At 71.5% G+C, this 47,151-nt stretch carries 45 protein-coding genes (1 of these 45 only partly in view); 24 read left to right on the forward strand and 21 right to left on the reverse strand.

Features of this window, described 5'->3' with window-relative positions; all coding sequences use genetic code 11:
* Positions 1-1,437, reverse strand: the 5' portion of a protein-coding gene (locus Q0D75_RS01540) for an Nramp family divalent metal transporter (protein WP_291048565.1). The gene continues 24 nt to the left of window position 1, outside the view; the window shows 1,437 of its 1,461 coding nt (coding positions 1-1,437); its start codon is at positions 1,435-1,437; its stop codon lies off the left edge, out of view.
* Positions 1,438-1,577: 140 nt separating this feature from the next.
* Positions 1,578-3,152, reverse strand: coding sequence for a SulP family inorganic anion transporter (locus Q0D75_RS01545; protein WP_291048567.1), 1,575 nt, complete (start codon positions 3,150-3,152; stop codon positions 1,578-1,580).
* Positions 3,153-3,252: 100 nt separating this feature from the next.
* Between Q0D75_RS01545 and Q0D75_RS01550 the strand changes: the two genes are divergently transcribed.
* Both Q0D75_RS01550 and Q0D75_RS01560 read left to right on the forward strand, forming a co-directional pair.
* Positions 3,253-4,845, forward strand: coding sequence for a TIGR03618 family F420-dependent PPOX class oxidoreductase (locus Q0D75_RS01550; RefSeq protein ID WP_366513394.1), 1,593 nt, complete (start codon positions 3,253-3,255; stop codon positions 4,843-4,845).
* Positions 4,846-4,905: 60 nt separating this feature from the next.
* Positions 4,906-5,640: a metal-dependent transcriptional regulator gene (locus Q0D75_RS01560; RefSeq protein ID WP_291048569.1), complete on the forward strand. Its 735-nt coding sequence runs from the start codon at positions 4,906-4,908 to the stop codon at positions 5,638-5,640.
* A 186-nt stretch (positions 5,641-5,826) separates the two neighbouring features.
* Here the strand turns inward: Q0D75_RS01560 and Q0D75_RS01565 are convergent, their stop codons facing one another.
* The 6 genes from Q0D75_RS01565 to Q0D75_RS01590 all read right to left on the reverse strand — a co-directional run bounded on the left by Q0D75_RS01565 (position 5,827) and on the right by Q0D75_RS01590 (position 12,820).
* Complete coding sequence (locus Q0D75_RS01565; RefSeq protein WP_291048571.1) at positions 5,827-6,969, reverse strand: cysteine desulfurase family protein; 1,143 nt, start codon at positions 6,967-6,969, stop codon at positions 5,827-5,829.
* Positions 6,966-7,895, reverse strand: coding sequence for a carboxylating nicotinate-nucleotide diphosphorylase (gene nadC / locus Q0D75_RS01570; protein WP_291048572.1), 930 nt, complete (start codon positions 7,893-7,895; stop codon positions 6,966-6,968). The genes Q0D75_RS01565 and nadC overlap by 4 nt, the downstream gene beginning before the upstream one ends.
* A complete protein-coding gene (nadB, locus tag Q0D75_RS01575) occupies positions 7,895-9,874 on the reverse strand; it encodes an L-aspartate oxidase (RefSeq protein ID WP_291048574.1) in 1,980 nt (659 codons plus the stop codon). Before nadB ends, nadC begins: the two co-directional genes overlap by 1 nt.
* Positions 9,871-11,157, reverse strand: a complete 1,287-nt coding sequence (nadA, locus tag Q0D75_RS01580; RefSeq protein ID WP_291048576.1) for a quinolinate synthase NadA — start codon at positions 11,155-11,157, stop codon at positions 9,871-9,873. The genes nadB and nadA overlap by 4 nt, the downstream gene beginning before the upstream one ends.
* Positions 11,154-11,996 (reverse strand): NUDIX domain-containing protein, encoded by an 843-nt coding sequence (locus tag Q0D75_RS01585; RefSeq protein WP_291048668.1) that lies wholly within the window; start codon positions 11,994-11,996, stop codon positions 11,154-11,156. Before Q0D75_RS01585 ends, nadA begins: the two co-directional genes overlap by 4 nt.
* Before the next feature lie 65 nt (positions 11,997-12,061).
* Complete coding sequence (locus tag Q0D75_RS01590; RefSeq protein ID WP_291048578.1) at positions 12,062-12,820, reverse strand: IclR family transcriptional regulator; 759 nt, start codon at positions 12,818-12,820, stop codon at positions 12,062-12,064.
* Between the two features lie 99 nt (positions 12,821-12,919).
* Between Q0D75_RS01590 and hutU the strand changes: the two genes are divergently transcribed.
* The 4 genes from hutU to hutI all read left to right on the forward strand — a co-directional run bounded on the left by hutU (position 12,920) and on the right by hutI (position 18,843).
* Positions 12,920-14,647 carry a urocanate hydratase gene (gene hutU / locus Q0D75_RS01595; RefSeq protein ID WP_291048580.1) on the forward strand — a complete coding sequence of 576 codons (1,728 nt, stop codon included), beginning with the start codon at positions 12,920-12,922 and terminating at the stop codon, positions 14,645-14,647.
* A gap of 268 nt (positions 14,648-14,915) precedes the next feature.
* Positions 14,916-16,118: an allantoate amidohydrolase gene (locus Q0D75_RS01600; protein WP_291048581.1), complete on the forward strand. Its 1,203-nt coding sequence runs from the start codon at positions 14,916-14,918 to the stop codon at positions 16,116-16,118.
* The gene (locus Q0D75_RS01605; protein WP_291048583.1) at positions 16,115-17,686 is read left to right on the forward strand and encodes a formimidoylglutamate deiminase; all 1,572 of its coding nucleotides are present in this window, start codon (positions 16,115-16,117) and stop codon (positions 17,684-17,686) included. Before Q0D75_RS01600 ends, Q0D75_RS01605 begins: the two co-directional genes overlap by 4 nt.
* On the forward strand, positions 17,683-18,843 hold the full coding sequence (gene hutI, locus Q0D75_RS01610) for an imidazolonepropionase (protein WP_291048586.1): 1,161 nt from the start codon (positions 17,683-17,685) through the stop codon (positions 18,841-18,843). Before Q0D75_RS01605 ends, hutI begins: the two co-directional genes overlap by 4 nt.
* 33 nt (positions 18,844-18,876) lie before the next feature.
* Here the strand turns inward: hutI and Q0D75_RS01615 are convergent, their stop codons facing one another.
* From Q0D75_RS01615 to Q0D75_RS01630, 4 genes are all read right to left on the reverse strand, one after another.
* Positions 18,877-19,671 (reverse strand): hypothetical protein, encoded by a 795-nt coding sequence (locus Q0D75_RS01615; RefSeq protein ID WP_291048588.1) that lies wholly within the window; start codon positions 19,669-19,671, stop codon positions 18,877-18,879.
* A gap of 79 nt (positions 19,672-19,750) precedes the next feature.
* Positions 19,751-21,436, reverse strand: coding sequence for an ATP-binding protein (locus Q0D75_RS01620; protein WP_291048590.1), 1,686 nt, complete (start codon positions 21,434-21,436; stop codon positions 19,751-19,753).
* 26 nt (positions 21,437-21,462) lie between these two features.
* Positions 21,463-21,831 carry a response regulator gene (locus Q0D75_RS01625; RefSeq protein ID WP_291048592.1) on the reverse strand — a complete coding sequence of 123 codons (369 nt, stop codon included), beginning with the start codon at positions 21,829-21,831 and terminating at the stop codon, positions 21,463-21,465.
* A 28-nt stretch (positions 21,832-21,859) separates the two neighbouring features.
* Positions 21,860-22,231 carry a response regulator gene (locus Q0D75_RS01630; RefSeq protein ID WP_291048594.1) on the reverse strand — a complete coding sequence of 124 codons (372 nt, stop codon included), beginning with the start codon at positions 22,229-22,231 and terminating at the stop codon, positions 21,860-21,862.
* Positions 22,232-22,360: 129 nt separating this feature from the next.
* On the opposite strand from Q0D75_RS01630, the gene Q0D75_RS01635 reads away from it, so the two are divergent.
* From Q0D75_RS01635 to Q0D75_RS01650, 4 genes are read left to right on the forward strand one after another with little or no spacing between them, the layout of a single operon-like run.
* A complete protein-coding gene (locus Q0D75_RS01635; protein WP_291048595.1) occupies positions 22,361-23,158 on the forward strand; it encodes an HAD-IIA family hydrolase in 798 nt (265 codons plus the stop codon).
* Between the two features lie 40 nt (positions 23,159-23,198).
* Positions 23,199-24,107, forward strand: coding sequence for a WcbI family polysaccharide biosynthesis putative acetyltransferase (locus tag Q0D75_RS01640; RefSeq protein WP_291048597.1), 909 nt, complete (start codon positions 23,199-23,201; stop codon positions 24,105-24,107).
* Positions 24,104-25,231 carry a hypothetical protein gene (locus tag Q0D75_RS01645; protein ID WP_291048599.1) on the forward strand — a complete coding sequence of 376 codons (1,128 nt, stop codon included), beginning with the start codon at positions 24,104-24,106 and terminating at the stop codon, positions 25,229-25,231. The genes Q0D75_RS01640 and Q0D75_RS01645 overlap by 4 nt, the downstream gene beginning before the upstream one ends.
* On the forward strand, positions 25,228-26,688 hold the full coding sequence (locus Q0D75_RS01650; RefSeq protein ID WP_291048601.1) for a glycosyltransferase family 2 protein: 1,461 nt from the start codon (positions 25,228-25,230) through the stop codon (positions 26,686-26,688). The genes Q0D75_RS01645 and Q0D75_RS01650 overlap by 4 nt, the downstream gene beginning before the upstream one ends.
* Before the next feature lie 15 nt (positions 26,689-26,703).
* Here the strand turns inward: Q0D75_RS01650 and Q0D75_RS01655 are convergent, their stop codons facing one another.
* From Q0D75_RS01655 to Q0D75_RS01665, 3 genes are all read right to left on the reverse strand, one after another.
* Positions 26,704-27,009: a DUF6506 family protein gene (locus Q0D75_RS01655; RefSeq protein ID WP_291048604.1), complete on the reverse strand. Its 306-nt coding sequence runs from the start codon at positions 27,007-27,009 to the stop codon at positions 26,704-26,706.
* A 54-nt stretch (positions 27,010-27,063) separates the two neighbouring features.
* A complete protein-coding gene (locus tag Q0D75_RS01660) occupies positions 27,064-28,443 on the reverse strand; it encodes an NAD-dependent succinate-semialdehyde dehydrogenase (RefSeq protein WP_291048606.1) in 1,380 nt (459 codons plus the stop codon).
* A gap of 89 nt (positions 28,444-28,532) precedes the next feature.
* Positions 28,533-29,897 (reverse strand): NAD(P)/FAD-dependent oxidoreductase, encoded by a 1,365-nt coding sequence (locus Q0D75_RS01665; RefSeq protein WP_291048609.1) that lies wholly within the window; start codon positions 29,895-29,897, stop codon positions 28,533-28,535.
* A 160-nt stretch (positions 29,898-30,057) separates the two neighbouring features.
* On the opposite strand from Q0D75_RS01665, the gene Q0D75_RS01670 reads away from it, so the two are divergent.
* From Q0D75_RS01670 to Q0D75_RS01720, 11 genes are all read left to right on the forward strand, one after another.
* The gene (locus Q0D75_RS01670) at positions 30,058-30,690 is read left to right on the forward strand and encodes a nucleotidyltransferase domain-containing protein (RefSeq protein WP_291048611.1); all 633 of its coding nucleotides are present in this window, start codon (positions 30,058-30,060) and stop codon (positions 30,688-30,690) included.
* Entirely contained in the window at positions 30,683-31,084 is a 402-nt protein-coding gene (locus tag Q0D75_RS01675) for a hypothetical protein (protein ID WP_291048613.1), read from the forward strand. The genes Q0D75_RS01670 and Q0D75_RS01675 overlap by 8 nt, the downstream gene beginning before the upstream one ends.
* Before the next feature lie 200 nt (positions 31,085-31,284).
* Positions 31,285-32,196: an ABC transporter permease gene (locus Q0D75_RS01680; RefSeq protein ID WP_291048615.1), complete on the forward strand. Its 912-nt coding sequence runs from the start codon at positions 31,285-31,287 to the stop codon at positions 32,194-32,196.
* A complete protein-coding gene (locus Q0D75_RS01685) occupies positions 32,196-32,978 on the forward strand; it encodes an ABC transporter permease (RefSeq protein WP_291048617.1) in 783 nt (260 codons plus the stop codon). Before Q0D75_RS01680 ends, Q0D75_RS01685 begins: the two co-directional genes overlap by 1 nt.
* A gap of 95 nt (positions 32,979-33,073) precedes the next feature.
* The gene (locus Q0D75_RS01690; RefSeq protein ID WP_291048619.1) at positions 33,074-34,147 is read left to right on the forward strand and encodes a spermidine/putrescine ABC transporter substrate-binding protein; all 1,074 of its coding nucleotides are present in this window, start codon (positions 33,074-33,076) and stop codon (positions 34,145-34,147) included.
* A 49-nt stretch (positions 34,148-34,196) separates the two neighbouring features.
* The gene (locus Q0D75_RS01695; RefSeq protein WP_291048621.1) at positions 34,197-35,309 is read left to right on the forward strand and encodes an ABC transporter ATP-binding protein; all 1,113 of its coding nucleotides are present in this window, start codon (positions 34,197-34,199) and stop codon (positions 35,307-35,309) included.
* Positions 35,306-36,151 (forward strand): carbon-nitrogen hydrolase family protein, encoded by an 846-nt coding sequence (locus Q0D75_RS01700; RefSeq protein WP_291048623.1) that lies wholly within the window; start codon positions 35,306-35,308, stop codon positions 36,149-36,151. Before Q0D75_RS01695 ends, Q0D75_RS01700 begins: the two co-directional genes overlap by 4 nt.
* A 55-nt stretch (positions 36,152-36,206) precedes the next feature.
* Complete coding sequence (locus Q0D75_RS01705) at positions 36,207-36,893, forward strand: RraA family protein (RefSeq protein ID WP_291048625.1); 687 nt, start codon at positions 36,207-36,209, stop codon at positions 36,891-36,893.
* Between the two features lie 89 nt (positions 36,894-36,982).
* On the forward strand, positions 36,983-37,717 hold the full coding sequence (locus Q0D75_RS01710) for a 3-keto-5-aminohexanoate cleavage protein (RefSeq protein WP_291048626.1): 735 nt from the start codon (positions 36,983-36,985) through the stop codon (positions 37,715-37,717).
* Between the two features lie 33 nt (positions 37,718-37,750).
* Positions 37,751-38,260, forward strand: coding sequence for an Lrp/AsnC family transcriptional regulator (locus Q0D75_RS01715; protein ID WP_291048628.1), 510 nt, complete (start codon positions 37,751-37,753; stop codon positions 38,258-38,260).
* Positions 38,257-39,249, forward strand: a complete 993-nt coding sequence (locus Q0D75_RS01720; protein ID WP_291048630.1) for a Gfo/Idh/MocA family oxidoreductase — start codon at positions 38,257-38,259, stop codon at positions 39,247-39,249. The genes Q0D75_RS01715 and Q0D75_RS01720 overlap by 4 nt, the downstream gene beginning before the upstream one ends.
* 21 nt (positions 39,250-39,270) lie before the next feature.
* Here Q0D75_RS01720 and Q0D75_RS01725 read toward each other — a convergent pair whose 3' ends face one another.
* Together Q0D75_RS01725 and Q0D75_RS01730 are read right to left on the reverse strand one after the other, a co-directional pair.
* Complete coding sequence (locus tag Q0D75_RS01725; RefSeq protein WP_291048632.1) at positions 39,271-39,804, reverse strand: Lrp/AsnC family transcriptional regulator; 534 nt, start codon at positions 39,802-39,804, stop codon at positions 39,271-39,273.
* Between the two features lie 7 nt (positions 39,805-39,811).
* Positions 39,812-39,964, reverse strand: coding sequence for a hypothetical protein (locus Q0D75_RS01730; RefSeq protein ID WP_291048635.1), 153 nt, complete (start codon positions 39,962-39,964; stop codon positions 39,812-39,814).
* A 202-nt stretch (positions 39,965-40,166) separates the two neighbouring features.
* Between Q0D75_RS01730 and Q0D75_RS01735 the strand changes: the two genes are divergently transcribed.
* Both Q0D75_RS01735 and Q0D75_RS01740 read left to right on the forward strand, forming a co-directional pair.
* A complete protein-coding gene (locus tag Q0D75_RS01735) occupies positions 40,167-41,438 on the forward strand; it encodes an LCP family protein (RefSeq protein WP_291048638.1) in 1,272 nt (423 codons plus the stop codon).
* Between the two features lie 75 nt (positions 41,439-41,513).
* Positions 41,514-41,894 (forward strand): DUF4190 domain-containing protein, encoded by a 381-nt coding sequence (locus tag Q0D75_RS01740; RefSeq protein WP_291048641.1) that lies wholly within the window; start codon positions 41,514-41,516, stop codon positions 41,892-41,894.
* A gap of 31 nt (positions 41,895-41,925) precedes the next feature.
* Here the strand turns inward: Q0D75_RS01740 and Q0D75_RS01745 are convergent, their stop codons facing one another.
* Genes Q0D75_RS01745 through pyrE form a run of 3 tightly spaced genes read right to left on the reverse strand, consistent with a single transcriptional unit; the run spans position 41,926 to position 45,142 of the window.
* On the reverse strand, positions 41,926-43,851 hold the full coding sequence (locus Q0D75_RS01745) for a DUF2207 domain-containing protein (RefSeq protein ID WP_291048643.1): 1,926 nt from the start codon (positions 43,849-43,851) through the stop codon (positions 41,926-41,928).
* A gap of 44 nt (positions 43,852-43,895) precedes the next feature.
* Positions 43,896-44,591, reverse strand: coding sequence for a septum formation family protein (locus Q0D75_RS01750; protein WP_291048645.1), 696 nt, complete (start codon positions 44,589-44,591; stop codon positions 43,896-43,898).
* 2 nt (positions 44,592-44,593) lie between these two features.
* Entirely contained in the window at positions 44,594-45,142 is a 549-nt protein-coding gene (gene pyrE / locus Q0D75_RS01755) for an orotate phosphoribosyltransferase (protein ID WP_291048648.1), read from the reverse strand.
* A gap of 66 nt (positions 45,143-45,208) precedes the next feature.
* Here pyrE and Q0D75_RS01760 point away from each other — a divergent pair, with 66 nt between their 5' ends.
* Entirely contained in the window at positions 45,209-46,213 is a 1,005-nt protein-coding gene (locus tag Q0D75_RS01760) for a hypothetical protein (protein ID WP_291048649.1), read from the forward strand.
* Between the two features lie 43 nt (positions 46,214-46,256).
* On the opposite strand, the gene Q0D75_RS01765 is transcribed toward Q0D75_RS01760, so the two are convergent.
* On the reverse strand, positions 46,257-47,141 hold the full coding sequence (locus Q0D75_RS01765; protein WP_291048670.1) for an SDR family oxidoreductase: 885 nt from the start codon (positions 47,139-47,141) through the stop codon (positions 46,257-46,259).
* Positions 47,142-47,151: the final 10 nt, after the last annotated feature.

A 47,151-nucleotide genomic window follows, 5' to 3' on the forward strand; every position in this document is an offset into this window, starting at 1 on the left:
CACGATCAGCACGACGTTGAGAGCCACGATCAGGGCGACGACGGTCCAGGCGGTGACCTTCACGGGCATCCGGTCGGCGAACTCACCCATCACGGCGCGATTGCCGGTGAGACGGATGAGCGGGATCAGCGCGAACGGGATGCCGATGCTCAGCAGCACCTGGCTCAGCACCAGCGCCCAGGTGGGGTCGATGCCCGCGCCGAGCACGATCAGCGCCGGGATGAGCGTCACCACGCGACGGGCCAGGATGGGCACCCGCACCCGCAGCAGGCCCTTCATGATGACCGAGCCGGCGTAGGCGCCGACGGAGGTGGAGGCAAGGCCGGAGGCGAGCAGGCCGATCGCGAAGATGGTGGCGATGGCGGGGCCGAGCGCGGCGGCGATGGCGTCGTAGGCACCCGGGATCGTGTCGGTGCCGTCGACTCCGCGCAGGCTGGACGCGGCCAGCAGCAGCATCGCGATGTTCACGGCGCCGGCCAGCACCAGCGCGATCACCACGTCGGCGCGCGTCACCCGCAGCAGCCCGCGCAGCCGCTCGGCGCCCGCCCCGTGCGGCCGGGGTCCCTCCCCCTCGCTCCCCCTCCCGTCATCCACAACGACGGAGTTCTCGCTCGACGCGCCGTCGGCCGGCGCGCGCAGCCGGCGCGGCGACCAGAAACTCCGTCGTTTCGGATGGGAAACAGACGGGGCACCGAGCGTGAAGTCGCTGTTCTCCGCCTCGGCGGCGAAGGCGGCGTGGTGGCGGTCGCGGGCTAGGGCGGAGTGCAGGTAGATGGCGTGCGGCATCACGGTGGCGCCGAGCATGCTCGCGGCCAGCAGCACGGTGGGGGCGCCCTCGAAGCGCGGCACGAGCCCGTCGGCGGCGGCGAGCCAGTCGACGTCCGACACGAACAGGCCCGCCAGGAAGCCCACGGCGATCACCGCCAGCAACCCGATGATGATGAACTCGAAGCTGCGCTGCCGCCGCGACGACTGCACGAGCAGCAGCACCATCGACACCACGCCCACGATCGCGCCGCCGAGCACCAGCGGCAGCCCGAACAGCAGGTTCAGGGCGAGCGCCCCACCGATCACCTCGGCGATGTCGGTGGCGGCCGCCACGAGCTCGGCCTGCAGCCAGAACGCCCTCCGCGGCCACGGCCGGGTGCGCGCCCCCACGTGCTCCGGCAGCGTCATCCCGGTCACGATGCCGAGCTTGGCCGACTGGAACTGGATCAGCACCGCCATCGCGTTCGCCAGCACCAGCACCCACACCAGCAGGTACCCGTACTGTGCCCCCGAGGTGAGGTTCGCCGCCACGTTCCCCGGGTCGACGTACGCGATCGACGCCACGAACGCGGGCCCGAACAGGGCCAGAGGATGCCACCACCGCGGCCGCGGCACGAACGCCGCCTCCGCACCGGAAACGGGCGGCGCCGACGTCGCACTTTTAGGCATGCCGAAAAATTAGCACACAACGGTTTAGGCGCACCGAAAAATCTCACGCCGGCACGGCTACGGTTCACTCCGGCGAGCGTGAGGTCGACCTCCGCCATAGTGCGCGAGCTCGGTCTGAGACTCGCTGGGGTGAACCGGACCTAGGCGCCGCGGGTCGGGTCGAAGGCCGAGAGGCGGTCGTGGAAGAGGGTGCTGCGCTCGTCGAGGCCGGTGAAGTCGACGGCGAGGCCGTGCGCGTGGAACTTGGTGCGCACCGAGTCGAGGGCGGCGACCGTGGAGGCGTCCCAGATCTGCGAGGCGGTGAAGTCGACCGTGACGGCGACCTCCGCCGGCAGCGGGCCGAGCGCGGCGTCGTCGGCGTAGCGGAACTGCTCCACCAGGTCGTTGCTGCTACCGAAGAAGAGCGGCCCCTGCACGCGGTACAGCACCGAGGGCGCGGCGGGAGCGGCGGCATCCGGAACCGGCGCACCCGCAGTCATCGCAGCATCCGGAGCCGGCGCCACCACCCGCTCGACGCGGATGACGTGCGCCACCCGCCGCGCGAACAGCACCATCGCGAGCACCACCCCCACCAGCACCCCCACGGCGAGGTTGCCCGTGGCCACCACCACCACGATCGTGACGGCCAGCACGAGCGTCTCAGGAATGGGCATCCGGCGCAGCGTCGACGGCCGCACGCTGTGCCAGTCCACGGTCGTGACGGCCACGATCATCATCACGGCCGCGAGCGCCGCCATCGGGATCTGCGCCATCACATCGGCGAGCAGCGTCACCATCAGCAGCAGCACGAGCCCGGCCGCCACGGTCGAGATGCGCGTGCGCGCCCGCCCGACCTTCACGTTCAGCACCGTCTGGCCGATCATCGCGCAGCCCGCGATGCCGCCGTAGAAGCCGGCCAGGATATTCGCGATGCCGAGCGCCCACGACTCGCGGCTCTTGTGCGAGCGGGTGTCGGTGAGGTCGTCGACCACCTTCGCGGTGAGCAGGCTCTCCATCAGCCCCACGAAGGCCACGCTGAGCGCGGGCGCCCAGATGATCTGCAGCGTCTCGAGGTTCAGCGGCACCAGCAGCGGCGTGATGCCGGGCAGGGCGCCGCCGATCGTGCCCTCGTCGCCCACGTTCGGCACGTCGAGGTTCGCCACGATCACGATCGCGGTCACCAGCACGATCGCCACCAGCGGCGCGGGAACGGCCTTGGTGACCCGGGGCAGGGCCAGCACCACGGCCACGGTCAGCGCGAACAGCGGGTACACGATCCATGGCACGTCGATCAGGTGCGGCACCTGCGCCGCGAAGATCAGCACGCCGAGCGCGTTCACGAAGCCGAGCATCACGCTGCGCGGGATGAACCGCATCAGCCGGGCGAGCCCGAGCACCCCGAAGGCGATCTGCACGATACCGGCCAGGATGATCGCCGGCAGCAGGTACTCCACCCCGTGATCGCGCACCAGCGGAGCCACCACGAGGGCCACGGATCCGGCCGCCGCCGTGACCATCGCCGAACGCCCGCCGAGCACCGACATGCTGATGGCCAGAACGACGGATGCCACCAGGCTGACCCGCGGGTCGACCCCCGCCACCACCGAGAACGAGATCACCTCGGGGATCAGCGCGAGGGTCGTGACGACGCCCGCCAGCACCTCGCGGCTCAGGATGCGCGGCGAGCGCAGCGCCCGCACGGTGTCGCTCTGCGTGACCATCTGCCGCACGGACATGCGCGTGCCGGCGTCGCCGAATGGAATCGAAGTACCCCCGTGGTAGCCGGCGACCGCCGGGCTTCCAGGATACCAGCGACCGCGCGCCAGAATGGTGTGCATGGACTCTGCTGCGCATCCCACCGCCCCGATCGTCTGGGCCGGTTCGTACACCGCCGAAGCGGGCGGCACCGGCACCGGAGTGACCCCGCTGCGGCACACGGCCGACGGATCGCTCGTCGTGGCCGGACCGGCCTTCGCCCTGCCGTCTCCGACCTGGGTGGCCGCGCATCCGGAGCTGCCCGTGATCTACGCCGCTTCCGAGACGACGGGTCTGGTCTCGGCGCTGGCAGTGCGAGGGGAGGCAACGACGACGCCGTCGACGTCGGGAGCGACAGAGCCGTCACTCGTTCCGCTCGGCGCGCGCCGGGCCGCCGGTGAGGCCGTCTGCCATCTCGCCGTCGATCCCGGGGGCCGCTTCGTGGTGGCCTCCTGCTGGGGTGACGGCGCCGTCGTGCTCTTCCCGCTCGACGCCGAGGGCGCGCTCGGCGAGGGAGTGCCGGCGCCCGCCGCCACCGATCCGCACGCGGGCGACGAGAGCGTCGCGATCGACGCGCACACCGGCGAGCAGCGCACCAGCCGGGCCCATGCCGCACTGGTGCTCGACGCCACGCACCTCGTCACCACCGACCTCGGCTACGACCTGCTCCGCTTCTGGCGAATCGAGGATGCCCCCGGCCTCCCGCTCGAGCTCGAGCAGGAGCTCGTGCTCCCGCCCGGTTCGGGCCCGCGCCACCTCGCCGAGCTGCCCGACGGCCGGCTGCTGGTGATCACCGAGTACTCGATCCAGCTGATCGTCGTCGACCGCCCGCATCCGGATGCCCCCTACCGCATCGCCGCGGCCTACGACCTGCTGCCCGAGGCGCCACGCCCCGGCGAGAGCGGCTCCGGCATCGCGCTGGCCGCGGACGGCCGCACGATCTACCTGGGCATCCGCGGAAGCGACCGGATCGTGCCGGTGCGGATGCTCCCCGACGGCACGTTCGACGTGCGGCCGCCCTTCGCCAGCGGCGGCACCCTCCCCCGCGCGGTGGCGGTCGACGGGCCGCGGCTGCACGTGATGCACCAGGTTTCGGGCATCGTGACGAGCCACCGACTGGACGCCGCGACGGGCCTCCCCTCCGGCCCGCCCACGCAGACCCCGCTGGCGTCGGCGACCACCCTGGCCTTCCCCACCTGGGCTGTCGCCGGCCCGAAAGCGGCCGCTGAGCCGGCGATCGACGCCGAGGCTTCGCCCGCGCCCGAGCCCGTCGCATCCGCTCAGCCCTCCCTGCTCACGCCGGAGGGCGAGGCCTTCGTGACCGCCTACCACCTCGCCACCCTGGCCACGCTCCGCACCGACGGCAGCCCGCACCAGGTGCCGGTCGGCTTCACTCTCGAGGGTCGCACGGTGCGCATCATCACCTCGGGCACCTCTCAGAAGGTGCTCAACGTGCGCCGAGGCGGCCGCGCGAGCGTGAGCCAGGTCGAGCGCGCCCGCTGGCTGAGCTTCGAGGGCCCGGCCCGCATCCTCGACGATCCGGATTCGGTGGCCGACGCCGTTCGCCGCTACGCCGCCCGCTACCGTCAGCCGCGCCCGAACCCGCAGCGCGTGGTGATCGAGATCACCGTCGAGAACGCGATGGGCTCCTCCGGTCTCTTGCTCGAGCCCTGAACCGGCCCGCCACCGGCCATTCGGTCGCCGAACGGCCCAGAGCCTAGGCTTGGAGGCATCATGACGACGCCCGCGCCCGGACCCCGTACCGCCCAGAAGACCATCGCCGGGCAGGACACCGCGGCCGAGAACTACCTCAAGACCATCTACGCCCACACCGAGTGGCAGCCCGATCCGATCACCCCGTCGGCTCTGGCCGCGCGACTGGGCGTCGCGCCCTCCTCGGTCACCGAGATGGTGAAGAAGCTCGCCGCCGCCGGGCTCATCACGCATGTGCCCTACGGCCCGCTCACCCTCACCCCCGATGGGCGCCTGCGCGCCGTCGGCGTGGTGCGCCGGCACCGCCTGATCGAGACCTGGCTGGTGCGCGAGATGGGCTACGAGTGGGACGAGGTGCACGACGAGGCCGAGGTGCTCGAGCACGCCGTGAGCGAGCGGCTGCTCGACGCGATCGACGAGCGACTGGGTCGGCCGGTGCAGGATCCGCACGGCGACCCGATCCCCTCCGCGGCCGGCGTGGTGCCCGACTTCGACGCGGTGCTGCTCGCCGACGCCGCACCGGGCCACGAGGGCCACGTGGTGCGCATCAGCGACCGCGACCCGGAGCTGCTGCGCACCCTCGCCGAAAGCGGTATCGGCCCCGGCACCGCCGTGCGCGTCGAGACGGCCGAGGAAGCCGGCTACGACCCGATCGCCCTCGGCGACGGCGTCGTGCTCGCGGTGACGGATGCCGTGGGCACCCCACCCGTCGAGATCGCGCCGGCATCGCTCGACGCCATCTGGCTGAGTTGCTAGCTGCTAGGTGCTAGCTGCCGGTCGCGCCGGGCTCTGCTCGGCGTGACCGGGCGGTGCCGATCCCTGCCCGGCACCGGGCGACATGTGAGTGTGCGGTCGGAGGACGCGGCCTTCGGCCGCCCACTCACCCTGGGTCGTCGGGTACGGCCTGTCGGCTTTGAGTGTCGTGCTCTTTGCGCACGCGGATCAGGAGCCCAGGGCGTGGAGGGTGGTTAGGGACGCCTCGAGGGATGCCGATGCTGTGACCAGGTCGGCCTGGGTGGTGGAGGACGTGAAGGTGAAGCGGACTGCGGTCTGCGCGACCTCGGGGGCCAGGCCCATCGCGAGCAAGACCGGGGAGGGCGCGTCGTCGCCGGCCGCACAGGCGGAGCCGCTGGAGACCAGGATGCCGCGCTCCTCGAGCTGCAGCAGCACCGATTCGCCGCTCGTGCCGGGGAAGCAGAACGAGGCCACCGACGGCAGACGGCGGCTCGGATGCCCCGTGAGCACGGCGGCGGGGATGCGGTCGAGCACACCGCGGATGAAGTCGTCGCGCAGGGCCGTGACGCGCGCGGCCGCCTCGACGCGGTCTGCCTCGGCGAGCGTGAGGGCGGTGGCCAGCCCCACCGCGAAGGCCACGTTCTCGGTGCCGGATCGGGCTCCGCGCTCCTGACCGCCTCCGTGCACGAGCGGCTCGAGCCGCAGGCGCTGCCGGGCGGCGAGCACGCCGATTCCTTTCGGTGCCCCGAGCTTGTGGCCCGAGAAGCTCAGCGCATCGACCCCGAGGGCGTCGAGCCCCAACGGCAGCCAGCCCGCCGCCTGCACGGCATCCGTGTGGAACGGGATCCCGTGCAGGCGCGCACGCGACGCCAGCTCGGCGATCGGCTGCACCGTGCCGACCTCGTTGTTCGCGGTCATCACCGTGGCGAGGGTGGTGTCGGGGCGGAGCGCGGCAGCGAACTCGTCGGGGTCGACCAGCCCCGTGGCATCCACCGGCACGACGGTCACCTCGAAGCCGTGCATCCGCTGCAGGAACTCGGCCGACTCCACGACCGCCGGATGCTCGATCGCGCTGAGCACGAGATGCCGGCCCCGGGGCGAGGCCAGGGCGATGCCCTTCACGGCGAGGTTGTCCGCTTCGGTTCCGCCTGAGGTGAAGACGACCTCGCTCACCCGGCAGCCGAGCACGCCGGCCACCGTACGGCGGGCCGCCGCGAGCGCGCGCGAGGCCGACTCGCCCATACCGTGATGGCTCGAGGGGTTGCCGAACTCTCCCGTGAGGAACGGCCAGATCGCCTCGAGAACCTCCCGGCGAACGGGCGCGGTGGCGGCGGCGTCGAGGTAGATCACGGGCGGGTGTCTGCGGCAGGCCCCGCGGGCGGATCGGCGGGGGCCGTGGCAGGCACGGCGGGCGTGGCATCCGGCACGAACCCCACATCGAGACCGAGGTCGAGCGATCGCACACTGTGCGTCAGCGCGCCCACCGAGATCACGTCGACCCCGGTGGCCGCGATCGCCTCCACGGTGTCGAGGTTTACACCGCCGCTGGCCTCCACCAGCGCTCGCCCGGCGACCTGCTCGACGCCCGCGCGGAGGGCGTCGAGGTCGAAGTTGTCGAGCATGATCGTGTCGATACCGGCGGCTAGCACGGGCTCGATCTGCTCGGCCCGGTCGACCTCCACCTCGAGGTGCGTGGTGTGCGAGAGCTGCGCCCGCACCGCGCGAAGAGCCGCCGTCACGTCGCCGCCGTGCTGGGCGGCGAGCACGGCGAGGTGGTTGTCCTTGGCCATCACGGCGTCCGAGAGCGAGAAGCGATGATTGTGTCCGCCGCCATCGCGCACGGCCTGGCGTTCGAGTGCGCGGAGACCGGGCGTGGTCTTGCGGGTGTCGACGATCCGCGCCCGGGTGCCGGCCACGAGGGCCACGTACCGGGCGGTGAGGGTCGCGATGCCGCTCATCCGCTGCACCAGGTTGAGGGCGACGCGTTCGCCGCGGAGCACTCCGCGCGCGGGGCCGCTCACGGTGGCGAGCACGGCGCCCGAGGCGAACCGCTCACCGTCGGCCACGTGGAAGACCGTGCGGATGCGCGGATCGACCAGGCGCATCGCAGCCTCGAACACGGCGGTTCCGCTGAACACGCCCTCCTCCCGCGCGTCGAGCGTCGCCTCGACCTCGGCAGCCTCGGGAATGAGCAGCTCGGAGGTGATGTCGCCCCACGGGGCGTCCTCGGCGAGGGCGCGGGAGACGACGTCGTCGATGATCTGGGCGGTGAGCATCAGGCGGTGACCTTCTCTGAGGTGCGGGCGGGCTCCTGGCCTTCTGATCCGTAGTCAGAGGCCTCGTTCGCGGTGGTGGTGCGGGCGGCGGTGGCTCCGGTGGTGGAGGAGCTGGTGGCACCGGCGGGGCTGGTGCGGGCGGCGGGGCGGGCGCTGGTGGTGGTGGAGGAGCTGGTGGCACCGGCGGGGCTGGTGGCGGATGCGCGCGCGGCCGAGCCCGGCAGGCCGGCGACCGCGTCGGTCACCGTGGGCACCAGCTGCGGTTCCGGATGCGCACGCGCGAGTGCGAGGTGCCCCGCGAAGACCGGCTCGGTGTGCGGGAAGTCGGTGCGGAAGTGCGCGCCGCGCGACTCCTCGCGTGCCAGCGCCGACTCCACCACGAGGCGTGCGATCTGCAGCAGGTTGGCGGTCTCCAGCCGGGCGAGGTCGAGCTCCGCACCGGCCCCGGTGTCGATGCCCCACCCTGCGAGCGTCGCTCGGGCGGCTCGCAGCGCGTCGCCGTCGCGGCCGACCCCCGCGCTCGCCCACATCAGCTCGTGCAGCTCGGCCCGCGTCGGCTCATGCAACTCGGCCCGCGTGGGCTCATGCAGCTCGGCGCGACCAGGGACCGGCACGAACGCGGCGGACGCGAACGCGGGCTCCGACGGCCCGGCGAGCACCTCGGCGAGCGCGGTCGCCGCGCGGTGCGCGAAGACGAGCGACTCCAGCAGCGAGTTCGAGGCCAGCCGATTGGCCCCGTGCACGCCGGTGCACGAGACCTCGCCCACGGCCCACAGGCCCGAGAGGGAGGTGCGCCCGTCGAGATCGGTGGCCACTCCGCCCATCCAGTAATGCGCCGCCGGAGCCACCGGTACCGGTTCGTGCGCCCAGTCGAGTCCGTTCTGACGCATGGCGGCGGAGATCGTGGGAAAGCGGCGCTCGAGCTCCTCGGCGCCGATGCCCGTGGCATCCAGTCGCACCGGCCGGCCCGTGCGTTGCATCTCGGCGGCGATTTCACGGGCCACGATGTCGCGCGGGGCGAGCTCGGCGAGCGGATGCCGCCCCACCATGAACCGCTCGCCGGCGTCGTTCACGAGCACGGCGCCGTCGCCGCGCACGGCCTCCGAGACCAGGAACGCGCCCGGCACGGCCAGCGCCGTCGGGTGGAACTGCACGAACTCCACGTCGGCGAGCACCGCGCCCGCGCGCCAGGCGGCCGCCGCCCCATCGCCGGTCGCGACGACGGGGTTCGTCGTGAACGGGTACAGCTGACCGATGCCCCCGCTGGCGAGCACGACGGCGTCGGCGGCGAGTACCTCGCGCGCGCCTCCGCGCACGACCTCGACCCCCACCACCCGGCCGGCCGATCCCGGCGTCGCGTTGCCATCCGAATCCGCGCCGAAGGACTCGCCCGCCGCGTCCGGAACCGCGCCCACAGCCTCGTCCGCGGCATCCGGAGCCGTCACCAGGTCGGCCAGGAACGTCGACGACATCACCGCGATGCCCGCCCAGCGGACGGCGCGCACGAGGGCGCTCTCGATCGAGAGACCGGTCGCGTCGCCGCCCGCGTGCAGGATGCGGTGCATCGAGTGCGCGCCCTCCAGCCCGGCGTCGAACGGGGCGTCGGCGGCACCGCCCTCGCGGTCGAAGCCCACGCCCCAGGCGATGAGGTCGCGGATGCGCTCGGGTCCGTCACCGCAGAGCGCGGCCACGGCGGCCGGATCGGACAACCCCGCCCCGGCCACCAGCGTGTCGGCGATGTGCGACTCGACGGTGTCGCCCGGCATCACGGCGGCGGCGATCCCACCCTGCGCGTAGCGGGTGTTGCTGTCGTCGATCGTCGACTTGGTCACGACGGTCAGCTCGATCGGCACCCCGATCTCCCGGCACCGCGCCTTCAGCGTCAGCGCGGTCACGAGCCCTGCGACCCCGCTGCCCACCACGACCACCCGCCGGGCCCGTCCGCGCTCCGCGCCACCCGCCGCCTCGTGCGCGGTCACGGCCGGGCCGCGAGCATCCGCTCGAGGGCCACGCGGGCCGGCACGGCCACGTCGTCGGCCACGGTGATCTGGTTCACCACGCGACCGGCCACGAGTTCCTCGAGCACCCAGGCCAGGTAGCCGGGGTGGATGCGGTACATCGTGGAGCAGGGGCAGATCACGTCGTCGAGGCAGAAGATGGTGTGCTGCGGGTACTCGTTCGCCAGTCGCTGCACGAGGTTGATCTCGGTGCCGATGGCGAAGGTGGTGCCGGCGGGCGCCGCCTGGATCGCCTTCACGATGAAGTCGGTCGAGCCGGCCGAGTCGGCCGCGTCTACGACCGGCATCGGGCACTCGGGGTGCACGATCACGCGCACGTCCGGGTGCTCGGCCCGCGCCTTCTCGATCTGCGCCACCGTGAAACGCTTGTGCACCGAGCAGAAACCGTGCCACAGGATGACCTGCGCATCGAGCAATTCCTCCGAGGTCGAGCCGCCGAAGGCCTTGCGCGGGTTCCACATCGGCATCCGCTCGAGCGGCACGCCCATCGCTTTGGCCGTGTTGCGGCCGAGGTGCTGGTCAGGGAAGAACAGCACCCGCTGCCCGCGCTCGAAAGCCCACTCGAGCACCGTCGCCGCGTTCGACGACGTGCACACGATGCCGCCGTGCCGACCACAGAAGCCCTTGAGGTCGGCCGAGGAGTTCATGTAGGTGACGGGGATGATCGGCACGCGACCCGAAGCATCCGGCTCGGTGCCGTAGATGTCTTCGAGCTGGGCCCAGGCGTCTTCGACCGAGTCGATGTCGGCCATGTCGGCCATCGAGCATCCGGCGGCCAGGTTGGGCAGGATGACCGACTGCTCGGGTCGTGCCAGGATGTCGGCGGTCTCGGCCATGAAGTGCACGCCGCAGAACACGATGGCCTCGGCATCCGGAACCGTCAGCGCCGCGTTCGCCAGCTGGAACGAGTCGCCCACGAAATCGGCGTACTGCACCACCTCGTCGCGCTGGTAGAAGTGGCCGAGCACCACGACGCGGTCGCCGAGGGTCTCTTTGGCACGACGGATGCGGGCGTCGAGCTCGAGCTTCGAGGCCGTCTTGTACTCCTCGGGCAGCTGCCCCTGGCGGGGTGCCTCGGCCGGGATCGGATCGGCCATCGAGGCGCCCGGCCCGTACGACGGCGGCTGCAGGTCGAAGACCCAGGGTCCCTCCGCGAGTTCGGGCGTGCACGTCGAACCCGAGACGCCCGGGGCGCCCTGGGTGATGAGCTGGATCTCGTTGTCGACCGACAGCGTGCGGGTCATGTTCGCGGCTTTCTCGAGGGGGTGGTGGTGGATCGCGCCAGAGGCCCGCGGTCGACGGGTTCGGCGCTGTTGTTGTAGCGGTAGAGCTTCGGAGGGCGGTAGCTGGTGCCCGTGACGCGTTTGCCGGTGGGCACCACGGTGTTCGAGCTCTCGATCTGGCGGCGGAAGTTCGCCGGGTCGAGCGTGCGGCCGAGCACGGCCTCGTGCACCTCGCGCAGTTCGGCGAGGGTGAAGGTGTCGCCGAGGAACGCGTGCGCGATGCGGCTGTACTCCACCTTGTTGCGCAGCCGCCAGAGGGCGTACTCGATGATGACGTCGTGGTCGAAGGCGAGGTCGGGCAGATCGTCGACCGAGAACCAGGCCACGTTGGTGGGCTCGGGGGCTCCGGATGCGGTGGTCCCGGATGCGCCGGTCCCGGATGCCGCCCCGGCGTCGACTCCGGATGCCCCGGCTCCCGCCGCGCTCGCCTCGTCGGCGTTCACGAGCGCCCAGTACACGATCGACACGACCCGGTCTTTGGCGCCGGCCGGCGAGCGGTCGAGGGTGCCGAAGGCGTAGAGCTGCTCGAGGTACCCCGGTTCGAGGGCGGTGGTGGCCGCGAGCGTGCGCGCAGCGGCGGCCTCGAGGTCTTCGTCGAGCCCGATCGGCCCGCCCGGTAGCGCCCACCGCCCCTCATACGGCGGCCGGATGCGCCGCACCAGCGGCAGCCACAGGCTCGGCAGGGCGGCGGTCGGCCGGTCGGGCCTCAGCCCGAAGATCACGGTCGACACGGCGAGCGCGATCGCTCCCGGTGTCGGCTCCGTCGCCGGCTCCGCAGTCGTCGCATCCTGCTGGGCCATCTCGCTCACCCCCTAAAGGTGAACTCGACTATAACCCTTAAGGTCGCGATAACCCAAACCGACGGTCATGAACCTCGGATGCGGCGGCCCAGCTCTGCCGCGTACTCGGCCACGGTCTCGGCCAGAGTCGGCCACTCCCCCGGCGGGAAGCGGTCTCGCGCGAAGGTGACGGTGATGCCGGCGGCCGGCCAGCCGGTGTGGTCGCGCACGGCCACGGCCACCGAAGCCAGGCCGCTCGTGACATCGCCGTCCTCGGCCGCGAAGCCCGCCGCGCGCACTTCGTCGAGGGCTCGGGAGAGCTGCGAGTAGCGGAACGGCTCGCCGTCGCGCCCGGCGGCGGCCGGGGCATCCCGGTACAGGGCCCGCAGCTGCGACTTCGGCAGCGTCGCGAGCAGCGCGCGTCCGCTGGCCGTGCGGTGGGCCGGAAGCCGCACCCCCACGTCGGTCACCAGAGCGGGGCGGCGGGGTGCGCGCTCCTCCACGAGGTAGATGACGTCGCTGCCGACGAGCGCCGCCAGGTGTGCGCTCTCGCCGAGCCGGTCGACGAGGTTCGCCAGCAGCGGGCGGCCGAGCCGGGCCAGCGGTGCTTGGCGCGCGAAGCCCGCGCTGAGCTCGAACGCCGCGACGCCGACGCCCCAGCGCCTGATCTCGGGAAAGCGGATGGCGTAGCCGTGCGTCTCCATCGCCGTGAGCAGCCGGTACACGCTCGAGCGCGGGAGGCCGAGGGCCGCGGCGATGGAGGCGGCCGTCACCGGGCCGCGCTGCTGCGCCAGGTGGCTGAGCACGCGCAAGGTGTGGTGCGCGGTGGGGACTCCGTCGGACATCCGTCTCCCTTCCGGCCGGCAGGTCTATTGTCCCACGGGTGGGACAGATGATCGCCGGAGGCCGTTCCTCCGGCGGGCCGAGTGCGCTGGTATCGGACCATGACCATCCACGCCGCTACGACGCCCGCTTCCCAGCAGCCCGCCCACGGCCCGCGCCCGGTGCGCGCCGCTCGTGGATCCGCCCTCACCGCCAAGAGCTGGCAGACCGAGGCGCCGCTCCGGATGCTGATGAACAACCTCGACCCCGAGGTGGCCGAGCGGCCCGACGATCTCGTCGTGTACGGCGGCACCGGCAAGGCCGCCCGCAGCTGGGAGGCCTTCGACGCGATCGTGCACGCCCTCGAAGACCTCGAGGCCGACGAGACACTGCTCGTGCAGTCGGGCAAGCCCGTCGGCGTGTTCCGCACGCACGAGTGGGCACCCCGTGTGCTGATCGCCAACTCCAACCTGGTGGGCGACTGGGCCACCTGGCCCGAGTTCCGGCGCCTCGAAGCGCTCGGGCTCACCATGTACGGCCAGATGACCGCCGGATCATGGATCTACATCGGCACCCAGGGCATCCTGCAGGGCACCTACGAGACCTTCGCGGCCATCGCCGACAAGCGCTTCGGCGGCACCCTCGCGGGAACCCTCACCCTCACCGGCGGGGCCGGCGGCATGGGCGGCGCGCAGCCGCTGGCGGTCACACTGAACGAGGGCGTGGTGCTGATCGTCGATGTCGATCCCGCGCGGTTGCGCCGCCGCGTCGAGCACGGCTACCTCGACGAGATGACCGACGACCTCGACGACGCGATCGCCCGGGTGGTGGCGGCCAAGGCCGAGCGGAGGGCGCTGTCGGTGGGGCTGGTCGGCAACGCCGCCGAGATCTTCCCCGAGCTGCTGCGCCGCGATGCGCCGGATGCGTCCGGCGCGTCCGGCGCGATCGGCATCGACATCGTCACCGACCAGACCAGCGCGCACGACCCGCTCAGCTACCTACCCGCCGGCGTCGCCCTCGCCGACTGGGCGCGCGAGGCCCAGGCGGATCCGCAGGGCTTCACCGAGAAGGCCCGCCGCTCCATGGCGGCCCAGGTCGAGGCGATGGTCGGGTTCCAGGATGTCGGCGCCGAGGTGTTCGACTACGGCAACTCCATCCGGGCCGAGGCCGAGCTCGGCGGCTACGAGCGGGCGTTCGCCTTCCCGGGGTTCGTGCCCGCGTACATCCGCCCGCTGTTCGCCGAGGGGAAGGGACCGTTCCGCTGGGTGGCGCTCTCGGGCGACCCGGCCGACATCGCCGCGACCGACCGGGCCATCCTGGAACTGTTCCCGCACGACGAGAAGCTGCGGCGCTGGATCACCCAGGCCGGCGATAAGGTGCACTTCGAGGGCCTGCCGGCGCGCATCTGCTGGCTCGGCTACAAAGAGCGGCACCTGGCCGGGCTGAAGTTCAACGAGATGGTGGCCTCGGGCGAGCTCAGCGCGCCGATCGTGATCGGCCGCGACCACCTCGACTCGGGCTCGGTGGCCTCGCCGTACCGGGAGACCGAGGGCATGGCCGACGGGTCGGATGCGATCGCCGACTGGCCGCTGCTGAACGCGCTGCTCAACACCGCCTCGGGCGCCACCTGGGTGTCGCTGCACCACGGCGGCGGGGTGGGCATCGGGCGCAGCATCCATGCCGGACAGGTGGTGGTGGCGGATGGCACCCCGCTGGCGGCCGAGAAGATCGAGCGCGTGCTCGTGAACGACCCGGGCACCGGAGTGATGCGCCACGTCGACGCCGGCTACGAGCGCGCGGCCGACGTGGCCCGCGAGCGCGGCCTCCGCGTGCCGATGTGGGAGGTGTGACCGTGCAGCGGGCTGCGCTCGCGCCCCCGCCCACCCCCACGCCCACAGCGGTGCCCGCCCTCGCGACCTCCTCCGTAGGCGAAGCTGCCGCATCCGTAGGCGAAGCCGCCGCATCCGTGGTCGGAGCTGCCGAACCGATGGAGCGGCACTCGTCCTCCGGATGCACGCTCCATCCGTTCGGTCGACGCCGCGCGTTCTCCATCCATTCGGCAGGACCCACCCGGTGCGAGGGCGCGCCGGGTGCCCGTGTGGGCGCGAGGGTGCAGCCGTGAGCGGGCGCAGCCTGCTCGACGGGCTGGGCGAGATCACGGAGGTGGGGCGCGATCGGCGGCGGGGCGGGTGGTCGCGGCACCTCGGCGACGACGGGGAGGTGCAGCTGCGCGAGTGGTTCCGGGAGCGCGCCGCGCGGCTGGGACTCGACGTCGAGACCGACCGCAACGGCAACCTCTGGGCCTGGTGGGGAACGCCGGGTCCGGATGCGGTCGTGACCGGCAGTCACCTCGATTCGGTGCCGGGCGGCGGCGAGTTCGACGGCCCGCTGGGCGTCGTGTCGGCACTGGAAGCCGTCGCGCGGCTGAAGGCCGCCGGCGTCGTGCCGACACGGCCCGTCGCCGTGATCGTGTTCGCCGAGGAGGAGGGCTCGCGCTTCGGCCGCGCCTGCCTGGGCTCCCGGCTGATGACGGGCGACATCGATCCCGCACTGGTGCGCTCGCTGCACGACGCCCACGGCGTGCCGTTCGACCGCGCGGCGGCCGCGGCCGGCTTCGATCCCGCACAGATCGGCGCGGATCCCGAAGCGCTCGCCCGCATCGGCCTGTTCCTCGAACTGCACGTCGAGCAGGGCCGCGGTCTGATCGACCTCGACTCCCCCGTGGCTGTGGCGTCGAGCATCCTGGCCCACGGTCGCTGGCGGCTGCGCTTCGAGGGTGAGGGCAACCACGCGGGGGCGACCCGGATGCGCGACCGCCGCGATCCGCTGGTGGCCGCCGCGGCCGGCGTGCTCGAGGTGCGCACCGCAGCCGCGGCCCTCGACGCCCGCGCCACCGTGGGGCGCATCGAGGCCACTCCCGGCGGCACCAACGTGATCGCCTCGCGCGCCGAGTTCTGGCTCGACGCCCGCGCCGACTCCGACGCCCAGACCCGCGACCTGGTTTCCCGGATCGCCGAGCAGGCGGCCGCCGCGGCCCGCGCCGAGGGCTGCACGGTCGAGGTGGTCGAGGAGTCGTGGAGCGGCGAGGTGCGGTTCGATCCCGCGCTCCGAAATCGCCTGTCGGCCGCGCTCGGCGTCGTGCCCGCCCTGCCGAGCGGTGCCGGGCACGACGCCGGCATCCTCGCGGCGCACGTTCCCTCGGCGATGCTGTTCGTGCGCAATCCCACCGGGATCTCGCACGCCCCCGACGAGCTCGCCGAACTCGCCGACACCGTGCGCGGGGTCGACGCTCTCGAGACCGTGCTGCGGGGTCTGCTGTGAGCGGCATCCACGGCGCTGACGCCGGCGACCTCCGGGGGACAGGTGGAGGCGGCGGCACGGCTGACGCCGGCGACCTCACCTCCTTCTGGGCCGAGACCGCGCTGATCGGCGGATCCGTGCAGGAGCGCGTGCGCATCGCCGGCACGATCGGCTCGCGCGCCCTGGCCGGCACGATCACCGCGATCGAGACCGGCGTCGAGCCCCGCGCCGGCGAGCAGAAGCTCGACACCGTGCTGCCCGGCTTCGCCAACGCCCACTCGCACGCCTTCCACCGGGTTCTGCGCGGCCGCACCCACGACGACGGCGGCGACTTCTGGCAGTGGCGCACCCAGATGTACCGCGTGGCAGGACTCCTCGACCCCGAGAGCTACCGCGCCCTGGCCACGGCGGTGTTCGCCGAGATGGTGACGAGCGGATTCACCGCCGTGGGCGAGTTCCACTACGTGCATCATCGGCCCGACGGATCGCCGTACACCGCTCACGCGATGGAGCAGGCACTGGCCGGGGCGGCGGCCGACTCCGGCATCCGACTCACCCTGCTCGACACCTGCTACCTCACGGGCGGGATCGGCCTGCCGCTCTCGGCCGCCCAACGCAGGTTCGGCGACGGCGGCGGGGGCGACGACGGGGGCGGGGGTGACGCTGATGGTGACGCGGGCCGCTGGCTCGAGCGCTGGCATTCCCTCCGCGACGCGCTCGCGCCCACAGCGCTGCTCGGAGCCGCTCTGCACTCGGTGCGCGCCGTGCCGCGCGAGGCCATCCGGCGCATCGTCCGCGAGCTGCCGTCCGGCGTGCCGCTGCACGTTCACCTCTCGGAGCAGCCGCAGGAGAACACCGACTGCCTCGAGGCGTACGGCCTCACCCCCACGGGCCTGCTGGCCGAGGCCGGACTGCTCGAACGGCTCTCGGTGGTGCACGCCACCCACCTCACCGACGACGACATCCGGATGCTCGGCGAGGCCGGGAGCACCGTCGTGATGTGTCCCAGCACCGAGGCCGACCTCGGTGACGGCATCGGGCCGGCGCGCGCCCTCGCCGACGCCGGGGCGCGCATCGCGCTCGGTTCCGACCAGAACGCGGTGATCGATCCGCTGCTGGAGTGCCGGGGCCTGGAGGCCGGCGCGCGTCTGGCCTCGGGCCGCCGAGGCCGCTTCACCCCCGCCGAACTCGCTATAGCCGCGAGCTCCGACGGCTACCGGAGCCTGGGGCTCGCCCCGCGCGGAGCGGGCAGGCGCCTCGCGGATGCCGCGGCCACCGACGCGGAGGGGCTGGGGGCAGGCCGACCCGGAGGGCCGGGCGAGCGCGGCCCCGCTGCCCGGGACCGCTCTTCCGACGCAGCTACCGACGCCGGCGGCCTCCGCGTCGGCGCCCCCTTCGACCTGGTCGAACTCGACTCGGCGAGCACGCGTACGGCCGGTTCGAGACCCGCCCAGCTGCTGCTCACGGCGACCGCCGCCGATGTGCGTACCGTCGTGGTGGGCGGCACCGTCCGGGCCCGGTCCGGCGTGCTCGCCGACGGCCGGCATCCGGCAGCCCTCCTCGCCGCCGCCCTGGAAGGACTGTCATGACGAGCGAACTCCTCACCGACATCGGCGAGTTGACCACCCTGGTCGAACCCCGGCGGCACGACGCCGCCCTCGTGATCGACGACGGCCGCATCGCCTGGATCGGACAGGCCGCGGCGGCCCCCGACTGCGACCGCCGCACCAGCGTCGAGGGCCGAGCGGTGTTGCCCGGCTGGATCGATTCGCACACCCATCTGGTGTTCGCCGGCGACCGTTCGGCCGAGTTCGAGGCGCGGATGGCGGGCCAGGACTATGCGGCCGGTGGCATCGCCACCACCGTGCGCGCCACCCGGGCCGCCACCGACGCAGAGCTCGCCGGCACGCTGGCACGCCTGCGCGCCGAGGCCGAACGCGGCGGCACCACGTTCCTCGAGACCAAGACCGGCTACGGCCTCGATGTCGAGACCGAGCGCCGCTCGGCCGAGATCGCGCGCGCCGGCGCCGATGTGGTGACTTTTCTCGGTGCGCACCTGGTGCCCGAGGCGCTCGACGGCATCGGGATGCGCGACTACCTCGATCTGGTGACCGGCCCGATGCTCACGGCCGTGCGGCCGTTCGTCGACTTCATCGACGTGTTCTGCGAGGAGGGCGCCTTCGATCCCGAGCAGTCGCGGGAGGTGCTGCTCGCCGGCCGGGCCGCCGGCCTCGGCCTCCGGGTGCACGGCAACCAGCTCGGGGAGAGCGGCGGGGTCGCGCTCGCCGTCGAACTCGGCGCAGCCAGTGTCGACCACTGCGGGCACCTGTCGGGCGGAGACATCGACGCGCTGGCCGACTCGAGCACCGTCGCCACCGTGCTGCCCGCTTGCGACATCTCGACCCGGCAGCCCTTCGCCCCGGCCCGGGCGCTGCTCGACGCGGGCGCGACCCTCGCCATCGCCTCCAACTGCAACCCCGGCTCGTCGTACACGACGTCGATGCAGTTCTGCGTGGCCACGGCCGTGCTGCAGATGGGCCTCGGCATCGAAGAAGCCGTGCGGGCCGCCACGGTCGGAGGAGCGATCGCGCTCGGCCGTGACGAGGGCCCGGATGCCGTGGGCCGGCTCCGCGTGGGCGGTCGCGCCGACCTGCAGCTACTCGACGCCCCGTCGATCGCGCACCTCGCCTACCGCCCGGGTGTGCCCCTCACGATCGGCACGTGGGTGCGCGGGGTGCGCCGTTGAGCGGCACCCGATCCATCCCCGCTGGGCGTTCGATCAGTAGTCGACGCAGAAGTCCGGCAGGTTGACCGGATCGGAGCAGTAGTGGATCGGCGCTCGCGACGGGAACGGGAACGGCACGGGGATGAGCGTCGGCGATCCGCCACCGGACGCCGAGCCGTCGGATGATGACGCGCTCTCCTCCGCCGCCGCCTCGGCTGCGGCCGCGCCGTCCACCTGAGCATCCTGCGTGGCCCGCGTCAGCGCCACGAGCTCGAGCAGCTGACGGGGCGTGTCATCGGTGGCCGGGACGGCGGCGGCGGTCTGCTGCGCCACGATCGCGCTGTAGAGCTGGTCGCGCGCGGCTTGAGGCGCATCCGGGGTCTCGTCGTTCACCACCCGCGCAGCCGTCTCGATCACACCCGCACGCACGGTGCCGATCGCCGCGTACAGCGCCGACAGGTCGGCGGCGATGCTCGCCTCGTCGACCGGCGGAGTCGCCTGGCTCGCTGCCGGTCCGCCGGCCGCCGACAGCTGCGCGACCTGCACCGAGGAATCGAGCTGCTGCACGGCCACGTCGAGTGCGGTGCGGGCCTCCAGCGAGGCGAATCCGTCGGACCCGGCCACCAGCGAACGCCCGGCCGCCACGAGCGGCTCGGCGATCGGATCGAACGCCACCACCTGCTCGATCGGCATCGGCGACGACGTCGCTCCGACCGCCGTCGACTCCGGAGACACCCCGGGCGCGGGAGCCGGCCCCGCGCATCCGGACATCGTCACCGCGATCGCGACAGACACGGCCAGGATGAACGCGGCCCGGGTCGCCCCCGATGTCGCAGCTCGTCCGCTCATGGATCCATCCCCCTCGTTCGTGCCCCCAGGCGATCCTAGGCCGCGTGCAGCCGAACGTCCGCCCGGCACCGCGTTCGGGTCACGCGGCAGCGGAGGCGCCGGGCAGCACCAGCGTGAAGGTGGTGCCGACCCCGACCGTGCTGGCGATCTCGATCCGGCCGTCGTGCGCGGTGGCGATCGCCTTCGTGATGGTCAGGCCGAGCCCGACGCCCTTGACGGCGTGCTGGCTCGCGGTGCTGGCCCGGAAGAACCGCTCCGCGAGGCGGTCGAGCTCGTCCGCGGGGATGCCGATGCCGGTGTCCTGCACGATCACCCTCGTCTCCTCGGGGCCGCTCTCCAGCGTGAGGGTCACCGCACCTCCGCGGGGCGTGAACTTCACGGCGTTGGAGAGCAGATTGTCCAGCGCCTGACCGATCCGGAGCGGGTCGACCGTCACCACGACATCCTTCTCGGGCGTGACGACGTCGAGCGCGACGTGCCCGTTCTCGGCAGTCGGCGCCGCGGTGTCGGCGGCGGCCCGCACGAGCGCGGTGATCGACGTGGGGACGCGCTCGATGGTGAAGCGCCCGGCCCCGACCTGCGCCGTGAACAGCAGATCGCCGACCAGCTGTAGCAGCCGCCGCGCATTGCGGTCGACGACGTCGAGGTACTTCAGCTGCTGTCCGGTCATCGGGTCGTCGAACTCGTCCTCCGGGCGCAGCAGTTCGACGTATCCGAGGATCGACGACAGGGGCGTTCTGAGCTCGTGGGAGATGAGACTGGTGAATTCGTCCTTCAGGCGCTGGAGCTCGGTCGCCTCGGTCTCGTCGGTGGCGACGAAGATGAATCCGGCCGAGCGGCCGTCCTCGTCGAACCGTTCCGACACCGACACGTGCGCGGGGAACTCGGATCCGTCTTTCCGCGCGTAGGTCCAGTCCCGCAGCTCGGTCGCCTCGGCGCCGCCCACGAGGCGTCCGCCGCCGGCGTCGTCGGTCTCGTCCGCGGCATCGGGACGATGGATGTCGGCGATCGCGAGCCGGCCGATGGCCTCGGCGCTGGTGTACCCCAGCAGGCTCACGGCGCCGCGGTTCCACACGTTCACCCGGCCGTCGAGATCGGTGCCGATGATGGCGTGCCCGGTGATCGCATCCCAGACGCTGTCGCGCAGCCGGTTCGCCTCGAGGCTCTGCTCCTTCTGGCGGTGCGCCTCCCGGGTGGACTGCTCGAGCGAGGCGACCAGCTGATCGCGCTCGTCGACGAGCTGCTGCACGCGCAGCAGGCGGTCGTGCTGCACGCGGGCGATTTGATTGATCAGCACCGCGGCGATCGCGAACACGGCCGGCGTGAAGATCAGCCGCACCAGGTCGGAGGCGACGGCGACCGAGGCGATGCCGACCAGGAACGGCAGCGCGACGATCATCAGCACGCCCGCCACCGCGATCAGGATGTGCCGCACGCCCTGCTCGGAGGCGATCCAGATCACCGGGATGATGATCAGCGCGCCGAACGGGGAGATCTGGCCCCCGGTCGCCGTGCGGAGCAGGGCCACCGCGACGAAGGTGACCAGGGGGATGGCGATCTCCCACCGCGGCGAGAGGCTCGTGCGCGGCAGGGCGATCGCGAAGACGGCCGCCGCGAGCACGAGGGCATCCGCCACGACCACCGGCACGACGTCGCCGCTGATGCCCACCGGCGAGATCAGCACGAGGGTCGCCAGGGCGAATCCGGTGAGGGCGGCTCCGTGTTTCAGGATCGGCGACCACGATCCGAAGGTTCCCAGCGTCACGCGGGCGAGCCGATGCGGGGCCGGCATCACAGGCGCTCGGCGACGTCGCGGATGAAACGCACCAGCTCCCGCACCGGGAACGGCTTGGTGATCAAGCCGTCCGCCCCGGCCGCGTGCACCTGCTCGGCGATGTCGGGTGCCCCGTCGGCGGTGATGACGAGCACGGTCAGTTCGCGCAGCCCGCCGTCGTCGCGCACCTTCTGAAGGACTTCGAGACCGGTCATGCCCGGCATCGAGATGTCCAGCACGGCCAGATCCACGTGCATCGCCTGCAGGGCCGCCCAGGCCTCGGTTCCGGATGCGACGGCGGCGGCGACCTCGGATCCCGCCTTCTCCACCGCGATCGTCACCAGGTCGCGCAGATCCGCGTCGTCGTCGGCAATCAGTACTCTCATCCGTTCGCTCCCCCTGCGACTCGGGCCGTCACCCGTTCGGAAAAATGGTGTCCATCGTGTGCGCGATCTGCTTGAACGTGAACGGCTTCGGCAGGATCGCATCGACGCTCGGATAGTCCTCGACACCGAGCACCGAGGTCACCACGAGTCGTGAATCGGGAACCTCGGATTTCATGGCGTCGACCAGCTGCCAGCCGTCGATACCCGGCAGCAGCAGGTCCACCACGGCGACCGCCGGAGCGGTGGTGCGGTAGGAATCCATCGCCACCTCGGCGGTGCCCACCACCGACACGGTGAAGCCCAGGCGCTCGAGGTGCACCCGGAGAAGATCGCCCTGATCCTCCGAATCGTCGACCACCAGAGCCGATCGCCCCTCGAATCGCGCGGCCCGTCCTGTCACGAAGGACTCCCATCCCCTGGCCGACCTGATCCGTCGAGCTGTCTTCGAACCTTACAACGGGATCGCCGCCGCCGAGCCCGCGCCCACCCGCCCCCTGTACCCTGGAGGCCTGCACGGAAGGAGCACCACATGACCGGTCGCGACGAGATCGAATGCTGGCTGACCGACATGGACGGCGTGCTCGTTCACGAGAACCATCCGGTGCCCGGCGCCGCCGAGCTGCTGCAGCAGTGGCGCGACGAGGGCAAGCCCTACCTCGTGCTCACGAACAACTCCATCTTCACGCCGCGCGACCTGTCGGCGCGGCTGCGCGCATCCGGTCTCGAGGTGCCCGAGGAGTTCATCTGGACGAGCGCCCTCGCCACGGCCGCGTTCCTCAAAGACCAGATGCCGGGCGGCACCGCCTTCGTGATCGGCGAGGCGGGCATCACCACCGCGCTGCACGAGGCCGGCTTCATCATGACGGAGACCGCGCCCGACTACGTGGTGATCGGCGAGACCCGCAACTACTCCTTCGAGGCCATCACGAAGGCCATCCGCCTGATCGGTGCCGGGTCGCGCTTCATCGTGACGAATCCGGATGCCACGGGGCCGAGTGCCGAAGGGCCGCTGCCGGCCACCGGTGCCATCGCCGCCCTCATCACGAAGGCCACCGGGCGGGAGCCCTACGTGGTGGGCAAACCGAACCCGATGATGTTCCGCTCGGCGATGAACCGCATCGGCGCGCACTCGGAGAACACCGGCATGATCGGCGACCGGATGGACACCGACGTCGTGGCCGGCATCGAGGCGGGCCTGCACACGATCCTCGTGCTCACGGGTATCAGCGACCAGACCGAGATCGACCGCTACCCCTTCCGCCCCTCCGAAATCCTGAACTCGGTCGCCGACCTCCTCAACCCCACCCCGGTCGAGTCCGAGCTCTGAGGGGCGTGCGGGGCGGGGCTGTTCGAGCCAGAGTGGGGTAGTGCCCGACGATCCGCTCGACCTGTTCCGCCGAACGCCTCGCGAGGCGGTGCCGGCCGATGTGCGGGTGCTGCTCTCGGTGGGCAACTGCCAGGCCGAGTCGGTGCGTGCCGTGATGCCCGAGGCGCTCACCACCGTGCGCACACCGCCGGTGCACGAGCTCACCGCGGCAGACGCCGAGCAGCTTCACGCCTGGCTCGAGCGGGCGGACTTCGTGGTGCTGCAGCCGATCCGTGACGACTATCGGGGGCTGCCGGTGGGAACGCGGCAGCTGCTCGCCTCCACCCGCGCCGGCACGGGGATCGCCGTGCTGCCGGTGATCCGCTTCGCCGGCCTGTATCCGCGGCACCTCATCATCCGCCCGCCGTCGGACACCTCGCTCACCCCGCCCGTGGTCGCCTACCACGACGCCGCCGTGCTGATGGAAGCCGCCGGGTCGGCGCTGCCCCCGCTCACCGCGCGCGCCGTCGCCGTGATCGCCGCCGCCTCGATCGGCGAGCTGCGGGAGCGCGAGGGCCGGCACGGCACCGTCGTGGTCTCCGATCTGTTCGCCTCGCCCACCTTCGGCTCGATGCGCACCATCAATCACCCGGGCAACCCGGTGTGGGCGGCCGTCGGCGCCCGCACCCTCGACGCACTCGGCCTCGCGGAGGGCCCGTCGGGCACCGCAGCACCGCGCGATCCCGGACGCCCGCTGCTCGACTCCGTGCACGCGCCGCGCGAGCCCGCCGTGATCGACGCCTTCGATCTCGACGCCGAGCCCACCTCCGACTGGACGGTCGACGGATGCATCGTGCCGGCCGCCGAGGTGCGCATCGCCCATCTGCGCTGGTATGCCGAGCACCCCGACGCGGTGACCGCCGGGCTGCACCGTCACGCCGCGACGCTCCGCGAGCTCGCAGCCGCATGACCACTCTGGATTCCCGTTCCGGACACCGGATCACCCGCCTCGCCACCCTGGAGACCATCGCGTCGCCCGACCGCGCACCCGCGGACCTCTCCACCGCACCCCTTCCCAGACTTCTGGTCACCCGCGATCCCCGCCACGGGGTCACCCTCTACGCCCAGCGGCTCGCGGAGGCACTCACGGAGCCGGCCGGCGCCGAGGTGACCGCCGGTGAGCGGGTGCACCTGCACTTCACCGACCGGCTGTGGGGCTCCGACCCCGGGGCGGCTGCGAGCGCCGTGGAGGAGCTGGCCCAGAGGGCATCCGTCACGGTCACCCTGCACGATCTCCCGCAGCCCTCCGACGGGGCGGGGAGCCTCGGCCGTCGAGCCGCCTCCTACCGGCGGGTGGTGGAGGCGGCGAGCGGCGTCGTCTGCAACAGCCACCACGAGGCCGAGCTGCTCGCCGAGTACGTGGGCGCCGTCACGGCGATCACGGTCATCCCGCTGCCCGTGGACGGACCGTCCGCCGGCGCCGCCATCGGTGCCGACACCACCGGCGCCGCCGACGCCGGCACCGCCACGGTCGCCCGCGCCACACAGGACCCCGCCGCCGGCAGTGCGCCTGCGGTCAGCGTGCTCGGCTACGTCTACCCGGGCAAGGGACACGACCGGGTGCTGCGCGCCGTGGGGAACCTGCGCCGGTATCCACGGCCCGTCGTCGAGGCACTCGGCCGCGCCTCGGAGGGGCACGAGCACGACGTCGAGAACGTGCGGCGGCTGGCCCGCTACGCCGGTGTCGCCTTCACGATCACCGGGTTCCTGCCCGACGACGAGCTGCGGGAGCGCTGCCGCCGTTCCGCGGTGCCGGTGATCGCGCACCGCCACGTCTCGGCGTCCGGGTCGCTCGCCAGCTGGCTCGGAGCGGGTCGACGGCCCATCGTGCTCGCGAGCCGGTACATGCAGGAGATGGCGGCGCTGCACCGCAACGCGCTGACCGTCGTGGACGGCCGCGCGCTCGATGACGCGATCGAGCACGCGCTCGCGCATCCGGAATCCACCCGGCTGGACGATTCGGTACGGCTCGGCCCCGACCTCGCCGAGGTCGCGGCCCTCTACCGCCGTTTCTGGGCCGAGGTGGCCTGGTGACTCCCGCGCTCTTTCCGCACGAGTCGCACCCACCGGCGGCATCCGTCGGTTCGGGCTCAAAGCCCACGCGGCACGGGCGGAGCGTGCCGGGGAACGCCTGGGACCTGCTCGACGGCGTGCAGCCCGACACCCCGCCCCGCGTCTCGGTGGTCGTCGTGCACTACGACCAGCAGCGCGAGCTGAACCGCACACTGCGGGCGCTGGCCCGGCAGACATTGCCGGCACTCGAGGTGATCGTGGTGGACGACGGATCGCCTTCGGCTCCGCGCGTGCCCGAGGGTGTGCGGCTGCTCGTGCTCCCCGACCGCGGGTTCCGCGCGGCCGCAGCCCGGAATGCGGGTGCCGCCGCAGCATCCGGAGACGTGCTGTGCTTTCTCGACGCCGACACCGCGCCGGAGCCCGAGTACCTGGAACGGCTCAGCCGGCTGCCGGCCCTGTGCCCCGAGGCGGTCACCGTGGGACGGCGCCGGCACGCGGCCTTCGACGACGCCGAGGCGGAGGCGGGGACGGGGGCGGCGGACCCGGTGGAACCGGTCGAAGTCGCCGGGCCCCGCACCGAGCTGCCCGAGCCGGCGTGGCTGCGGAACGCCTACGCCGCCTCGCGCGATCTGCTCGACGCCGACCAGCACTCGTACCGGTTCATGATCGGCGCCGTGCTGGCCTGCTCGCGCGGATTCTTCGGCGAGACCGGCGGGTTCGACGAGCGCTTCGACCGCTACGGCGGGGAGGACTGGGAGTGGGCGCACCGCGCCTGGACCGAGGGCGCCGTGTTCGCGCACGTGCCGGAGGCGGTGGCCTGGCACGACGGCCCGGATCTCGCCGGACGGGCTCGCGGCCGCGACGACCTGCTGCGGCGCAAGAACGCGGAAGCGCTGGTGCTGTTCGACCGCATCGGCCTGCGCGGAAACGGCGGTGCGACGCCCGGACTGCGCAGCGCCGCCCTCGACGTGGTGGCAGAACTGCCCCCGGGCGCAGTGGCCGCCACGTTCGTCTGCACCGACGTGCTGCTGGAAGCGCTGCCCGGTGCCCGCGTCGTGGTCGACGACGACCTCGCGGCGGCACTGCCCGCCGACGAACGGATCGTCGCCCGCAGCCGCGGAGTCGCCCTCCTCGCCGCGGCCAGAACGACCATCGTCGTCGACGCCCTCTTCACCGTCCCGCGCGAGCACCGAGGCGCCTTCGGAACGACGCTCCGGTCGGCCGTCGAGCAGATCGGGGTGGGCACCCTCGGCTGGATCGAGCTGACGGCCCAGCACCAGGTGACCGAACCCGCCGCACTCGCGCACGGAACCCCCGCGCCCGCTCAGGTGCTGCGCCTCGGAGCGCACCGTGCCGAGCGGCGCCGGGAGCGCCACCCCGCCGATCACGGCTTCCGCACCGAGCCCCTCACGGCCCCGATGCGCGTGCTCGACTCCGAGCCCGACCTCGAGGCGCACCTCGCAGGCTGGGCCGGCTGACACCCGGCCGGCGGCTCAGTCTTCCAGCAGGGCGGCGAAGGCGGCTACCGAATCGGCGCCGTAGAGCACACAGCCCACGGGAAGCCGGCCGGCCGTGGCGTCACGGATCGCCGCGACGTCGGCGGCGGTGAAGGCGCCGCACAGCTCGAGGGTCTGGATGCCGGCGCCGGCCAGCTCGACGGCGACGGATGCCGCAGCCGCCGCATCCGGAACCACCACGAACCGCGACCGCAACCCGTCGAGGTCGACCTCGACCCGCTCGCCCTCGGCGCTCTCGCCGCCGTTGCCCAGCGCGATGAACGCCCAATCCCTGATGGCCAAGAGCCCCCTCTGGTTTCTTCCCGCCGCGCCGAACCCGCGATCTTCCTGCGCGGGTCAGGCGATGCGGATGAGCTTCTTGTTGATGAACTCCTCGAGCGCGAAGCGGCCCATCTCGCGGCCCGAGCCCGAGCGCTTCACTCCACCGAAGGGGAGTTCGGCGGCGTCGCCGAGCACGAGGTTGATCCAGACCATGCCCGCGTCGATGGCGTCGGCCACGCGCAGCGCCTGCTCCTGGTCGGTTGTGTAGACGTAGGAGCCGAGGCCGAACGGGGTGTCGTTGGCCAGCAGCACGGCCTCCTCTTCCGACTCCACGCGGTACAGCGACGCCACGGGGCCGAAGAACTCCTCGTGGTACGCGTCCATCTCCTCCGAGACGTCGGCCAGCACGGTGGGCCCGAAGAAGGTGCCCGAGCGCGAGCCCTCGGCCAGCACGGTGGCGCCCTGCTTCTTGGCGCGGTCGACCTGCTCGCCCAGCCGCTCGGCGGCGGCCTCCGACGACAGCGGGCCGAGCAGCGTGCCCTCGGCGAACGGATCCGCCGGCTGCGCCGCCGTGAAGGCCTCGGTGAACTTCGCCGCGAACTCCTCGTAGAGCGAGTCGATCACGATGAACCGCTTGGCCGCGTTGCAGGACTGCCCGTTGTTGTCGAGCCGAGCGTTGACCGCATCCTGAACCGCGCCGTCGAGGTCGGCGGTCGACAGCAGGATGAAGGGGTCGGAGCCGCCCATCTCGAGCACGACCTTCTTGAGGTGCTTGCCCGCGATCTCGGCCACGGCCGCACCGGCGCGCTCGGAGCCGGTGACCGAGACGCCCTGCACGCGCGGGTCGGCGATGACGGTGGCGATCTGGTCGTTGGTGGCGAAGATGTTGACGTACACACCGGCGGGGGCGCCGACGGATGCGGCCGCCTCCTCGAAGATGGCCTGCATCGCGAGGGCCGACTCGGGGCACTGCGGGGCGTGCTTCAGCAGGATGGTGTTGCCGGCCACGATGTTCGGTCCGGCGAACCGCGCCACCTGGTAGTAGGGGAAGTTCCACGGCATGATGCCCAGCAGCACGCCGAGGCCGGCCCGGCGGATGAACGCCGATCCGGTGCCGTCGCTGAGCTCGATCGGCTCGTCGGCCAGGAACTTCTCGCCGTTGTCGACGTAGTACTGGTAGATCGCGGCGGCGAAGTCGACCTCGCCGAGTGCCTGGTCCAGCGGCTTGCCCATCTCACGCACGGCGATCTCGGCGAGTTCCTGCCGGCGTTCGGTGTGCAGCTCGGCGACCTTCGCGATCAGCGCGGCCCGGTCGGCGACGGAGACGCGCCGCGACCAGCTCTCGAAGGTGTCCGCCGCCCACTGCACGGCATCGCCGAGCTCGGTGTTCGTGATGGTCGGGTACTCGGACAGCGTCTCGCCGGTGGCGGGGTTGATGACGGCGTACTGGCTCATGCGTGCTCCTTCGGTGGGGCGGTCGAGATGGTCGCGGTGGTCGGGATGATGCGTGCCGGCCCGGTTGCGAGCCGGCGGGTGGTGAGGCGTCAGGGGGCGTCGAGGATCTCGGCAGCGAGCCTACGCCCCACCCGGATCGCGCCGTCGACGTGCTGGTAGCCCTCCGCGGCGAGGTCGCTCGACCCGAAGCGCATCTGCCCGATCGGCTCGAGCTGCATCGCCCCGTACCGGGTGAGACCGCCCAGGTCGAAGCTCGCGGCGTAGGCGCCGCCGGTCCACTCCTCGGCGGCCCAGTCGCTCTCGTAGTACACGACCGGGGTGAGCGCCTCGGGCCCGTAGTACGCGGCGAGGGACTCGAGGATGCGCTGCTTGCGCTCCTCGGCGGTGAGCTCGAACAGCGCGTCCGCCTTCTCGTCGGAGACGAAGCCCACGAGCGTGCCGCGGCTCTCGCCGTGGTTGGTGTTGTCGTAGGCCTCGTGCACGACCTGGTACGGGCTGAAGGCCGTGGCCGACAGGCCCTTGTCGCGCCAGAACGGCGTCTCGTAGGTGGCGTGCACCTTGATCACGAGGCCCAGCGACTGGTGCTGGAACTGCTGCGTGCGCAGCCGCGGCAGCGCGGGCACGTAGTCGATGCGCGAGTAGAGGTTCGGCGGCACGGCCACGATCACCTGCGAGGCGGTGACGGCCAGCGAGTCGGTGAGAACGCGAGCGGGTGCTCCCGGCTCGTCCGACCACTCGATCGTGCGCACCGGCTGCGACAGCAGCACGTTCTCGCTGCCGAGCTGCTCGGCGAGCTTCAGCGGCACCTGCTGCAGCCCACCCACGACCCGCTTGTCGAGGATGAAGTCGGCATCCACCAGGTGGCTGAAGCTGCCGGCGCTGGCGGCCATCAGAAGCGCCTGCAGCAGCGAGAACGCGTGCGCGGGCTTGGTGAGCATCGCGTCGGCGATGAAGAGAGCGATGTTGTCGACGGCTTCGACATCCGTGGTCTGGTCTTCGAGCCAGCGGCGGAACGAGATGTGGTCGTACTCGGCGGCTTTCGGATGCGTCCAGGGCGCGGCCACGTCGGTCTCGGCCACGAGGCCGTCGAGCACCTCGATCAGACGCTCGATCTCGGCCTTCGTCTCGTCGCTGGCCGGGAAGATGTCGCCGGTGAATCGCTTGGCCTCGCCGTCGGGGCCGACGTAGACGCTCTCGCCGTCGCGGTAGCGGGAGTAGGTGTCCAGGCCCAGCTCGGCGAGCGCGTCGATCAGGGCGGTCTGGTCGGGCGACACCCACTGGCCGCCGATCTCGAACATCTGGCCCTCGATGTCGTTCGTCCAGAGACGGCCGCCGATCCGGTCGCGCGCCTCGAGCACGACGACCGACTTGCCGGCCGCCTGCAGACGGGTGGCGGCGGTGAGGCCGGTGGCTCCGGCGCCGATCACGACGACATCGCGCTGAATCTCTTCCATGACAACTCTTTTCGTTGCAAAAGCACGCACCATGCGATGGATGCAGAACTATAGTGCCACGTTCACTGCCGATTTCGATAGGCACAACGGAATGTGCAACTCGAGTTGCCTCAGTGCAACTTTGGTTGCGAGATCGCAACTTGAGTTGCACAATGGTCCCATGGACCTCGAATCGCCGCTCCGAACCATCGCCTCCCCCGTGGAGGCCGAGGCGCTTCGCGTTCTGGCGGGCGCCGACGCCGAATTCAGTGCCGCAGACATTCATCGACTCATCGATTCTGCGTCGTCCTACGGGGTCCGCAAGGCCCTGGCTCGCCTCGCCGGCACCGGCCTCGTGCTGCTGACGACCCACGGCAACGCGACCTTCTGGCGCGGCAACCGGCAGCACGTCCTCTGGCCCGCAATCGAAGCGGCCGTCGATGCCCGCCGAGTGCTGCTCGATCGTCTCCGAGGCGAGTTGGCGACGCGGGATGAACTCGCGGCCTACTTGTACGGATCTTTCGCGAGAAGATCAGCCGGACCCGACTCCGATATCGACATCCTCGTCGTGTATCCGGATGACACAGCACACGACACCATCGTGGACTTCGCTTTCGATCTGGCCGACCAGATCACGGCATGGACCGGCAATGAAGGACACCTCTACAATCTGACCCGATCTGAGCTCCGAGTGGCGATGGAACGCGCCGGCCCCCTGGCGATGTCTGTGCGTCAAGACGCGGTGACGCTGATCGGCCCCGAATTCGAGCAGCTCCTCCGCCAGGTTGATTCGGAGAAGCTCGCGCGTGCCTAAGCACAGCACGGTCAGGTTGGACAAGGCCGGAGCCCGTGCCCGACTCAACGAAGCGCGTCTGTACCTCTCAGCAGCCGAGCTTCTCGACTCGGGCGCCGCCGCGGAGAACAAGGTCGCAGGGTCGAACGCGATTCTGGCCGGCATCGCAGCAGCCGATGCGATCTGCGGCCTCGTTCTTGGCGAGCGCAGCGCCGGTGACGACCACGCTCAGGCCATCAGCCTTCTCAAGAAGGCCACGCACCCCTCGACCAAAGCCGCCAACAGTCTGAAGCGACTCCTTGTTCAGAAGACGCCGGTGCAATACGGCGCAGACGCGATCAGCGCGAGCGAAGCGGCCGACCTGATCAGATGGGCCCGCGACATCGTGCAAGAGGCCGACGCCAAAGATCGATAAGGGCCCGCTCGACCGCGGGTGCGACTTGCGCAGGGGGCTGGGGCGCGGATTTCCGCGGGAGCGGTGGTCATGTTTCGCTTGGGGGTTGCGATTTGCACGAGCACGAAACACGGGGGCCACTGAAAACGAGGCAGTTCGCCGGTTCGGGCGTTGTGCGCTGCCGCAGTATTGACCCCACACCGATCCGAAGGACCCTTCCCGTGACCACCCCCACAGCACCGTCCGGCCGCCGCCGGAGCATCCCGAACCTCACGGGGTACGTCATGCTGCTGCCGGCCGTCGCCGTGATCGTGCTGCTGGTGATCGTGCCGCTCACGGTGATCGCCCGCGACAGCTTCGCGATCAGCGACCCGCTCGGCGGGAACCTCGGCGGGTTCACCTTCGACAACTACGGGAAGCTGTTCGACCCGGTGTACGCCAAGACCCTCGGCTACAGCCTCGGCATGGCCGCGCTCAACGCCGCGGTCTGCACTGTCGTCGGCTACATCGTGGCGTACTACATCGCGAACCGGCCGGCCAAGACGCAGCCGGTGCTGCTGGTGCTCGTGATCATCCCGTTCCTCACCGACTTCCTGGTGCGCACCTTCGCCTGGATCACCCTGCTCGGCTCGGGCGGCCCGTTCATCACGCTGCTGAAGCTGTTCGGCGTGGAGGCGACCTCGTTCGTGCCCTCGCAGGCCGCCGTGACGCTCTCCCTCCTCTACGCGTTCCTGCCCGTCGCGATCTTCCCGATCTACGCCTCGATGCGCGCCATCGACCCCTCGCTGCGGGAGGCGGCGGCCGACCTCGGCGCCGGCTGGTGGCAGACCCACGCCCGGGTGTTCGTGCCGCTGTCGGCACCCGGCCTCGCGTCATCCGTGATGCTCACCTTCGTGCCCACGCTCGGCGTGTTCGTCATCCCGGTGCTGCTGGGCGGCGGCAAGGATCCGCTGGTCGGCAACCTGATCGTCACGCTGTTCACCGAGTTCCGCAACGAGCCCCTCGGCGCCGCGCTGTCCATGGTGGTGCTCGTGCTGATGCTCGCCTCGGTGGCCGGCGCCGGGCTGCTGCTGCGTGCCGCCGGCCGGCGAAACGCCCGGGCCGCCCGAAACGGAAAGGAAGGGACCGCCTGATGGAACGCGTCACCTCCTGGATCGCCCGGCTCGTCTTCGTCTTCCTCTACCTGCCGATCGCCGCCCTGATCGTCTACTCCTTCAATTCGTCCGAGGTGAGCTACCGCTTCGACGGGCTGTCGTTCCGCTGGTACGCCGAGCTCTTCCGCGACCAGATGCTGCTCGAGTCGCTGCGCACGAGCGCCATCGTGGGTGTGATCGCCGCGCTGCTGGCCACGGTGATCGGGTTCCTCACCGCCTTCGGGCTGGTGCGGTTCCGGGTGAAGGGGCGCGGCTTCTTCCTGGGCGCCATCCTGATCCCGCTGATCGTGCCCGAGATCGTGCTCGGTGTGGCGCTGCTCACCGTGTTCAGCACAGTCGGCGTGCCGACCGGCCTGTTCACGCTGGTGCTCGGCCACGTCGTGATCACGCTGCCGCTGGCCACCCTGGTGCTGATGGGGGCGATGAGCTCGCTGGATCCGAGTCTCTCCGAGGCCGCCACCGACCTCGGCGCCTCACCCTGGATGACGTTCCGGCGGGTGCTGTTCCCGCTGCTGCGGCCCAGCATCCTGGCCGCGTTCATGCTGAGCTTCACCACCTCGTTCTCGAACATCGTCATCTCGACCTTCACCTCCGGCGTGGGCACCACCACGCTGCCGCTGCGCATCTACAGCAGCCTGAAGACCGGCCTGACGCCCGAGCTCAACGCGCTCGGCACGATCCTGGTCGTGCTGACCCTCGGCGTCATCCTGATCGTCGGCGTCTCGCAGATGCGCCGCATCCTCGCCGGGCCCCGGCCTTAAGACCGCACCACCGCATCCGCACCACCCCTGCACCACACCACCCCTGCACCACTCCAACCCGAACGCCCCATTTCCTCAGAAAGATGGCACCCCACATGAACAAGAAGTTCCTGGCCCTCGGCGCCGTGGCGCTGGCCTCGGCCACCGTGCTCGCCGGCTGCTCCGCCTCCGGCGACGCCTCCTCCACCTCGGCCTCCGGATCGAAGACGCTCAGCATCTACGCCTGGGCGGGCGAGATCCCCGACTCGGTCATCCAGGGCTTCGAGGACGAGACCGGCATCACGGTCACCGTCGACACCTTCGACAGCAACGAGACCATGATCTCCAAGCTGGCCGCCGGCAACTCCGGCTACGACGTCGTCGAGCCCAGCCAGTACGCCGTGCAGCTGATGGTCGACCGCGACCTGATCGCCACCATCGACCAGTCCAAGCTCGAGGGCTTCGACAACCTGGCCGAGAAGTTCGTCGACCCGAGCTTCGACCCCGGCAACGAGCACTCCATCCCGTGGGCCTGGGGCACCACCGGAATCCTCTACAACGAGGCCTGCACCGGCGCTCCCGTCACCGGCTGGTCGGACATGTGGAACCCGGCCTACACCGGCAAGGTCTACATGCTCGACAACATGCTCTCCGCCTACATCGCCGGCCTCCAGGTGAACGGGCTGAGCGCCACCACTACCGACCAGGCCGACATCGAGAAGGCCACCGACTCGCTGCTCGAGCAGAAGTCGATTCTCGCGGGCTACAACAGCAGCAACTACGCCGACCTGATCGGTGCGGGCGACGCCTGCATCGCCGAGGCCTACTCGGGCACCACCTCGGCCACCGCGGTCGAGGCCAACCCCGACGTGCACTACATCATCCCCGAAGAGGGCGGCACGCTCTGGACCGACAGCTTCTCGATCGTCAAGGACACCAAGAACGAGGACGCCGCCTACCAGTGGCTGAACTACACCCTGCGCCCCGAGGTCGCCGCCCTGGTGACGGATGACGCCTCCCTCGCCTCCACCAACGAGGCCGCCCTCCCGCTGGTGGCCGACCAGAGCCAGGTCGAGAACCCCGCGATCTACGCTCCGGCCGACTCGCTGACCAACTCCGAGTTCATCGTCGACCCGGGAGACGCGCTGGCGTTCTTCCAGGACGGCTGGACCCGCGTCCGCGCCTCCTAGGCCGCATCCGCCCCGCGCACCGAATCTCCCTGCAGGAACGAGCACAACCATGAACGAGACCACCGAGTCGCCGGCGGTGAAGCTGACAGGCCTCACCAAGAGCTTCGGAGCCAATCGGGTCGTCCAGCCCCTGGACCTCGAGATCGGCCGCAACGAGTTCTTCAGCATCCTGGGCCCCTCAGGCTGTGGAAAGACCACGCTGATGCGCATGATCACCGGCTTCGAGTCGCCCTCCGGCGGCTCGGTGGAGCTCGACGGCAAGAACGTCGACGGCGTTCCCACCAAGTCGCGCGACCTCAACATGCTCTTCCAGAGCTACGCCCTGTTCCCGCACCTCTCGGTGTACGAGAACGTCGCTTTCGAGCTGCGGGTGCGTCGCACCCCGAAGCGCGAGATCGACGGCCGGGTGCGCGAGGCGCTCGACCTCGTGCGGCTCGGCGCCTATGCCGAGCGGAAGCCGGCCGAGCTCTCGGGCGGCCAGCGCCAGCGCGTGGCCCTGGCCCGCGCCGTGGTGGGACGCCCCGCCGTGGTGCTTCTGGACGAGCCGCTCGGCGCGCTCGACCAGAAGCTGCGCAAGGAGATGCAGTTCGAGCTCAAGCGCATGCAGCGCGAGGTGGGCATCACCTTCATCTACGTCACGCACGATCAGGAGGAGGCGCTCACCATGAGCGACCGGATCGCCGTGATGAGCGAGGGCCGCGTGCTGCAGGTCGCCTCGCCCACCGAGATCTACGACGCCCCGGCCTCGCGGTTCGTCGCCACCTTCATCGGCAGCTGCAACGTGCTCGACGGGGTGGTGGATGCTCAGGGCCGCACCGTCGTGGTGCCCGGCGTCGGCGAGCTGCCGGCATCCGTTCCCCCGGATGCTCGACCCGGCACCGGCGTCACGCTCGCCATCCGTCCGGAGCGGGTCAGGATGACCGCCTCCGGAACCGGCACCCCGCCCGTCGGCGCCGTGGCCGGCACGCTCGTGGAGCGCGTCTTCCTCGGCGACGAGTGGACCTTCCACGTGCGGCTCGCCTCCGACGCCGTGCTCACCGTCAGCGTGCCGAGCGGCGAGGAGGCCGCCGCGCTCGGCGCCATCCCGAACGGCGGATCCGTCGTGCTGTCCTGGCTCGCCGAAGCCGCCCGCGTTCTTCCCGCCGAGGAGGTGGCCGCATGAGCCGCTCGAGTGTCAACCCGTCCAACCCCTCTCTGCTCGCCGCCGTCGCGCAGCTCGCGCCCACCGTCGACGGCGCCGCCAACCGCGAGACGATCTCGGTGCTCGTGGCCGAGGCCGCGGCATCCGGAGCCCGGCTGGTCGTCTTCCCCGAGGAGTCGATGCTGCTGGCCGGCGAGGTCGAGGGACCGCTCGGCGAGGTCGTGGCCGCGGAATGGCCCGTGTTTCTCGCCCAGCTCTCGGTGCTCGCCGTGGAGCACGAGCTCTGGATCGTGGCCGGCGGCTACGAGCCCACCGGCAGCGACCGACCCTACAACACGATCGTGGTGGTGAACCCGCGCGGCGAGCTCGTGGAGTCGTACCGCAAGCTGCACCTCTACGACGCCTTCTCCTACCGCGAATCGGACTACGTCACCGGTGGTGACGAGGTGCCGCCGGTGGTGATGATCGAGGGCGTGGCCATCGGCCTGGTGAACTGCTACGACATCCGCTTCCCCGAACTCAGCCGCGACCTCGTGGCCCGAGGCGCCGACGTGCTCTCGATCTCGGCGGCCTGGGTCGCGGGAGCCCGCAAGGAGGAGCACTGGGAGACGCTGGTGAAGGCCCGCGCGATCGAGAACACCTGCTGGGTGCTCGCCGCCAGCTCCACCTCGCCGGAGTGCATCGGGAACAGCATGATCGTCGACCCAATGGGGGTCGAGCGCGTGGGCCTCGGGCCGGTCGCCTCGGGTGTGGCGATCGTCGAGATCTCGCTGGACCGCACGGCCGAGGTGCGGGACATCCTGCCCTCGCTCGCCAACCGGCGTCTCGTCTCGACCGTCACGGTCGCGGCGGCCGCGTTCTGATCGCGCCCTCCTCCTCCTCGTCCCGCCGTCCCGTCTTCCCCTCGGAGTAGCCACCATGCCGTTCACCGCCGGGCCCACGCCCGCTCCCCTCGACGCCTCGCTCGTCTCGAAGCTGCAGCGCGTCTCGTTCCCCACCATCGGGCACTACCTCGAAGAGGGCTTCGCCGACTTCGGCATCCGCCGCATCGTCGGCACATCGCGGGTGGTCGGGCGCGCCATCACCGTGCGCATCACCGGCCAGGACTCGACCGCGCTGCACCACGCCGCGGGCTGGTGCGAGCCGGGCGACGTGTTCGTGATCGACACCGGCGGAGACACCCGGCACGCGCCGGTGGGCGAGGTGCTGGCGGCGACGCTGGCGATCCGGGGCGCCGCCGGAGTGATCGTCGACGGCGTCGTGACCGACCTCGACGAGGTGGAGCCGTTCGGCCTGCCGGTCTACGCGCGCGGCTCGAGCGTGCTCACCACCAAGCTGCTGTCGCTGGATGCCGGCGGCGTGAACGTGCCCGTCACCTGCGGCGGCGTCGCGGTGAACCCGGGCGACGTGGTGCTGGCCGACCGCAACGGCGTGTTCTTCGCGGCCCCCTCGGTGGCAGCGGCGATAGTCGACACGGCGCTGGCCGACGACGCCGAGGAGCCCGAGCTGGTGGAGGAGCTGCGCTCCGGCGCGCGGCTCGGCGATCTCACCGGCGCCTCGGCGGCCCTGGCCGCCCTCGGCCCGGACGCCGCTTCGGCGCACTAGCCCCCTTGCCAGGTGGGGCGGCTGCGGAACCCGAACCGGCCGTCCCATCTGCTTCACTCTTCCCCCCACCACGAACCACGGAGCACCACATGCTGATCAAGGCCGCCATCAACGGAGGCCGGGGCCGCGACGAGCACCCCGCCATCCCCCTCACCGACGCCGAGATCGCCACCGCCGCCTTGGCCGCCGTGCAAGCGGGTGCCGACGTGGTGCACGCCCACGTGCGCACCGCCGACGGCGGGCAGACCATCGAGCCGTCCGCGGTGGCCGCCATGGTGCGCGCGGTGAAGGCGGCCGATCCGTCGATCGTGGTGGGCACCACCACGGGCCTCTGGACCTGTTCCGGGCACGACGAGCGGATGCGGCACCTCGCCGCGTGGCCGGCCGACGCGCTGCCCGACTTCGCCTCCGTGGCCTTCTCCGAGGAGGGCGCCGCCGAGGCCGCCGTGCTCGTGCTCGAGCGCGGCATGATCCTGGAGAGCGCCGTCTGGCACCTGCGCGAGGTGCCGGCGCTGCTGGCCTCGCCGACCCTGCACCAGAACGTGCGCATCCTGATCGAGCCGGAGGACGAGGATCCGGCGGCCGCCGTGGCGCACTCGCGCGCGATCGCCGCTGCACTCCGCGAGGCGGGCGTCACCGCCCCCCTGCTCTACCACGGCTACGACGCCACGGCCTGGCCGGTCGTGCGTGCCGCGATCGAGGACGGCGTCGAGGTGCGCGTCGGCTTCGAAGACATGCTCACCCTCGACGACGGTACCCCCGCCCCCGACAACACCGCCATGGTGGCTCTCGCCCGCTCCCTGGAGCTGCAGCTCACCGCCTGACCCCTGAGGGTGAGCAGGGGCCAGAATAGGGGGATGGCAGCAGACGACCTGGATCGGCGGCTCGTCGAGCTGCTCGGCGAGGACGGGCGGCGCGCCTTCACCGACATCGCCGCGATCGTGGGCGTCTCCGAGGCCACCGTGCGGGCGCGGGTGCAGCGGCTCACCTCGAACGGCACGCTGCGGATCGTCGCGCTCTGCAACCCGCTCACCCTGGGGCACCAGTCGGTGCGACTGCTGCTGACGGTGCACGGCCTGAGCCCGCGCAATGTGGCGAAGTCGCTCACGTCGATCCCGATGATCGGGCACCTCTCGCTCACCTCGGGTGCCCACGACATCTACCTCGAGGCCACCCCGCGCGATCTGGGGCAGCTCGCCGACCTGCTCGACGACATCCGGCGCACACCGGGCGTCGTCACGATCGACCAGTTCGTGCTGACCCGCCTGTACAAGGACTACTCCTGGAACGGGCTGCGCGATCAGTCCGGCCAGCGCGCGGTCGGCGGATCCGGCCTTCCCATCAACGACCCAGGAGGACACCCATGACCGACACCGCATCCGCTCCCATCCGCTGGGGAATCCTGGCCACCGGCGGGATCGCCGCCGCCTTCGCTTCCGACCTGCTGCTGCACGGTCACACCGTCACCGCCGTCGCCTCGCGAACCGCCGAGAGCGCCGAGCGCTTCGCCCGTGAACACGGGATCGGCCGGGCTCACGCGTCGTACGAAGCGCTCTACGCCGATCCCGAGGTCGACGTGATCTACGTGGCGACCCCGCATCCGTGGCACGCCCGCAACGCGGTCGCCGCGCTCGACGCCGGCAAGCACGTGCTGGTGGAGAAGCCGATCGCGCTCACCGGCGCGGAGGCGGCCGCGATCGCCGACGCCGCCCGGCGCAACGGCCGCTTCGCGATGGAGGCGATGTGGACCCGCTTCCTGCCGCACATGCGCCGGATCGCCGACATCGTGCAGGGTGGCGAGCTCGGGCGCGTGACCTCGGTCGTGGCCGATCACACGCAGGATCTGCCGCGCGACCCCTCCCACCGGCTCGTCAGCAAAGAGCTGGGCGGCGGCGCGCTGCTCGACCTCGGCATCTATCCCATCTCGTTCGCCAACCAGCTGCTCGGCGCCCCGGTCGCGGTCGCCGCTGCCGGCGTGCTCAATTCGGAGGGCACCGACAGCCAGGTGGGCACGAGCACGGTGCACGCCGACGGCGCGATGGCGTCGACCTTCTCCTCGGCGATCTCGGCGGGCGCCACCCGCGCGGCGGTGCACGGCGAGCAGGGCCGGATCGAGATCGACCAGGTCTGGTACTCGCCCACCTCCTTCCGCTGGTTCGGAGCCGACGGCGCGCTGCGCGAGCACTTCACCTCCGAGGTGACCGGCCGGGGGATGCAGTACCAGGCGGCGCACGTCGAGGAGCAGCTGCGGGCCGGATCGCTCGACAGCCCGATCCTCCCGCTGGCCGAGTCGGTGCAGATCATGGAGCTGCTCGACGAGGTGCGCGCGCTGATCGGCGTCGACTACGACGCCTGAGCGGGCGGATGCGGCGAACGCCTAGAGTCGCTCGACAGCCCCGGCGACCCCGGCGGACCCGGCCGACGGATGCGGGCGCGTCGGCCGGCCCACGGGATCGCGGAATCCCGACCAGAGGTACTCGTCCTTGACGATCTCGAGCACGGTGTCGGTCTCGAGCGCGTCGATGCCGAGCACGGTGCGCACCCGGTCGATCAGGAAGGCGTTCATCTGCTCCTGATCGTCGCAGCGCACGTCGACACTGAGATCGAACGAGCCGATGCAGGCGCCCACGAAACGCACCTCGGGCAGATCGGCGAGCGCCCGCGCCACGCTCTCGACGGTGGCACCGCGCACCCGGATCGACAGCCGGGCCTCGACCCAGCCGAGCCGCGGGCTGTTCGGCATCCCGACCACCTGCACCACGCCGAGCGCCAGCAGACGGTGGTAGCGCTGGCGCACGCTGCCCTCGGAGAGCCCGACGTAGCGGGCGATCTGACCGAAGGAGCGCCGGCCGTCCAGGCGCAGCTGATCGATGATCTTGCGGTCGATCACATCGATTGCTTCCAGCTCCACGGCCCAATTACAGCACGCGAGAGCGCTCGGGCGCGCGACCGTAGTGCGGGCCGGAGAGGCGGGTGCGGGTGCGCCCGTAGCCGTCACGGACGGCGCAGAGGACGGTGGCCGATACAGCCACCGCGGCGAGCAGGGCGAGGAGAACGAGGAAAGCGGTCATGGCAGTAACGCTACGAGCAGACACATTCGGACACGAGTGGCCGGTGTGCCTATATTCATCGTTTTCCTGCCACGACAGCCGGACCGCAGCACGTGCGGCACACTGCTCACCCTGGGAGAATGCCCGGTCACCTGCCCGATCCGTCGGCTAGTATCGACCGGCGAAGCGGCGAACCGCCCGCTCGTGCACGAAAGAGACGCCTGTGAACGAAACCGACCGACGCCCGAAGCGGCCGTCTTCCGGCTCCATCCGGCACGGACGACTGCACACCTCCGGCCCCGTTTCGGCCGTCTTCAAGACCCTCGCCGTGGTGGTGGCCGTGGCTCTCGTGAGCGCCGGAGCCGTCACGGCCTACGCCGTCAACAGCATCGCGCAGCAGGTCTCGGCCAATGCGGTCGACATCTCCGGCGGCGGCGACGCCCCCGCCGCGCCCCCGGTGCTCGGCGCCTTCGAGGGCGGCTTCAACCTGCTCGTGGTCGGCACCGACAACGACCCCAACCAGGGCGACAGCTTCGGCGAGCGGGATGCGACGCTGAACGACGTCAACATCCTCCTGCACGTCTCCGCCGACCACAAGAACGCGGTCGTCGTGAGCTTTCCGCGCGACCTCGTGATCGCGCATCCGGAGTGCACCGACCCCAACACGGGTGAGGTCTTCGACGCCATGAGCGCCCAGCCGCTGAACGACGCCTTCGGCCGCGGCGGACTCGCCTGCGTGAACTCCACCATCGAGAACCTCACCGGGCTCGACATCAACTACGCGGCCGCCACCTCGTTCAACGGGGTCATCGAGATGACGAACGCCGTCGGCGGCGTGCCCGTGTGCCTCGTCGAGCCGATCTTCGACGCCGACTCCGGCCTCGACCTCCCCGCCGGCACCACGGTGATCGAGGGCCAGATGGCGCTCGCGTTCCTGCGCAACCGGCACGGCGTGGGCGACGGCAGCGACCTGTCGCGCATCGCCTCGCAGCAGCAGTACCTCTCGTCGATGGTGCGCACCCTGAAGAGCGCCAACACGCTCACCGACCTCACCAAGCTCTACGGTCTCGCGCAGGCCGCCGCGCAGAACATCCAGCTCTCGACCTCGCTCACCAGCCTCGACTCGATGGTGTCGCTCGCGCTGACGCTCAAAGACGTCGACCTGAACAACATCGTGTTCGTGCAGTACCCCTCCGGCTCGTCCGAGGAGTTCCCGAACAAGGTGGTGCCGGTGCAGACGCTGGCCGACGAACTGTTCACCCGCCTGCAGGCCGACCAGCCGTTCACGCTGGGCGAAGACGCCACGGGCACCGGATCGACGATCGTGGCCGACCCCGAGGCACCGGTCGCCACGGCCGAGCCCGATCCGAGCGCCTCGCAGATCCCGGATGCGACCGACGCGCCGACCGACAGCACGGCGACTCCCGACGTGGTGGAGGGTCTGAAGGGCCAGACCGCGGCCGAGCAGACCTGCGCCAACGCGTTCTCGGACTGAGCTTCATCCCGCGGTACCACCCGGATCAGCCTGTGGTCTGATCCGGGTGCGCGGGCTGCTCCGTAGCGTTGAAGCATGACGAACGACACCATCACCCCAGAGACCACGACCACCCCGACCATCACCGCCCCCACCGCCACCGCCCCTACGTCGGCGGCCTCGGAGGTTCCGCCGATCCCCGCCGGACCTCAGCCCTACGCCTACCCCGCGCAGGCGAAGACCAACACGCTCGGCATCATCACACTCGTGCTCGGTGTGCTCGGCTTCGGCCTGGTACCGGTGATCACCGGCCACATCGCGCTCGGGCAGATCAAGCGCACGGGCGAGGAAGGCCGCGGGCTCACCCTCGCCGGCCTGATCCTCGGCTACGTCACCCTGGCCGGCTGGCTGCTGGTCGCCTTCTTCTGGATCGGCGCCGCGGGCCTCGCCCTCATCGGGGCCGCCGCGCAGTACTGACCCCGGATGGTGTCAGAGGCGGGGGCGTCGCTCAGACGCCTCCGCCACCACCGCCTCCGCCGCCACCACCCGAGAAGCCGCCTCCGCCGGAGAAGCCGCTCGAGCTGCTCGACGAGCTGCCGGAGTACGCCGTCGAGGCGGCTGACGACATCGAGCCGATGCTCGAGGCGAACAGCGCCGCGTTGAAGGCGCCCGAGTTGCCGCCGTACCAGTCGGGCTGATTGCCGAGGCTCTCGTAGTAGGTGCCGAGCACCTTCGCCCACTCCGACTCCAGGTCGAGCAGCACCGCGTACGGCAGGAGCTTCTCGTAGAGCTTCACCACCTGGCCCCAGTCGGGCGCGTTCACACCCGTGCGAAGCGCCCCCTCGGGGCTCTGCAGCATCCGGAACCGGTCTTCCTCCGCCCACTCGATGTACATCCGGATGCCCTCGATGTAGTCGCGCAGCTCGGCCCCCTTCGCGGTGAGCGGCGAGCGGAACGCCCCGATCCCCACCACCACGAGGGCCGCCACGGCGATGAAGCCGAAGGCGAACGGCAGGCCGCCACCGAGGTCGGCGTCGAGCGAGGCGAATCCCGTCACGACCGCCACTCCCGTGAACAGGAGGGCGAGCACCAGCAGCACCGAGCCCTGCCAGCGCAGGCCCGAGCGGAAGTAGCCCTCGCTGAGCGAACGCTTACGGGTGGATTGCAGGATGCTCGCGATCTGCTTCGCGAGCCCCGTGTCGTTCTTCTTGAGCTCCCGCCAGGCGCCCGGCGTGAGCTCGGGGCCGAACAGCGCGCGGGCGAGCTCTAGCTCGCTCGTGTTCAGCCCATGCGCGGTCAGCAGCCGCAGCCAGTAGACCTGCTTCTCGGAGAAGACCCCCTGCTCGGTCTGCTCCACGATCTGCGCCTTGTGGCGTACGGCGAAGTCGACGAACGAGGCCGCCGCTGCGCGCGGGGTCTTCTTCATCACGGCGGCCGCGATCAACAGGTCGGCCCCGGGAGGCGGGGTGTATTCGGGCACGACGACCGGCCGGCCCGGGGCGTCGCGCAGCCCGGTGAAGCGGTAGATCAGGGCCAGCACGGCCGTGAGGGCGGCCAGCACCATCGCCACCAGCTGCGCCCAGCTCGACGCGCCCGCGAGGTAGGAGGTGTCGCGCTCGGCGAAGGTGTGGGGTTCGAAGGCGATGCCGATGGTGACGTTGTCGCCCGGGCCGAGATCGTCGTTGCGGGTGGTGAAGACCGCGGTTCCCTCGACGGTGTCGTCGCCGCGGTCGCCCTCGCTGATGGTGCAGGGAGTGTTCGAGCCCTCGGGGCCGACGAAGCATCCGGTACTGCCCGTGAGCGCCCCGACCAGCTCGGGAGCCACCGTGGTCGTGGTGGTGTGTACCGCGAACGGCTGCTGCCAGAGGGTGCCGTTGGTGTCCCGGTAGAACTCGTCGTCATCGGTGTCGGAGTAGTAGGCCGTGACGTCGACCTGGCGATAGGTGAGTACGTAGACCTGCTCGCCGTGCACGTAGTCGTCGCCGCGGATGGTGATGACGAGGTTCTCGTCGTCGGTCTCGGTCTCGTACTCGCGAGGCGTGCCCGCCGCATCCGTCACCGAGTCGAGCGTGAGACCGGTGGGATGCCCCTGGTAACGCAGGGGGATGGCGCGCTGGATGCCGCGGTTCTGGTCGGTGTCGGGGAACACCGCGACGAAGGTCTCGACGGTCTGAAGTGTGGAGTGGCCGGTGTCGTCGATGCCGAGCGCGTACTGCGCGTCGAAGGAGGCGAAGCGGAAGTCGTTGACGTCGCCGGGTGCGGCGGAGACGGCGGCCGGAGCGGAGGCGGTGGCGGATGCAGCGTGAGCGGATGCGGTGGCCGCGGAGGCGGAGGCGCCCCCGGCCAGGAGCGCGGCTCCGACGAGCAGCGCGGCGATCGCGATGGCGGCACCGCGGACGGCGGATCGGACGGAGGCGGCTGCTGCTCTACGCATGGGACTTCACTCTAACCCGCACCGCCGACGGTGCGGAGGAATTCTCATCCCGCCGGGGCGGCGGCGAGCGAGCCCGCGAGCGGCTCGCCCGAACTGCGGCTGAAGAAGCAGGAGTAGCCGCGTGCGCCGGTGGACCACTCGGCCTCGTCGGCCGGATAGGAGGCCTGCCACTGCAGGTCGGCGAGGGCCTCGGCGGCGGCGTAGTCGAGGGCAGCCGGAGCGGTGCAGAGCAGGTTCAGGCGTGAGGTGAGTTCGGCCTCACCCGGGTACGGAGCGGTGGCGGCTTCGGCGGAGACACCGGTCGACACCAGCTGGGCGGTGTGCGGTTCGGCGCAGTCGACGACGGTGAACTCCTCGGCCCAGGGCGAGCTGTATCCGGTGAGGCACTCGCCGCCGTGCAGGGCGTCCCAGGCGTGCACGCCCGGGGCGAGCGGGCCGGGCGGGGCGGAGGCATCGGCGTCGGTCGCCGCCTCGGGAGTGGGCGTGGGCGTGGCGGCCGGGGACGGCATCGGGGACGCGGATGCCCCGGGGGACGTGAGGGCTGCGTCGGCCGGGGCGTTCGCCGATCCGTCGCCCGCCGTGTTCTCGCCGACCCGCAGACCCGCGAAGAACAGCGCCACGACGACCGCGAGCACCAGCACGCCGCCGACGATCAGGCTCAGCCGCGTCGAGAGGCGCCCGCGGGCAGAGCCGCCCGGCCCGGCCGGGGCTCCCGGGGTGTCGCTCGCGGGGCCGGTCACGGTCACTCCAGACCGAGGTCCGCCAGCCCGATCGCGTAGTGGTAGGGGTAACCGGCCTCTTCGATCCGCGCGCCCGCACCGGTGTTGCGGTCGACCACCACGGCGACGCCCGCGATGATGGCGCCGGCTTTCTCGAGGGCGGCGATGGCAGCCAGCGGCGATCCGCCGGTGGTGGAGGTGTCTTCGAGCACGATCACGCGCTTGCCCGCGACATCCGGACCCTCGACCTGCCGGCCGCGGCCGTGGTCTTTCGGCTCCTTGCGCACCACGAAGGCGTCGTAGGCGAGGCCCCGGGCCGCACCCTGGTGCAGCACGGCGGAGGCGATCGGGTCGGCGCCCATGGTGAGCCCGCCGACGGCGTCGACATCCTTGATGCCGGCGATCAGGTCGAGCATGACCTGGCCGATCAGCGGGGCGACGCGGTGGTCGAGCGAGACCTTGCGCAGGTCGACGTAGTAGCTCGCCTGCTTGCCGCTGGAGAGCGTGAAGTCGCCGTGGAACACGGCGTCGGACTTGATGTACTCGATGAGTTGGCTGCGCGCGTCTGTCACGCCCCCAGTTTAGTGCGGCGCCGATCCGCCGGGACTCGGGCGACACCGGTCGAATAGTCTGGGGGCATGGCTCGCAGAATCGGCTCGGCCCGGCTGCCGCTCGCGGTCGCTGTGGGGGTGGCGGCGGCGCTTCTCTGTGCGCTGAGCGGGTGCATGGCCGAGGGCGCCCCGACCCCGTCGGCGTCACCGGCTGTGTCTGCGCCCTTCAACGTCGACGATCCGCTGCTGCCGGGAGACCCGGTGGGCGCCGGCGAGCAGTCGCGCGCGGTCGGGCTCGCCGGGTTCTGGCAGGTGAGCGACGCCGAGGGCGAGCTGCCGGGCGCCTACGTCGGCATCGGGATCGGGCCCGACGGCAGCGGCGTCGAGGTGTTCCGCGACTGCGGCTCGATCTCGTTCGACTTCGCCGCGTCGGAGGAGCACCTGGTCGCGCACCTCAGCGGCGGTTCGGGATTCTGCTTCGGCGATACCACGATGGTGGTTCCGAGTGTGCCGTGGCTCACCGCCGCGCGCGGCTACCGGGCATCCGGTGCGGGGTGGGAGCTGACCGACGAGGGCGGACGGATGCTCGCGCGCCTGGACCCCGCGGAGGGACGACCGGAGCTGCCGGAAGGCACCGGCCCCTCGCCGCTTCCGGTGCCGACTGTGCTCGACCCCGAACGGGTGCGCGTGGCCGCACCGCTCGCGGCCGGTCTGGAGGCAGCGAGCGCCGACGACCTCGTCGGTACCTGGACGCCGGTCGGCCCCGGCGCCGACCTCGCCCTCGTCGCCGACGCGGACCGCGCCACGATCACGTTCACCGCCGACGGGCACTACAGCTTCGACGACTGCGCCTCCTTCGGTTCCGCCACCACCGACGAGCCGACCCCCGAGCAAGCGGAGGCCTTCGCACTGGTGTGGTCGGGCGATGGCGACGGCTTCCTCGCCACGTCCTATGCGCGCAGCGCCATCGGATGCTCGCCCCGCTGGCCGGCGTGGGAGACCCGCACCACCACCATCGCGCTCGACGAGGGGTACCTGCGCCTGTTCGACCGCGCCGGCGCCGAGCTCGGCCGGCTCGAGCGCGTCGGTTAGCGCGGGCGGGACCGCCCGGCTGGCTCGTGTTCGGTCAGCGGGTTCAGGCTCCCGATTCAGCCCGAAGGAAGTCGCGGAGCGACCGCGGCGCGTGCCCGGTGAGGCGGCGCACGTCGTCGGTGACCCGGGCCAGTTCGCCCGCGGCGATCGCCGTGTAAGTGCTCACCCAGGCGTCGACCTGCCAGTCCGGGGCGCCGTAGACGGCCCGGGAGGCGTAGGCCTCGTCGAGCGATTCGTCGTGGAAGGTGACCGGTGCCGCTGAGCCGACTGCGGCATCCGGATTCCCGGCCTGCGCGGCCCCCCGCTCGTCGCTCACGATCGCGGCGACCTCGCCCAGGGTGAGCGCCTCGGGGCCCGTCAGCTCGTAGGTGGCGCCGGCGTGCGCATCCGGTGCCAGGAGGGCCGCCACCGCGCACTCGGCCACGTCGTCGCGGGTGACCGAGGCCACCCGGCCCGTGCCCGCGGGGCCGCGGATGACGCCGTCCTCGCCCGCGAGCATCGGCAGGAAGTCGGTGTAGAGGTTGTCGCGCAGGAAGGTGTGCCCGAGGCCCGCGTCGCGGATGAGGTTCTCGGTCACGAAGTGATCGCGGGCGAGGGTGAACGTGGCATCCGGGGCCGCCCCGAAGAACGAGGTGTAGACCACGTGGCCGACTCCGGATGCGCGCGCCGCCTCGACGAAGCTCCGGTGCTCGGCGAGACGGTCGGCGTTCTCTGCCGCCGACACCATGAGCAGCACGTCGACGCCCTCGAGTGCGGCGCGCGCGGCCGGCCCGTCGGAGTAGGTCGCCACGGCGACCTCGGCCCCCGCGATCTGCGGCGCCCGGGCGGCGTCGCGCACGATCAGGCGCAACCGGGGCCCGGCTCCGGCCGCCTCGAGCAGACGCGCCACGCGCCCACCGATGCCGCCGCTCGCGCCCGTGATCCCGATCCGCCTGACT

This window comes from Herbiconiux sp. (assembly GCF_023264855.1).
GTDB lineage: Bacteria > Actinomycetota > Actinomycetes > Actinomycetales > Microbacteriaceae > Herbiconiux.

Coding starts and splice junctions, on each gene's coding strand:
- Q0D75_RS01685 (WP_291048617.1), top strand. CDS start 32,196: ATGGAACGCGTCACCTCCTGGATCGCCCGGCTCGTCTTCGTCTTCCTC.
- Q0D75_RS01660 (WP_291048606.1), bottom strand. CDS start 28,443: ATGAGCCAGTACGCCGTCATCAACCCCGCCACCGGCGAGACGCTGTCC.
- hutU (WP_291048580.1), top strand. CDS start 12,920: ATGACCATCCACGCCGCTACGACGCCCGCTTCCCAGCAGCCCGCCCAC.
- Q0D75_RS01715 (WP_291048628.1), top strand. CDS start 37,751: ATGGCAGCAGACGACCTGGATCGGCGGCTCGTCGAGCTGCTCGGCGAG.
- Q0D75_RS01560 (WP_291048569.1), top strand. CDS start 4,906: ATGACGACGCCCGCGCCCGGACCCCGTACCGCCCAGAAGACCATCGCC.
- nadA (WP_291048576.1), bottom strand. CDS start 11,157: ATGACCCGCACGCTGTCGGTCGACAACGAGATCCAGCTCATCACCCAG.
- Q0D75_RS01635 (WP_291048595.1), top strand. CDS start 22,361: ATGACCGGTCGCGACGAGATCGAATGCTGGCTGACCGACATGGACGGC.
- Q0D75_RS01625 (WP_291048592.1), bottom strand. CDS start 21,831: ATGAGAGTACTGATTGCCGACGACGACGCGGATCTGCGCGACCTGGTG.
- Q0D75_RS01700 (WP_291048623.1), top strand. CDS start 35,306: ATGAGCCGCTCGAGTGTCAACCCGTCCAACCCCTCTCTGCTCGCCGCC.
- Q0D75_RS01705 (WP_291048625.1), top strand. CDS start 36,207: ATGCCGTTCACCGCCGGGCCCACGCCCGCTCCCCTCGACGCCTCGCTC.
- Q0D75_RS01670 (WP_291048611.1), top strand. CDS start 30,058: ATGGACCTCGAATCGCCGCTCCGAACCATCGCCTCCCCCGTGGAGGCC.
- Q0D75_RS01665 (WP_291048609.1), bottom strand. CDS start 29,897: ATGGAAGAGATTCAGCGCGATGTCGTCGTGATCGGCGCCGGAGCCACC.
- Q0D75_RS01615 (WP_291048588.1), bottom strand. CDS start 19,671: ATGAGCGGACGAGCTGCGACATCGGGGGCGACCCGGGCCGCGTTCATC.
- Q0D75_RS01720 (WP_291048630.1), top strand. CDS start 38,257: ATGACCGACACCGCATCCGCTCCCATCCGCTGGGGAATCCTGGCCACC.
- hutI (WP_291048586.1), top strand. CDS start 17,683: ATGACGAGCGAACTCCTCACCGACATCGGCGAGTTGACCACCCTGGTC.
- Q0D75_RS01730 (WP_291048635.1), bottom strand. CDS start 39,964: ATGACCGCTTTCCTCGTTCTCCTCGCCCTGCTCGCCGCGGTGGCTGTA.
- Q0D75_RS01760 (WP_291048649.1), top strand. CDS start 45,209: ATGGCTCGCAGAATCGGCTCGGCCCGGCTGCCGCTCGCGGTCGCTGTG.
- nadC (WP_291048572.1), bottom strand. CDS start 7,895: ATGCTCACCGCCCAGATCATCGACGACGTCGTCTCCCGCGCCCTCGCC.
- Q0D75_RS01710 (WP_291048626.1), top strand. CDS start 36,983: ATGCTGATCAAGGCCGCCATCAACGGAGGCCGGGGCCGCGACGAGCAC.
- Q0D75_RS01545 (WP_291048567.1), bottom strand. CDS start 3,152: ATGTCCGTGCGGCAGATGGTCACGCAGAGCGACACCGTGCGGGCGCTG.
- Q0D75_RS01695 (WP_291048621.1), top strand. CDS start 34,197: ATGAACGAGACCACCGAGTCGCCGGCGGTGAAGCTGACAGGCCTCACC.
- Q0D75_RS01690 (WP_291048619.1), top strand. CDS start 33,074: ATGAACAAGAAGTTCCTGGCCCTCGGCGCCGTGGCGCTGGCCTCGGCC.
- Q0D75_RS01645 (WP_291048599.1), top strand. CDS start 24,104: ATGACCACTCTGGATTCCCGTTCCGGACACCGGATCACCCGCCTCGCC.
- Q0D75_RS01740 (WP_291048641.1), top strand. CDS start 41,514: ATGACGAACGACACCATCACCCCAGAGACCACGACCACCCCGACCATC.
- Q0D75_RS01550 (WP_366513394.1), top strand. CDS start 3,253: ATGGACTCTGCTGCGCATCCCACCGCCCCGATCGTCTGGGCCGGTTCG.
- Q0D75_RS01745 (WP_291048643.1), bottom strand. CDS start 43,851: ATGCGTAGAGCAGCAGCCGCCTCCGTCCGATCCGCCGTCCGCGGTGCC.
- Q0D75_RS01585 (WP_291048668.1), bottom strand. CDS start 11,996: ATGGCCCAGCAGGATGCGACGACTGCGGAGCCGGCGACGGAGCCGACA.
- Q0D75_RS01590 (WP_291048578.1), bottom strand. CDS start 12,820: ATGTCCGACGGAGTCCCCACCGCGCACCACACCTTGCGCGTGCTCAGC.